Origin of the sequence: Paenibacillus rhizovicinus (genome assembly GCF_010365285.1) — a bacterium.
Classification (GTDB): Bacteria; Bacillota; Bacilli; order Paenibacillales; family Paenibacillaceae; genus Paenibacillus_Z; species Paenibacillus_Z rhizovicinus.
In genome coordinates this window covers 3,952,595-4,010,265 of sequence record NZ_CP048286.1, presented here as the reverse complement: position 1 = coordinate 4,010,265, position 57,671 = coordinate 3,952,595, and the positions used below count along the sequence as shown (strand labels likewise).

The 57,671-nt window shown below is 57.2% G+C and carries 49 protein-coding genes and 1 pseudogene (1 of these 50 cut by a window edge); 15 read left to right on the top strand and 35 right to left on the bottom strand.

The window, feature by feature from the left end:
* A protein-coding gene (gene prfA, locus GZH47_RS18025) for a peptide chain release factor 1 (RefSeq protein WP_162642351.1) crosses the window boundary here: on the bottom strand, positions 1-426 show its beginning. 648 nt of this gene lie to the left of the window's left edge; only the first 426 of its 1,074 coding nucleotides appear in the window; the start codon lies at positions 424-426; the stop codon falls past the left edge of the window.
* Between the two features lie 234 nt (positions 427-660).
* The gene (gene ychF, locus GZH47_RS18020; RefSeq protein WP_162642348.1) at positions 661-1,761 is read right to left on the bottom strand and encodes a redox-regulated ATPase YchF; all 1,101 of its coding nucleotides are present in this window, start codon (positions 1,759-1,761) and stop codon (positions 661-663) included.
* Between the two features lie 171 nt (positions 1,762-1,932).
* On the opposite strand from ychF, the gene GZH47_RS33860 reads away from it, so the two are divergent.
* Positions 1,933-2,079 carry a hypothetical protein gene (locus GZH47_RS33860; RefSeq protein WP_192043525.1) on the top strand — a complete coding sequence of 49 codons (147 nt, stop codon included), beginning with the start codon at positions 1,933-1,935 and terminating at the stop codon, positions 2,077-2,079.
* A gap of 137 nt (positions 2,080-2,216) precedes the next feature.
* Here GZH47_RS33860 and GZH47_RS18015 read toward each other — a convergent pair whose 3' ends face one another.
* The 5 genes from GZH47_RS18015 to GZH47_RS17995 all read right to left on the bottom strand — a co-directional run bounded on the left by GZH47_RS18015 (position 2,217) and on the right by GZH47_RS17995 (position 6,419).
* Positions 2,217-2,981 carry a MerR family transcriptional regulator gene (locus GZH47_RS18015; RefSeq protein WP_162642346.1) on the bottom strand — a complete coding sequence of 255 codons (765 nt, stop codon included), beginning with the start codon at positions 2,979-2,981 and terminating at the stop codon, positions 2,217-2,219.
* Between the two features lie 167 nt (positions 2,982-3,148).
* Positions 3,149-4,396 (bottom strand): molybdopterin-dependent oxidoreductase, encoded by a 1,248-nt coding sequence (locus GZH47_RS18010; RefSeq protein ID WP_192043524.1) that lies wholly within the window; start codon positions 4,394-4,396, stop codon positions 3,149-3,151.
* Positions 4,397-4,617: 221 nt separating this feature from the next.
* Positions 4,618-4,929 carry a thioredoxin gene (gene trxA, locus GZH47_RS18005; RefSeq protein ID WP_162642340.1) on the bottom strand — a complete coding sequence of 104 codons (312 nt, stop codon included), beginning with the start codon at positions 4,927-4,929 and terminating at the stop codon, positions 4,618-4,620.
* 69 nt (positions 4,930-4,998) lie between these two features.
* The gene (locus GZH47_RS18000; protein WP_162642338.1) at positions 4,999-5,424 is read right to left on the bottom strand and encodes an RrF2 family transcriptional regulator; all 426 of its coding nucleotides are present in this window, start codon (positions 5,422-5,424) and stop codon (positions 4,999-5,001) included.
* A 95-nt stretch (positions 5,425-5,519) separates the two neighbouring features.
* The gene (locus tag GZH47_RS17995) at positions 5,520-6,419 is read right to left on the bottom strand and encodes a DUF72 domain-containing protein (RefSeq protein WP_162642336.1); all 900 of its coding nucleotides are present in this window, start codon (positions 6,417-6,419) and stop codon (positions 5,520-5,522) included.
* Positions 6,420-6,719: 300 nt separating this feature from the next.
* On the opposite strand from GZH47_RS17995, the gene GZH47_RS17990 reads away from it, so the two are divergent.
* The 5 genes from GZH47_RS17990 to GZH47_RS17970 all read left to right on the top strand — a co-directional run bounded on the left by GZH47_RS17990 (position 6,720) and on the right by GZH47_RS17970 (position 11,805).
* A complete protein-coding gene (locus GZH47_RS17990) occupies positions 6,720-8,036 on the top strand; it encodes an ABC transporter substrate-binding protein (protein WP_162642334.1) in 1,317 nt (438 codons plus the stop codon).
* 84 nt (positions 8,037-8,120) lie between these two features.
* Positions 8,121-9,050, top strand: a complete 930-nt coding sequence (locus tag GZH47_RS17985) for a carbohydrate ABC transporter permease (RefSeq protein WP_162642331.1) — start codon at positions 8,121-8,123, stop codon at positions 9,048-9,050.
* A gap of 1 nt (position 9,051) precedes the next feature.
* Entirely contained in the window at positions 9,052-9,879 is an 828-nt protein-coding gene (locus GZH47_RS17980; protein ID WP_162642329.1) for a carbohydrate ABC transporter permease, read from the top strand.
* Between the two features lie 28 nt (positions 9,880-9,907).
* The gene (locus GZH47_RS17975; RefSeq protein WP_162642327.1) at positions 9,908-11,083 is read left to right on the top strand and encodes a trans-sulfuration enzyme family protein; all 1,176 of its coding nucleotides are present in this window, start codon (positions 9,908-9,910) and stop codon (positions 11,081-11,083) included.
* Positions 11,084-11,127: 44 nt separating this feature from the next.
* On the top strand, positions 11,128-11,805 hold the full coding sequence (locus tag GZH47_RS17970; protein ID WP_225446119.1) for a FadR/GntR family transcriptional regulator: 678 nt from the start codon (positions 11,128-11,130) through the stop codon (positions 11,803-11,805).
* Positions 11,806-11,903: 98 nt separating this feature from the next.
* On the opposite strand, the gene GZH47_RS17965 is transcribed toward GZH47_RS17970, so the two are convergent.
* A complete protein-coding gene (locus tag GZH47_RS17965; RefSeq protein ID WP_162642325.1) occupies positions 11,904-12,806 on the bottom strand; it encodes a LysR family transcriptional regulator in 903 nt (300 codons plus the stop codon).
* A gap of 163 nt (positions 12,807-12,969) precedes the next feature.
* Between GZH47_RS17965 and GZH47_RS17960 the strand changes: the two genes are divergently transcribed.
* The 5 genes from GZH47_RS17960 to GZH47_RS17940 all read left to right on the top strand — a co-directional run bounded on the left by GZH47_RS17960 (position 12,970) and on the right by GZH47_RS17940 (position 18,630).
* Positions 12,970-14,175, top strand: coding sequence for an ABC transporter substrate-binding protein (locus tag GZH47_RS17960; RefSeq protein ID WP_225446118.1), 1,206 nt, complete (start codon positions 12,970-12,972; stop codon positions 14,173-14,175).
* Positions 14,148-15,860, top strand: coding sequence for an ABC transporter permease (locus GZH47_RS17955; RefSeq protein ID WP_162642323.1), 1,713 nt, complete (start codon positions 14,148-14,150; stop codon positions 15,858-15,860). The genes GZH47_RS17960 and GZH47_RS17955 overlap by 28 nt, the downstream gene beginning before the upstream one ends.
* Positions 15,857-17,056 (top strand): ABC transporter ATP-binding protein, encoded by a 1,200-nt coding sequence (locus GZH47_RS17950; RefSeq protein WP_162642321.1) that lies wholly within the window; start codon positions 15,857-15,859, stop codon positions 17,054-17,056. The genes GZH47_RS17955 and GZH47_RS17950 overlap by 4 nt, the downstream gene beginning before the upstream one ends.
* 16 nt (positions 17,057-17,072) lie before the next feature.
* Positions 17,073-17,738, top strand: coding sequence for a metallophosphoesterase family protein (locus GZH47_RS17945; protein ID WP_162642319.1), 666 nt, complete (start codon positions 17,073-17,075; stop codon positions 17,736-17,738).
* Positions 17,739-18,000: 262 nt separating this feature from the next.
* Positions 18,001-18,630 carry a DsbA family oxidoreductase gene (locus GZH47_RS17940; protein WP_162642317.1) on the top strand — a complete coding sequence of 210 codons (630 nt, stop codon included), beginning with the start codon at positions 18,001-18,003 and terminating at the stop codon, positions 18,628-18,630.
* Positions 18,631-18,751: 121 nt separating this feature from the next.
* On the opposite strand, the gene GZH47_RS17935 is transcribed toward GZH47_RS17940, so the two are convergent.
* The 4 genes and pseudogenes from GZH47_RS17935 to GZH47_RS34765 all read right to left on the bottom strand — a co-directional run.
* On the bottom strand, positions 18,752-19,387 hold the full coding sequence (locus tag GZH47_RS17935; RefSeq protein ID WP_162642308.1) for a YjgB family protein: 636 nt from the start codon (positions 19,385-19,387) through the stop codon (positions 18,752-18,754).
* Positions 19,388-19,556: 169 nt separating this feature from the next.
* Positions 19,557-19,880 (bottom strand): DMT family transporter, encoded by a 324-nt coding sequence (locus tag GZH47_RS17930; protein WP_162642306.1) that lies wholly within the window; start codon positions 19,878-19,880, stop codon positions 19,557-19,559.
* Positions 19,881-19,907: 27 nt separating this feature from the next.
* Complete coding sequence (locus GZH47_RS17925) at positions 19,908-20,273, bottom strand: DMT family transporter (RefSeq protein ID WP_162642303.1); 366 nt, start codon at positions 20,271-20,273, stop codon at positions 19,908-19,910.
* A 444-nt stretch (positions 20,274-20,717) separates the two neighbouring features.
* A pseudogene (locus tag GZH47_RS34765) lies at positions 20,718-20,874 on the bottom strand (TetR/AcrR family transcriptional regulator); the annotation flags it as partial.
* A 664-nt stretch (positions 20,875-21,538) separates the two neighbouring features.
* Here GZH47_RS34765 and GZH47_RS17915 point away from each other — a divergent pair.
* Entirely contained in the window at positions 21,539-22,666 is a 1,128-nt protein-coding gene (locus GZH47_RS17915) for a helix-turn-helix domain-containing protein (RefSeq protein ID WP_162642299.1), read from the top strand.
* Between the two features lie 21 nt (positions 22,667-22,687).
* Positions 22,688-23,017, top strand: coding sequence for a YnfA family protein (locus tag GZH47_RS17910; RefSeq protein WP_192043523.1), 330 nt, complete (start codon positions 22,688-22,690; stop codon positions 23,015-23,017).
* 278 nt (positions 23,018-23,295) lie between these two features.
* Here the strand turns inward: GZH47_RS17910 and GZH47_RS17905 are convergent, their stop codons facing one another.
* The 7 genes from GZH47_RS17905 to GZH47_RS17875 all read right to left on the bottom strand — a co-directional run bounded on the left by GZH47_RS17905 (position 23,296) and on the right by GZH47_RS17875 (position 33,787).
* On the bottom strand, positions 23,296-24,321 hold the full coding sequence (locus GZH47_RS17905; protein WP_162642297.1) for a glycosyl hydrolase: 1,026 nt from the start codon (positions 24,319-24,321) through the stop codon (positions 23,296-23,298).
* A gap of 103 nt (positions 24,322-24,424) precedes the next feature.
* Positions 24,425-26,275 (bottom strand): glycosyl hydrolase, encoded by a 1,851-nt coding sequence (locus GZH47_RS17900; protein ID WP_162642295.1) that lies wholly within the window; start codon positions 26,273-26,275, stop codon positions 24,425-24,427.
* A 105-nt stretch (positions 26,276-26,380) separates the two neighbouring features.
* Positions 26,381-27,994, bottom strand: coding sequence for a response regulator (locus GZH47_RS17895; RefSeq protein WP_162642293.1), 1,614 nt, complete (start codon positions 27,992-27,994; stop codon positions 26,381-26,383).
* Positions 27,969-29,888 carry a cache domain-containing sensor histidine kinase gene (locus tag GZH47_RS17890; RefSeq protein ID WP_162642291.1) on the bottom strand — a complete coding sequence of 640 codons (1,920 nt, stop codon included), beginning with the start codon at positions 29,886-29,888 and terminating at the stop codon, positions 27,969-27,971. The genes GZH47_RS17895 and GZH47_RS17890 overlap by 26 nt, the downstream gene beginning before the upstream one ends.
* 136 nt (positions 29,889-30,024) lie before the next feature.
* Complete coding sequence (locus tag GZH47_RS17885) at positions 30,025-31,764, bottom strand: extracellular solute-binding protein (RefSeq protein WP_162642289.1); 1,740 nt, start codon at positions 31,762-31,764, stop codon at positions 30,025-30,027.
* A gap of 90 nt (positions 31,765-31,854) precedes the next feature.
* Positions 31,855-32,670, bottom strand: coding sequence for a carbohydrate ABC transporter permease (locus GZH47_RS17880; RefSeq protein WP_162645309.1), 816 nt, complete (start codon positions 32,668-32,670; stop codon positions 31,855-31,857).
* 142 nt (positions 32,671-32,812) lie between these two features.
* On the bottom strand, positions 32,813-33,787 hold the full coding sequence (locus GZH47_RS17875) for an ABC transporter permease (RefSeq protein WP_162642286.1): 975 nt from the start codon (positions 33,785-33,787) through the stop codon (positions 32,813-32,815).
* 338 nt (positions 33,788-34,125) lie between these two features.
* Here GZH47_RS17875 and GZH47_RS17870 point away from each other — a divergent pair, with 338 nt between their 5' ends.
* The gene (locus tag GZH47_RS17870; RefSeq protein WP_162642284.1) at positions 34,126-35,871 is read left to right on the top strand and encodes an alpha-glycosidase; all 1,746 of its coding nucleotides are present in this window, start codon (positions 34,126-34,128) and stop codon (positions 35,869-35,871) included.
* A gap of 130 nt (positions 35,872-36,001) precedes the next feature.
* On the opposite strand, the gene GZH47_RS17865 is transcribed toward GZH47_RS17870, so the two are convergent.
* The 5 genes from GZH47_RS17865 to GZH47_RS17845 all read right to left on the bottom strand — a co-directional run bounded on the left by GZH47_RS17865 (position 36,002) and on the right by GZH47_RS17845 (position 42,182).
* The gene (locus GZH47_RS17865; protein WP_404823812.1) at positions 36,002-36,742 is read right to left on the bottom strand and encodes a GTP cyclohydrolase II; all 741 of its coding nucleotides are present in this window, start codon (positions 36,740-36,742) and stop codon (positions 36,002-36,004) included.
* 198 nt (positions 36,743-36,940) lie between these two features.
* The gene (locus GZH47_RS17860) at positions 36,941-38,587 is read right to left on the bottom strand and encodes an alpha-amylase family glycosyl hydrolase (RefSeq protein ID WP_162642280.1); all 1,647 of its coding nucleotides are present in this window, start codon (positions 38,585-38,587) and stop codon (positions 36,941-36,943) included.
* Complete coding sequence (locus GZH47_RS17855) at positions 38,584-39,423, bottom strand: sugar ABC transporter permease (protein WP_162642276.1); 840 nt, start codon at positions 39,421-39,423, stop codon at positions 38,584-38,586. The genes GZH47_RS17860 and GZH47_RS17855 overlap by 4 nt, the downstream gene beginning before the upstream one ends.
* A complete protein-coding gene (locus tag GZH47_RS17850) occupies positions 39,420-40,733 on the bottom strand; it encodes a carbohydrate ABC transporter permease (RefSeq protein ID WP_162642273.1) in 1,314 nt (437 codons plus the stop codon). Before GZH47_RS17850 ends, GZH47_RS17855 begins: the two co-directional genes overlap by 4 nt.
* A gap of 123 nt (positions 40,734-40,856) precedes the next feature.
* Entirely contained in the window at positions 40,857-42,182 is a 1,326-nt protein-coding gene (locus tag GZH47_RS17845; protein ID WP_162642271.1) for a sugar ABC transporter substrate-binding protein, read from the bottom strand.
* A 491-nt stretch (positions 42,183-42,673) separates the two neighbouring features.
* Between GZH47_RS17845 and GZH47_RS17840 the strand changes: the two genes are divergently transcribed.
* A complete protein-coding gene (locus GZH47_RS17840) occupies positions 42,674-43,705 on the top strand; it encodes a LacI family DNA-binding transcriptional regulator (RefSeq protein ID WP_162642270.1) in 1,032 nt (343 codons plus the stop codon).
* 242 nt (positions 43,706-43,947) lie between these two features.
* Here GZH47_RS17840 and nagZ read toward each other — a convergent pair whose 3' ends face one another.
* The 11 genes from nagZ to GZH47_RS17785 all read right to left on the bottom strand — a co-directional run bounded on the left by nagZ (position 43,948) and on the right by GZH47_RS17785 (position 57,622).
* Entirely contained in the window at positions 43,948-45,387 is a 1,440-nt protein-coding gene (gene nagZ, locus GZH47_RS17835; RefSeq protein WP_162642269.1) for a beta-N-acetylhexosaminidase, read from the bottom strand.
* A 164-nt stretch (positions 45,388-45,551) separates the two neighbouring features.
* Complete coding sequence (locus GZH47_RS17830; RefSeq protein ID WP_162642268.1) at positions 45,552-46,376, bottom strand: alpha/beta hydrolase family protein; 825 nt, start codon at positions 46,374-46,376, stop codon at positions 45,552-45,554.
* 462 nt (positions 46,377-46,838) lie between these two features.
* The gene (locus GZH47_RS17825) at positions 46,839-47,537 is read right to left on the bottom strand and encodes a DNA alkylation repair protein (RefSeq protein WP_162642265.1); all 699 of its coding nucleotides are present in this window, start codon (positions 47,535-47,537) and stop codon (positions 46,839-46,841) included.
* 183 nt (positions 47,538-47,720) lie between these two features.
* The gene (locus tag GZH47_RS17820; protein WP_225446116.1) at positions 47,721-49,346 is read right to left on the bottom strand and encodes a type 2 periplasmic-binding domain-containing protein; all 1,626 of its coding nucleotides are present in this window, start codon (positions 49,344-49,346) and stop codon (positions 47,721-47,723) included.
* A 41-nt stretch (positions 49,347-49,387) separates the two neighbouring features.
* Complete coding sequence (locus GZH47_RS17815) at positions 49,388-50,260, bottom strand: carbohydrate ABC transporter permease (protein WP_162642263.1); 873 nt, start codon at positions 50,258-50,260, stop codon at positions 49,388-49,390.
* A gap of 15 nt (positions 50,261-50,275) precedes the next feature.
* Positions 50,276-51,187 carry an ABC transporter permease gene (locus GZH47_RS17810; protein WP_162642260.1) on the bottom strand — a complete coding sequence of 304 codons (912 nt, stop codon included), beginning with the start codon at positions 51,185-51,187 and terminating at the stop codon, positions 50,276-50,278.
* Between the two features lie 25 nt (positions 51,188-51,212).
* Positions 51,213-53,336, bottom strand: a complete 2,124-nt coding sequence (locus GZH47_RS17805; RefSeq protein WP_162642255.1) for a glycoside hydrolase family 3 N-terminal domain-containing protein — start codon at positions 53,334-53,336, stop codon at positions 51,213-51,215.
* A 67-nt stretch (positions 53,337-53,403) separates the two neighbouring features.
* Positions 53,404-54,789 (bottom strand): family 4 glycosyl hydrolase, encoded by a 1,386-nt coding sequence (locus tag GZH47_RS17800; RefSeq protein WP_162642252.1) that lies wholly within the window; start codon positions 54,787-54,789, stop codon positions 53,404-53,406.
* 13 nt (positions 54,790-54,802) lie between these two features.
* Positions 54,803-55,732, bottom strand: a complete 930-nt coding sequence (locus GZH47_RS17795; protein WP_162642250.1) for an ROK family protein — start codon at positions 55,730-55,732, stop codon at positions 54,803-54,805.
* 12 nt (positions 55,733-55,744) lie between these two features.
* Entirely contained in the window at positions 55,745-56,470 is a 726-nt protein-coding gene (locus tag GZH47_RS17790) for a 6-phosphogluconolactonase (RefSeq protein WP_162642248.1), read from the bottom strand.
* 21 nt (positions 56,471-56,491) lie between these two features.
* A complete protein-coding gene (locus tag GZH47_RS17785) occupies positions 56,492-57,622 on the bottom strand; it encodes an ROK family protein (RefSeq protein ID WP_162642246.1) in 1,131 nt (376 codons plus the stop codon).
* Positions 57,623-57,671: the final 49 nt, after the last annotated feature.

Genomic DNA, 57,671 nt, shown 5'->3' with positions numbered 1-57,671 from the left:
GCCTTGCGTATCCGCGAATTTCATGTACATCCGGTACAAATCCGATGCGAACAAAGCCGCCTCGTCGCCGCCGGCCGCGCCGCGGATCTCGACAATGACGTTCTTGTCGTCGTTCGGGTCTTTCGGCAGCAGCAGAATATGAATCTCTTCTTCCAGCTGCGTCAAGCGCGGGCTCAGTTCATCGATTTCCATCTTCACCATTTCGCGCATTTCGTCGTCAAGCTTCTCGTTCTGCATCGCTTTCGCATCTTCGAGCTGTTCGGACACTTGCTTGTATTCTGTATATGCTGTGTAAACGGGCTGCAAATCGGACTGCTCTTTGGAGAGTTCGCGCAGCCGCTTCGGATCGCTGGCCACATCCGGATCGCACAACAGCTCGCTCAGTTTCTCGTAACGGTCGGCGAGTGCCTGTAAACGGTCCAACACTGTCATTCACCTCTATATCGTTTTTAGAATAAATCCAATCCGGTTTGAAACGCGCCGCGCCGCCAGAAGGAAGCAGCAGCCGTTTCGCCTTGGTCTTCTCAGTATAACATAACGCGCCGCAATCGATAAACGTGACAATTATGGAGAAAAGGAAGCATGCAGCAGCCGTTCCAAGCCCCGGCACCCGTCCACGGCGAAAAGGACCCGGCTGCCCGAGTCCTCTCCTCTGGATAACTATACGTTGAAACGGAAATGCATCACGTCGCCGTCCTGCACGATATACTCTTTGCCTTCGAGGCGAAGCTGGCCGCGTTCCTTGGCCGCGTTCATCGAGCCCGCCGCCATCAGATCGTCGTAAGAAACGACTTCGGCGCGGATAAAGCCGCGTTCGAAATCCGTATGAATGACGCCTGCCGCTTGCGGAGCTTTCATCCCTTTGCGGATCGTCCAAGCGCGAACTTCCTGCACGCCCGCCGTGAAATACGTGTACAAACCGAGCAGCTTGTAAGCCGCGCGGATCAAACGGTTCAGACCGGATTCCGTCAAGCCGAGCTCTTCGAGGAACATTTCCTTGTCTTCGCCTTCCAGCTCCGCGATTTCGGCTTCTACCTTCGCGCTGATCGGCACCACTTCCGCGCCTTCCGCTTTCGCGAATTCGCGCACGAGCTCGACAAAGCTGTTGCCGTCGGAGTTGGCCGCTTCGCCTTCGCTCACGTTCGCCGCGTACAGCACCGGCTTCATCGTCAGCAGGTGAAGATCGCGCACGAGCGCTTTCTCGTCTTCCGAGAGGTCCAGGCTGCGCGCCGGCTGATCGTTGTACAGCGCTTCTTTGATACGCTCCAGCGTTTCCAGCTCTTGGACCACTTTCTTGTCGCCGCCCTTGAGGTTCTTGCGGGAACGCTCGATCTTGCGGTCCACGGAGTCGATATCCGCCAGAATCAGCTCGAGGTTGATCGTGTTGATGTCGCCGATCGGATCCACTTTGCCGGAGACATGCGTAATGTTGTCGTCTTGGAAGCAGCGTACGACGTGCACGATCGCATCTACTTCGCGGATATGGGCGAGGAATTTGTTGCCGAGGCCTTCGCCTTTGCTCGCGCCTTTCACGATGCCCGCGATATCGATGAATTCGAACGCGGTCGGTACCGTTTTGTTCGGCACGACCAATTCCGTCAATTTATCCAAACGCTCATCCGGCACTTCAACGACGCCGACGTTCGGGTCGATGGTGCAAAACGGATAGTTTGCGGACTCCGCGCCCGCCTGCGTAATTGCGTTAAACAATGTCGATTTGCCCACGTTCGGCAGGCCGACGATACCAGCCTTCAAAGCCATTGCAAGACACCCCTGTTCCGTAATAAACAATCTCAGGACATTATACCCGATGACTCATCGGATTGAAAGGATGTTCGCCTGGGAGATGCCGTAATTTCGCCTGATTTTCCCCTTCGGATTTGATTAAGGCCGGCCCGGCCATCGCATACTACCCGTTGGAGGTGAGCGAGCATGGAGAATCAAACGCATAAAGGCAATTACAAAGGCACCACCAATATGAACGCCAAGAATCAGGACATGGCCTTCGTCAACGATACGCTGGAAGACGCCAAATCCGTCACCAACTACAGCAGCGTGAAGAAGAAAACCGACAAGTAGAGCTCCCGCAGGATTGCTCCCATTTCAAATGTGCCGCAACGGCATTTTCCGCATGACGAAGGGGTGCCCGGTCAGGTCTTCGCCGACCCGCCGGCACCCCTATTCGTAATCTGAAGCATGATCTTCACTGCTGTCCGCTATCCGCGGGCGCCAGTGTAAATATGCACCGCATCCCTAAGAAAAACCGCCGTCCCAGGCTGCTTCTCGTCGTAATACGCGGTGAAGCGCTCGTCGTCCACGTACATCTGCGCCAGATTCGCATGGGCTTCCTTGCTGTAGCCGTCCCAATGGAACGTCAGCCACTGCCGATGCAGATCCGCTGCCTTCTGGGCGAGCTCGCTGGCCGGATCCCCGGTCCTGAAGGCATCCGCGAGCGTATCCTTCACTTCCTGCGTGAGCCGGTTCAACCGCTCATGCCGCTCCTGCGACATGCCCTTCAGCTTAGCGTTCGACTTGTTGACCGCATCGTCGCCGTACTTCTCCCGCGCTTCCTTGCCGTATTTCTGCTCGTTCTCGTCAATCATCCGCTGCTTGAAGCCTTCGAATTTCTCTTGGTCGCTCATGTCCGTTCTCCCTTCGGCCGATGCGATCGTCCGCTCCACGTTGCCGATCAGCGCATCGAGCTGTTTGCGTTTATCGAGAAGCCGGTCGCGATGCTGCCTTAGCGCCGCGGCGCCGTCGAAGGACGGATCGGTCACGATGGCTTTGATCTGATCCAGATTGACGCCAAGCTCCCGGTAAAATAAAATCTGCTGCAGCTTATCCACCTCGGCCTGCCCGTAAATCCGGTAGCCGGACGAATTCGTCCTCGCCGGCTTCAAGATGCCGATCTCGTCGTAGAATCGGAGCGTCCGCGTGCTGATGCCCGCAAGCCTGCCCAGCTTTTGCACGGTGTATTCCACCTGCTCACCTCCCGATAACCCCACTCTACACCTTTACGTAACGTGAATGTCAAACCTGTTATCACCGGGAAAATATCGCTGCTGCCGCATGACGATTCTTGCCCTGCCGCACCCGGACGAAACAAAACCCGGCACCTCCCGGCACCGGGTTTGCATCTATCGTTATCCTACACCCAAGCATCGTTCGAGTATCCGCGCTGCTCCCAATACCCGATATGCTCGCCGTCGATCAGCTCGATCCGGTTCAGCCACTTCACGGACTTATAGGTGTACATCTTCGGCACGACGAGCCGTACGGGACCGCCAAGATCGCTCGGTATCGGCTTCCCGTCATGCATAACCGCAACGAGGACATCGTCCATGTCCGCCTGCTCCAGTGTCAGCGCGTCCGTATACACGCCGTCGCCGGAGTAGAACTTGACCGTTTTCGCGCCCGGCTTCACGCCTGCCATCTTCAGAAAGTCCTTCAGCTTGATGCCTTCCCACGTATTGTTATACACGGACCAGCCCGTGACGCAGTGGAAATCGCTGACCTGCACCTCGCGCTTCAGCGCCACGAACTGCTCCCAGTTCCACTGCAGCTTCTTCTCCACCAGTCCGTCGATGGTAAACGAAAAACTGGCGTTGTCGAATTTCGGGATCGGCGTAACGGTGTAAATCCGGAATGACCCCTTGCTTCCGCCGCCGATCGGCGGACTGGAGCCAGGCATAGGCGCCGGCGCCGGAAGCAGCTTGTTGGCATCCGTGGCCACCGCCTCGTCGAAGGTCGTGCCGCCGCTCAGCTGATTGCCGAGCCAATTCAGGAAGGAAGGCCCCACCGTAATCGCAATTCCGGCGCCGATCGCCGTCTTAATGAACGTGCTGCGCGTCATAACGGCTCCCGGCCCCGCCGCCGGATGAACGGCGGCGCGAGCGCCGGTTCCCTCGCTGACGCGTCCGGTCTTCACCGTGCGGCGATGCGGTTCCTTCAGCCACTTGAGCCGCGTAATGGAGTGATAAATCACGTACGGCAGTCCGATCCAAGTCAGCAAATCATGCACTTGAAGCGCATGGCCGGACCAACGCGGACCTACGGCCCTGAACTGCCAAAGCAACAGACCCGATAACAGCCAGCCGACCAGCAGCGCGAGCACGATGACGACGTTGACCTTCTGCCACGCCTTGCCCCTGAGCTGCTTCCAATGCTTGCCGGCCAGCAGCAAGTAATAAACCACCGGGACGAGCGATGCGATGCCGACAACGATGTGAAGCTCCCGGATAAGGACCCGGCCTTCGCCAAGGATGCCGCGCCACAGTCCTTGAAACAAGATCAGCCCCGTAAAGGCCAGAATGACGACAATCCAACCGTTCCACGCATGGAGCGAAGTAAGCTTCTTGCCGTAGCCTTTGCGTATGCGAGCCAGCCATTTTTGCACCGGAACAGCCTCCCTTTCGTCCGAATGGATAAGGTTTCCCTGCTTGAATTCGAACAGATTCATCTCTTATAAGTATAACGCATTCGCAGTGCAAAACGGTTCGATTGCCGTGTCGTTCATTCACGATTTCATATGTATGCCGTCAAGCACGAAAAAAACGCCTCATAACGCTCAAACCCCCGCACCGGAACGGTGCGGGGGTTTGCTTGCGCGCTCAAGTCTTAGACTTGGCCTTGGATTTTGTTTTTCAACGCGTCCTTGGATTGCAGGCCGACCATTTTATCGACAGGTTGACCGTCTTTGAACAGGATCAGCGTAGGGATGGACATTACGCCGAATTGGGAAGCCAGTTCCGGCTCTTCGTCGACGTTGATTTTGCCGATCGTCGCCGTGCCGGCAAGCTCGGAGGAAAGCTCCTCGACGATCGGAAGCTGCATTTTGCAAGGTCCGCACCATGGTGCCCAGAAATCTACGAGCGTTACGCCGCTCTCGATGCTTTGGTTAAAGTTGTCTTTCGTTAGTACTTGTGCCATGTTCAATCATCCTCTCTACAATAAGTTCGAAGCTATGGGAAGGGTGGTACCCGTCTCACCGAAAAGGGACTAGCAATTCTTGCATTCCTTGATCTGGACCAGGACGTCCGAAATGGTTATGCCGCCGAAATACGCCTCCAGCTGCTTCTCCGCCCTGCAGAAAATCCCATCCATCACTTCCCGCATGTTGGAGCCGACGACGCAATCCATATCCGGATCGCCCGAGCACCAGCTCGGAATAACGGAGCCTTGCGCCATGAGCCGATAAATATCGGCTAAATTGACGACCGCCGGGTCCAGCGTTAACCGGTATCCGCCGCCCGCGCCCTCCCGCGTGTCGACGTAGCCTCCGCGCTTCAAGCAGCTCATCACTTTGCGAATGCGAGCCGGATTCGTAGAGACGTTCTCGGCGATCGCTTCGCTAGGCGCCATGCGCTCCGGCAAATAAGCCAAGTAAACTAAACTGTGGACGGCAATCGTGAATTCACTGTTCATGGTTTACGGCACCCCGCTTTGTACTGTAATCATATCAGTTACAGTTGGAACTGTCAACGGCGGCTACCTGTTTATTTTGTTAAAAAACGCCCGTCTTATTCATCCGCGTTCCCGAACAGGTCGAGCTGCTCCGGTTCCTCGGCCGGCGGCACCAGCGCGAACGATCCGCGAGGCGGCAGCTGTCCCAGCATCGCCATCGCCTGCAGCGCATTATCCGCGGCATCTCCGCCGGAGTTATTGTTGAACAGCACGCATACCTCGTCCGACAGCCGCTCGAGCCGCCGCAGCCGCTGCGCCCAATCCGCCAGCTCCGTCTCGTTGTAACGATATAAGTAGCGCACATCCCGCCAGTTCGGCTGTCCGCCCGACACCCAGCCTTCCGTGTTGCGGCCATGCAGCCGAACGATGGTCATCGCGTCGTCCGTCGCGGCCTCCACGATCGGAATCGACCCGTCCCCCGCCTGGGGTTCGTCGCAGACGGTGTGCATCCAGCCTTCCCGCCGCGCGAAAGCAAGCGTCTTCTCCCGCATTTCGTCCGTGAACCAGCTCTGGTGGCGAAACTCAAGCGCGCAAGGAACATCGCCCATACGGGCTTTCGCGGTTCGCAGCGTATCGACGTTCTTACGCGTGCAGGCGAACCAAGGCGGGTACTGGAACAGGACGGTCAGCAGCTTGCCTGCCGCCCGAATCGGCGCGATCGCGTCCAGGAACGCCCCGAACATCGCCGTCTCGCTGTCGAAAGGATGGAATTTGCCATTACCGCCGCGGGCATGGCCGGTCATGCCTTGATACGCCTTAATCACGAAACGGAAACCGTCCGGCGTTTCGCTTGCCCACTTCGCCATAATGTGCGGGGCCTGAATCGCGTAGAACGTGCTGTCTACTTCTACTACCCGAAACCATTGGGCGTAAATCGGCAGCTTGCTTCGCGAAGCACCTGCTTCCCGGTACAGCTCGGAATGGTCGCCCCAGCCGCACAACCCGATTTCGATCATGCCCGCCCGCCTCCTTTCAACCTTGTTCGCCGCGATCTCGATTCCAATTCAGTGTACGTTCATCATTCGGGCAAAGCAAACGGACCGGTTTCTCTTACTATTATTGCGGCCCCTTCCGACGCCGAAAAAGACCATTTTCAGAAAATAAATATAATTTTAAATAGTTAGAAAATGGATTGAAATATAAAGCGCTCTCATCTACAATGAGCCTATCAGATAGGCAGAGGGTATGTTTGGGTGGTTTGGGAACCTGCTCCAGTCTGATGGAGGGCTTGCTCATTAAAAAAGGAGGCATTTCAAATGGTGGCAAAGAGAAACAACAAGATGTTATTCGGCGCGACCGCAGGCATTCTGTTCTTGGGCGTTCTAGCCGGCTGCGGCGACAACGGCGGTAGCAGCGGCGGTTCTGGCGGCAAAGTCACGCTGCGCATGATTGAAAGTCTGACCAGTCCGGCACGCACGACCGTATTGAACGAAATGATTTCCAAATTCGAAGCAGCCAATCCGAACATCAAAGTGGAATTGATCTCGCCTCCTTTCGACCAAGCCGACAACAAGATCAAGACCATTCTGGGCGCCAAGCAGACCCTCGACGTGCTGGAAGTCCGCGACCTGACCGTTTCCGAGTTCTCCAACAACGGCTATCTGGAGCCCCTGAACGATTACGTGAAGAACTGGCCGGACTACGCGACCGAGGTCGACGTGGCCAAATCGGTCGCTACCCTGAACGACAAGCTGTACTTCATCACGAACGGCATGTACCAGCGCCAGATGTTCTACCGCAAGGATTGGTTCCAGGAGAAGGGCATCCCGGCGCCGACGAATTACCAAGAGATGGTGGACGCCGCGATCAAGCTGACGGATCCGAGCAAGAACCGCTACGGCTTCTCGTTCCGCGGCGGCGCGGGCGCGAACGGCGTTCCGGATACGATCATCATGAACTACAATTTCGATAATATCGATCATGACGACTCCACGTTCCTGAAGGACGGCAAGACGATGTATTCGACGCCGGAAGCGAAGCAAGCGCTGGAGCTGTACGTCAAGCTGTACAAGGAAGGCTCGCCGAAGGACTCGATCAACTGGGGTTATCAGGAGCAGGTGCAGGCGTTCACTTCGGGCGTTACCGGCATCCTGCTGCAGGATCCGGACGCGATTCCGGCCCTGATGGAGAAGATGGACGTCAATACGATCGGCACGGCGCCGATGCCGAAAGGTCCGAGCGGCAAAGCGTTCACAGCGACGGGCGGCGGCGGCTGGGGCATCACCTCCTACTCGAAGCATAAGGACGAAGCATTCAAGCTGATCGCCTTCCTGTCGAGCCCGGAACAGAACACGTACTTCGCCAAGAAAACCGCACTCATTCCGATCCACAAGTCGGCGAGCGAAGATCCGTTCTTCCAGACGGATATGTACAAAACGCTGCTGCTCATGGCTTCCAAGCCGGACGAATTCGTCAACTTGAAAGCGAACACGAAGTATCCGGGAACGAGCCAATGGGGTCAAGTCGCCATGGAGAGCGGCCAATCGCTGCTGCTCGGCAACGTGTCGGTCGACGATACGCTTAAGAAATGGGATCAGTTCTGGGCGGATCAGCGCGCCAATTTGAATAAATAAACGGAAGCTTGAAGGACGATGGGTGGCATGCAGCCACCCATCGTTTACCGTTTCGTTCATTTCCCTCCTAAGGTGGTGCGGTTCATGAAAGAAGGTCAGCCCTCCGTTGTCAGGCGCATGCAATCCGGCTTCCGCAGCTCGCCGCGCGGTTTCATCTTTCTCAGCTTGCTGCCCGCGCTCGTGCTCGTGCTCGTCTTTACCTATTACCCGTTTCTGCGCGGCATCGTCATGGCGTTCCAGAACTACCAGCTCTTCGACCTGACGAACGTTCACTTCATCGGCTTGGACAACTTCAAGACGATGTTCCACGATACGAAATTCCAGCACGCCGCCACCAACAGCGTCTACTGGGTCTTCATCTCGCTGATCCTGCAATTCTCGATCGGCTTGACGGTCGCCCTGTTAATGAACAAACGGTTTCGCGGACGCGGGATCTTCCAAGGCTTCGTCTTCTACCCCTGGGCACTGTCCGGCTTCCTGATCGGCTTGATCTGGAAATGGATGTTCAATTCGCAGATCGGCGTCATCAACGACCTGCTGCTGCATCTGGGTCTCATTCACGAACGCATCGGATTCTTGTCGGATCCGAGCTGGGCGATGACGTCGGTTATCGTCGCGAACGTGTGGTATGGCATCGCCTTCTTCGCGATCATGCTGCTGGCCGCGCTGCAATCGGTGCCTTCCGAGCTGTACGAGGCGGGAAGCATGGACGGCGCGAACGGCGCGCGCAAACTGTTCAACATCACGCTGCCCTATATCATGCCAACCGTCATTACGACGACGCTGCTGCGGGCGATCTGGATTTTCAACGATCCTTCGATCATTTACGGCTTGACGAACGGCGGACCTGCCGGTTCGACGCATATCCTGTCTTCGCTCATGCTGGACAAAATCATGTACGGCGGCGATTACGGCGCGGCTTCGGCGATCGGCATCGTCATGATCGGCATTCTGCTTCTCTATACGATCTTCTATCTCACGGTCACGCGATCCGAGAAATTGGGGGACTTCTGATATGAAGCGGAACCTATCGAAAGGGTTGAAAGTCGTCTTCCTGGCGGTCTATTTGATCGTCATGGCATTCCCGCTCTATTGGATCGTCATTACGTCCTTGAAGCCGCAAAAGGACATTTTCTCCTTCCCGCTGAAATATTGGCCGGATCGGTTAACGTTTCAAAACTACATCAACATCATCAAGATCTCGAAGTTTCACATCTATATCGCCAACAGTCTGCTCATTTCGCTCAGCGCGGCCGTGATCGTCGTCTGTATCTCGGTGCTTAGCGCCTACGTCTTGGCCCGGTTCAAATTCCGCGCCCACCGGCATGTGATGCTCGGCTTCTTCCTGACCCAGATGCTGCCGGGCTTCGTGGCGCTGGCGCCGCTGTACTTGCTGATGACCCGGCTCGACCTGATCAATACGCGCGCCTCGCTCGTGCTCATGTACACCGTCGGGCTGATTCCGTTCTCGACGATTCTGCTCAAAGGCTTCTTCGAGCGGATCCCGTCCAGTCTCGAGGAAGCGGCGATGATCGACGGCTGCTCCCGGATGTCGGCGCTCGTCCGCGTCATTATGCCGGTCATGCTGAACGGGATCGCGGCCACGTTCATCTTCGCCTTCGTGCAGAACTGGAACGAACTGTTCGTGGCCGTCCTGTTCATCGACGACGAATCCCTCAAGACGCTGCCCGTCGCAATGAACTCGTTCGTCATGAAGTTCGACGTCGATTGGGGCGCCATGTCGGCCGGGACCGTGCTGTCCGTTCTCCCGACCATCGCGCTGTTCGCCGTCGCGCAGCGCTTCATCGTCGACGGGCTGACGCAAGGCGCAGTCAAGGGATAACCCTGCGTAACGAAAGGAGCATGCAGCGATGACCAAGAAGGAAAACCTGGCTTGGCAGTATTCGACGGTGACGCACGATGCCGTCGACGTCCGCCACCACGGCGCGATCAACGTGCCAATCTATCAAACGAGCCTGTTCGCGTTCGAGACGTACGACCAATTCCAGCAAGCCGCCCAGCATTCGCAGCACACCCCCGTCTATTCTCGGGGCTACAACCCGACCGTGCGCTATCTAGAGGAGAAGCTGGCCGAGCTCGAACGGGCGGAAATGGCCAAATGCTTCGCGTCGGGCATGGCCGCCATCTCCGCCGCGATCCTGTCCACGGTGAGGACCGGCGATCATATTATCTGCGTGAGCCAGGCATACGGTCCGACGCGCATGTTCGTGACGCAGTACCTGCAGCGCTTCGGCATCGACGCTACGCTCGTGGACGGCAGCTCGCTGGACGATATCCGCGCGGCGCTCCGCCCGGAGACCAAACTGCTGTACTTGGAAAGCCCCACGTCGATGCTGTTCCAGCTGCAGGACTTGGCGGCCTGCGCTGAGCTCGCCCGCAGCCGAGGCATCGTCGCCATTGCCGACAACTCGTGGGCGACGCCCATCTTCCAGCGCCCCTTGGAGCTGGGCATCGATCTCGTCGTCCATTCCGTGACGAAATACATCTCAGGGCAGAGCGACAGCGTCGCAGGCGTCGTGATCGGTTCCGAGCAGCTGGTGAGCCGGATCGCGGAGGACGAATATATGCTGTTCGGCGGCATCATGACGGCGCATTCCGCGGCGCTTATTACGCGCTGCCTGCGTACGCTCCCGCTGCGCATGGAACGTCACGAGAAGAGCGCGCTGGCGGCCGCGGCACATCTGGCGGGCCAGCCGTACGTCGCGCGGATCAATCACCCCGCGCTCCCTTCGCATCCGCAGCATGCGCTGGCGCTGAAACAGATGAACGGTTCGAGCGGACTGTTCTCGTTCGAGTCGGCGGAGTCGCCGGAGAAGATGAGGGAATGGGCGAACCGGCTGAAGTATTTCAAAATCGGCGTCAGCTGGGGCGGCTTCGAGTCGCTCGTGACGGTCAACCCGGCCGTACCGGGCTGCGCGCCGGAAGCCCGCAGCCTGATCCGGCTTCATATCGGGCTGGAGAACGTCGACGATCTGCTGCAAGACATGGATCAGGCTTGGACGGACGTGAAGGACCTGCAGCTGTAAACCGCGAACAACCGCTGAATTCGTGATAACGGGAGGGATACGACGTGGCTAAAATCCAAAGGCAATCGATGCCGGAATTGGTTTCGCAGGAAATTCAGAACTTTATTGAAGAGAAGTCGCTGCAGGAAGGAGATAAGCTTCCGTCGGTCGAGGCGATGACGCAGATGTTCGGCGTCGGCCGCTCTTCGCTCCGCGAAGCGCTGCGCTATCTGGAGGCGATCGACGTCATCACCGTCGCCAACGGGAAGGGGATTTTCGTCCGCGACGTGGGCACTTACCGGTTTGCCGGCAAAATCAAGATCGAGAAGGAAAAGCGATTCCTGCTCTCGATCCTGGACGTCCGCCGCGCGCTGGAAGGAAAGGCAGTGGAGCTGGCGGCCAAACGAATCACTCCGGCGCAGATCAGCGAGTTGACCGAATGCCTGCGCGAATATGCCAGGCTGAAGGAAGCGGGCAAACAGACCTCCCAGATCGACCTGGCCTTTCACCGGGGCGTGATGCGGGCGGCGGCCAATCCGATCCTATCCAGCGTGCTCGAATCGATATCCAGCTTGTACGAGCGGTTCTTCAATGAACCGCTCGGCGAACAGAAGCTGTTCGACGAAACGTACGAATTCCATCATACGATGTTCGCGGCCATCGCGGATCACGATTCCACGCGGGCGCTGGCCGAGTTCGATAAGCTGATGAACTGCATCGAAGAGATCATCAAATCCTACTGACCTTTTAACCTTTTAGAGCTTGCTGCATCTTGCCGGCTGACTTCTCGCATCGGATCGAATCTGAATAGGCCATGGGCCCCATCCATGCCGCCGCCTTGTTAGGCGAGCGGCTCTTCGGCGCACTCATGAAGCAAAAACGCGATAAAGGCGCGCACCTGTCTCGCGATCTGTTCTTCGCGGCGGTACACGAGGCAGATGTGGCGGCGGTTCTCATGCTGCGGCAAATCCCGCATGATCAGCTCGCCGGATGTTGCTTCCCGAATGACGCTCCGCTTGGGCAGCACGCCGATGCCGATATTGCATTTGACCGCTTCCTTGATCGTCTCGATCGCGCCGAGCTCCATGAACGACTGCCATCGCAGCCCGATGGCGGCCGCCCATTCGTCCGTCAGCTTGCGGGAGGTGGAGCCGGCTTCATGCAGCAGGAATGTCTGCGGCTGCAAATTGGCGGCCGTCATCATTTCGCATTGCGCGAGCGGATGCGCCGGCGAGAGCAGCAGCTTCAGCTCGTCCTCCATCAGCTTTTCCATGACGAGCCCTTCCAGGCGATCGGATGGCAGCGACACCACGGCCGCGTCGATCTCGTACTTGCGCAGCATGTCCAATAGACTATCCGCCTTCTTCACGCTCAATTGAATGCGCACGCGCGGATGGAGATTGCCGAACGCCGCCATATGGGGCGGCAGGAAATACGTAGCCGGCGTGTAGCTGGCGCCCAATTTCAGCTTGCCTTCGCCCTGCTCCCTCCGCTCTTCCATCATCGCCTCCACGTCCTCCATCAAGGCGACGATTCGCCTTGCGTAAGGAAGCAGGTCCGCTGCGTTCTCGGTCGGGAACAGGCTGCGTGCCGGCTTATGGAACAGCTTGACGCCAAGCTCCTCCTCCAGCTTGCGAAGATGAAAGCTGACCGTCGGCTGCTTCAGCCCGAGCTTCTCCGCCGCTTCCTGCAGCGTTTCACTCCCGCATACCTCTACGAATACCCGCAACTGCTGCACATTCATGCCTCATTCTCCTCCGCTGCCTTTTTCCCCAAATATAGATGACATCAATATATATATCAATATGTATAGATGATACTTAATAATAACTAGACGTTCCGTTAACGTTCGGCTGATACTTCTCGACTACATTGGACATAGACCATTACGGAGGAGAGATTAACCGATGAATAGCAAGATGAACGGAAAGACAGGTATTGTAGGCGCATTGCTTCTGCTCGCGATCGTTTCGACCGCATGCGGAAATAACGACAACGGCGCGAACGGCAGCGCGGCGAATGGCGCAAACGCCTCGGGCACGAACGCGAATGCGGCAGGCACGAACGCAGCCGATGCAACGAATGCCGCTGCGAACAACGCGGCCGCAGCCGACACGACAGCGACCGACGCAACGACGAACGCCGCAGCAACGAACGCCGCGGCCGATGCGCCTGCAGCGAACAAAGGAACGCTCACCGTATATTTGAACGACTTTGACGATATCGTTAAACCGATGTTCGAAGAGCAAACAGGCTACAAACTTGACGTCGTTAGCGGCAACGGCGCCGAAATCATGTCCCGCATCGAAGCAGAGAAAGGCAATCCGCACTGGGACGTAGTATGGATGGACGCTATGCCTTCGATCGAAGGATTGGACAAGCAGGGCGAGCTGCTCACCGGCTGGTCGCCGGCCAACGCATCCGGCTTGACGGACTTCGCCAAATCGTTCGTGCCTACGGACAACGCCTACTTCCCGACCGGCGCGCATGCCGCTGGCGTCATCGTATACAACAAGAACGAGATCAAAGCGGAAGATGCTCCGAAATCGTGGAAAGATTTCACCGACGCCAAATATAAAGGCATGATCGGCATGGCCGACCCGGCCGTTGCCGCACCGGCTTACCCGTTCGTTTCGTGGTTCTTCCAGGACCAAGGCATGGACGCAGGCAAGTCCTACTTCAGCTCGCTGCTCAAGAACGGCCTGCATGTCTATCCGAAGAACCCGAACGTGGTAGAAGCGCTGTCCGGCGGCGAAATCAAAGTGGCCGCCCTGCAAGAGAGCAATGCCTACGTGATGAAAAATGGCGGAGAACCGATCGAGATCGTATGGCCGCAAGACGGAGCTCCGGCTTCCGTCCGCGTAGCCGCGATTCAGAAGGACACCAAGAACGCGGAAGCGGCCAAGGCGTTCGTGGAATTCCTCCTTGACCCGAAAACGCAGCAAGCGCTGGTCGACAAAGGCGACGAAAGCTACTTCGAGCCTTCCGTAGCGGGCGCGAAACCGAAAGCGGACCGCGAAGCAAACGCGAAGCTGGTCGTTGCCAAAGCCGATTGGGCCTCCGACAATGAAGCCGAAATCAAGCAATGGTTCTCCGACCAATCGGTGAAATAGTGACGGCCCGCACGACGGACGGCCGTCTCGGATGGCCGGTAATGCTGCTGTTGTTCATACTCGTGCTTTGCCCGCTCGGAGCAGTCATCGTTCAGGTGCTGCTTCCGGGCATCTTTTTCGGAAGCTTGAAATTCGGCGACTGGCGAATTCTGCTTGAAATCGCGCAGCGGCCGCTCTGGCAGAAGTCGCTGGAGAATTCGGTCCTGCTCGCGTCGGGAACGACGGTGTTCGCGACGGCGCTGGGCGGCACGCTTGCCATCGTCCGCGCCACCCGGGCATTCCCGACAGCTCGGCTGCTCGATGCTGCCGTCTGGGTACTCATCATTACGCCTTCCTTTATACTATCGCAAGGCTGGGTCATGTTCGCGGCGCCGAAGGGCCTCGCCTTCTCCATGTTCGGTTCGCACGGGGTCAGCTCGTTCGTCTTCAGTCCGGCGGGTCTCATCGCGGTGATGACGCTCAGCAAGTTCCCGCTTGCCTATCTCAGCGTCTATTCCGCAATGGAATGGAAGGTCGACTCGTTATCGCAAGCCGCCAGGCTGAACGGAGCCTCTCCGTTCACCGCTTGGCGGACGATCCAAGCACCGCTCCTCATGCCGGCCGTTCTGGCGGGTGCGGCGCTTGTCTTCATGGATACGATCGGCGACTTCGGCTTGCCGGCCTCGATCTCGGCCGTGTACCGGTTCCCGACGCTGCCCTACTCGATTTATTCGGCGATCTATACGTCGCCGATTCGTTTCGACATGGCCGGCGTGCTGTCGTTCTATCTGGTTCTGTTAATCGGAGCCGCCATGGTGCTGCAATTCTACGCCATGCGCCGTTCGCGATACGACTTTCTGAACAGCCGGGCCGAACGACTGGTGCCGAAGCCTTCCGGGAAACTCGCGCTGCCGCTGGCAGCGGGGAACGTTCTGCTCCTGGCGGTCATCTTCGGCATCCCGATCGGGACGAACATTTGGATGTCTTTCGCCAAAACCGCAAGCGGCGGCGTGAAGTCGGGCAACTGGACGCTCTCCAACTACGCGTCCTTATTCGACGACGGTCAGCAATTGCTGCGCGGGCTCGGCCATTCCCTGCTCATCGCGGCCGCGGCTGCCTTGATCGCGCTGCTGATCGGCCTCGGTGTCGCGTATGTGTTGACCTATTCCACATTCCGCCACAAGCGGATGATTGAAACGATCTCCATTCTTACGCTTGCCGTGCCGGGCGTCGTGCTCGGGATCGGTTATATTTTCGTCTGGAATCAGCCGTGGCTGGAGCGCGTAGGGCTGCTGCTGTACGGCACGCCTTGGATTCTCGTCCTCGCTTCCGTCGCCGGCGCGATACCGATCATCACGCGGATGCTGGTCGGCGCGATGGCGAAAGTGCCCGCGCAGCTGCTGACGGCCGCCCAGCTGTACGGCGGCTCGTTCTTCGGACGAATCCGGGTCATTCTCGTACCGCTCATTCGAGGCGCGCTGCTCTCGGCGGCGCTGGCCGCGTTCGGCTCCGGCGTCTTCGATCTCGCGGTCAATTCGATCTTGTTTCCGCCGAACTTCTTGACGCTCCCCGTCTCGATCAACAAAGCGTTCGAGGATCTGAAGTTCGGCTATGCTTCAGCCGCGACCGTATTCGGATCCGCGATCGTCATTCTCATTATTCTAGTCGCGGAGCTGCTGCTTCGGCGCAAGGAGGTTAAAGCATGAGCCCATCCACCCCGGCGGTCGAAGCCGTGAAGAACGTTCCCGCGCCGGCACCCGGCGAGCGGAGATCCGCGATCGCCGAGAAGCCGGCCGAAGCGGGAACGCCGCTCCTGTCCGCCCGCTTCCTCTGCCGCAGTTATGGCGATTTCCAAGCCCTTCGAGGCATCTCGTTCGATATGCGCCCCGGCGAAATCATTAGCGTGCTGGGCCCGTCCGGCTGCGGCAAATCGACGCTGCTGCAGCTTGTCGCCGGGCTGCTCCAGCCTGACGGCGGGGAACTGCTGCTGAACGGGAAGCTGATCGGATCTTCCCGCACGATGCTGGCGCCGGAGAAACGCGGCGTCAATATGGTCTTCCAGGATTACGCCTTATGGCCGCATTTGTCCGTGTACGACAATATCGCTTACGGCTTGCGCAGACAGCGCATGTCCCGGTCCGATACGGACCGGACGGTCGCGGAACTGCTGGCGCTGCTGCGGCTCGGCGGCCTCGAGAAGCGGCTGCCGCCGGAGCTGTCCGGCGGACAGCAGCAGCGCGTGGCCATCGCCCGCGCGCTCGCCACGCGCCCGCAGCTGCTGCTGCTTGACGAGCCGCTGTCCAATCTCGACATGCGCCTGCGCATCGAGATGCGCACGGAGATGGCGGAGCTGTTCCGCAAGCTCGGCACGAGCGTCTTCCATGTGACGCATGATCCGGAGGAAGCGTTCGCGATGGCGGACCGGCTGCTCATCATGCGCGCAGGCCAGATCGATCAGATCGGCACGCCGGAGGAATGCTACAGCCGGCCCGCCAGCCGCTGGGTATGCTCGCTGCTGGGCGGCATCAACAGCCTGAAAGGAAATCCGGTCGTGCTCCAAGACGGCGGAACCGGGCTTAAGCTGCCAAACGGCCTGCAGCCGATCCGCGGCAGCTTCCCTCAAGGCGTCGGATTGCCGGAGACGAAGCGCGCCGAGCTGATGTTCCGGCCGGAAGACGCGACGCTGCTGGCAATCGAGCCGACGGCGTCGGCCGAATGGCCGAACGGCCTGCCGGTCACGGTTCGGAATTGTATTTTCGAAGGCAAGCATTGGCGCTGCAAAATCGAGTCGGATTGCGGCCAGTTTATGTACCTGCTGCATGACGGACCGCTTGAACCGGGCAGCCGGCATTGGCTGTCCATACCGGAAGCCTCCGCTTTCATGTACGCCGAGGCCGAATAAGGAAAGGAAGAACACGGTGGTGAACTCCAATTTGAACTTGCGCCCGCGACTACTCGCCATCTCCGACATCCACGGCTGCGAGGACAGCCTGAAGAAGCTGCTCGCTTCCGCGAACTACGACCCGGCACGCGACCGGCTCATGCTTCTCGGCGACTATATCGATGCCGGCAATCCCGGCACGTACGGAACGCTGGACTATATCCGGACGCTCGTTGAACAGGGCGCTCACGCCCTGCCCGGCAACCACGAACTGAAGCTGTTGCGGCGACTGGAGGATGCACCGCCGTCGGGCGCGGAGGCGGATCAATGGCGGAGCTGGGCAGGCTGGATCCGATCGCTTCCCGGCTATCGGTTGGAAGACGAGTACTTGTTCGTCCATGCGGGCATTCGTCCCGGCATCGGGCTGGATGCCCAGACGCTGATCGACTTGACCGAAATCCGGGATGATTTCCTGAATCCGCCCCTAGGTTCGGAATTCACGGTCGTATTCGGTCATACTCCGACGTTCAGACTAGGCGCCCAGCCAGGGAAGCTATGGTTCGGCGACGGCAAGATCGGGATCGATACCGGCGCGAAGCACGGGCAGCGGCTTACCTTGCTCGACGTGCATGCGAGAATCGGCTATTGGTGCGCGACGGGACCGAATGCGGAAAAAGCGGGCGTGAACGAAACCTTTTATTGAACATTCGGGATGAAGCGAACGATCGCGCCTCCTTGTCCCATGCACCCCGCAGCGCAGCAGCCGGGAACCCTTACAGGGTCTCGCCTGCGACGCTGCGGGGTGCTTTTCATGAAGGAACCTGCCGCTCTGCCCTTGCTTGCCGGCCCAATCTGCATTAGCATGGATGTATGCCGTCATAGGATGCGGCCCTTGTTCTCGCAATTCAGCCGACCCATGCAGGGCCGGCCCCCAAATATATACAGGGAAAGGTTGGCGCGATCAGATGCATATTGACCTCTACTCCGATGTCGCATGTCCATGGTGCCGTATCGGCAAGCAAAACCTCGCCCGCGCCCTTGAGCTCTGGGCGGAACAGAACGACGAGCCCGTGACCGTTGCTTATCACGCGTTCCAGCTGGATCCCGATTTGCCGGAGGAAGGCCGGGCGTTCGACGAAGCGATGATGCGCAAGATGGGCGGACCGGAGTCCATGAAGCGCGTCGTCGAGCATGTAACGGGCGCGGGCGCGGCGGTCGGGCTGACGTTTCGTTTCGACCGCGTCGGCAAGATGCCAAACACGCGGCTGGCGCATCGCTTCGTTGCCCTCCTTCAAGACGAACAGAAAGAAGCCGTCGTCGATGCGCTGTTCAAATCGTATTTCGAAGACGGCAGCGACGTGACGCAGCTGGACGAGATGGTTGCGATAGCAGAGCGGCTGGGGCTGGACGCAGCCGACATCCGGACGCGCCTGGAGCAAGGCGAAGGCGAAGAATCCGTCGAGGCCGATCTGAAGCGGGCGCGCCAAATCGGCGTAACCGGCGTGCCGTTCTTCGTGTTCAACAACCGGTATGCGCTGTCCGGCGCCTATCCCGCGGAAGAGCTGCTCGGCTTGATGGGCGGCGCTCGGGTGTAGCCGTCGGGCGGGAATCGAATATGCGGCGAGAAGCCGCGACACATAGAAAAACCGTCCGTGATCGGCAGCTCGCTTGCCGATTCCGGACGGTTTTGTTCGTTATTGCTCTTCCTCTGCCTTACTATTGTGCCGCCGCTTTAGCCGAATAGACGTTAATATGGTCGATGTGCGCGATCTTGCCTTTGGCTGCCGTGCCCGGGCCGACGAACTTCAGCTCGTATGCTGCGGACGGATGGTAAACGTAGATTTTGTCCGTGCCGCTGAAGCGGACTTCCTTCGGCATGCCCAGCGTCTTGATGACGGACGCAAATGTCAGCGATTTAATACCGACCGTCTGGTCGACCGACTCGCCGAAGTTGCGCAAATCGTAGATGACGCCCGCCTTGTTCACGCCGAACGCGAAGGCGCCTTGGCCCATGCCGAAATTATAAAACTCGTAATGGTTGGCTTTCTCGCCGCCGCCCGTGTCCGGCTCGCCCCATTTATAATGGACCGCGGATATCGGCGTTTTGCCGGCGATAGCCTGCAAGCCAGGGATCTGGCCGTTTGCCGCCAACTTGTAAATCGTCTTGATATAAGTACTGCCGGTCTGCGCGCTCAAGTTCGACGGGATCGACGCGCTCGTCGCCGCTTGTGCCGCGCTTGCCGCATTTGCTTGAGAACTTGTGGCCAACACGCCGGATCCTGCCGTGATAAGTCCTGCCAGGGCCAGCTTGCCGAGCGTCTTCCAAACGGGGTTGATCGTTACTGCGTTCATGCTGCATTCACCTCTTCGTAGTAATGGAGACAAGGGACAGTGCTGCTTACATCCCCATATTACCCGCGGCGCGGGCGGAGTCCGTTACAAAAAGGTAACGAGAAAGTAACAACAAAGTAACGATCGTCCCAAGGCCATGCAGCCGGGATGACACAAAAAGACGACCCGCCTAATGCGCGTCGCCTACGATTTTGAGCCCCGCTACGCCGATGATGATCATCGCGATAAAGACCAATTTGCGCTTATCCCTGGACTCCCCGAACACCAGCATCCCCAGAATGACGCTGCCCACGGAACCGATTCCCGTCCAGATGGCGTACGCCGTGCTGATCGGAATGTCCTGCAGCGACCTTGATAAACAATAAAAGCTGACAAATCCCGAGGCCAGCGCCAACAGCGTGCCCCGCCAATTTTTAAATCCGTTCGACATCTTGATGCCTGTAACGCCTCCGACTTCTCCCAGTCCGGACAGCAACAGGAATAACCATGACACGACCGATTCCCCCTTCCTTGCCGCTCCTTATTCTCCGGGTGTCCCCGCCGAGGAGGCCGCATCCTTCGTTTCCGTTCGGCCGGATATGACCTTCAAGCCGACGATGCCGCCTACCAACAGCGCGACGAACAACAGCTTCAGCATATCGACCGGCTCATCCAGCACGGCGATGCCTACGACGACCGTTCCCACTGTCCCGATGCCCGTAAATACCGCGTATGCCGTCCCGATCTCGATTTCCTTCATCGCTTTGGCGAAGCAAACGAAGCTTATGGCCAACAACGCGATCGTGATCAGGCTCGGCAGCCACTTGGTAAATCCCTCCGATTCCTGCAGTCCGTAGGCCCACGCCACTTCCAGAAAGCCCGCGATCAGCAAATACAACCACGCCATGCCGCACTCATCCTCCTTATCTCGCCCGCTCCAACCGCAGCGCTTCCTGCAGCCAATCCCACAGCAGCGCCTGCCGGCGGCGATACAGCTCCATATCGTACAATTTATGCTCCACCAGCAAGCCGTCTATGACGGCAAAAAAGAGCGCAAGCAGCCGTTCGAGCTGCTCTTCGTTCGTTTCCGATCCCGCGCAATCCCGGAACAACGCCGTCAGCGGCCCAATAAAAACCTTCTCGTACGCGATAAACTCGTGCCTCAGCCGCTCCTCCACATTCTTCGGCGGCATCAGCATCGTTCGTTTCAAGAACGATTGCCCTTTGGTCAGCCCGTCTATGTCTGTAAAAAAGCGAAAAGCGGCATAATAACGCTCTATCGGCGGCTTATCCTCTGTCTGTTGGAGCAGCAGCGCGAATTTCTCGCTCTCCTCGTGCACCGCATCCTCCAGCAGCGCAAGGAATAAGTGCTCCTTGGACTCGAAATGCGCGTAGATCGACGGCGTCTTAATGCCGACGATTTTGGCGATCTCCGATAAAGAGACGCCGTCATAGCCCGACTCCGCGAACAGCGTCAGGGCGGCTTGTTTCAAACGAGCTGCGGTCATATGGATCACTCCTAATGGTTTAAAACAGTTGGACACTTCCATCGCCTAACGAATATTAGTTAGTTGGTGTCTCGATATGATAGCGTGCCGGGTCCCAGATGTCAACTCCGGTGTTTGCGATGGGGCTCCCGTTCGCACAACCTTTGCTAGGCGCAGCTCTGCGGACCGGCTGGGGCGGAAGCGTGCTCGGTGTTTGCGATGGGCGCTCCCGTGGTGCTCCGCACTTCGCTGCGGCTTCCTTTGGCCGGTCCGTGGCGCCTGTGGCTCCGGTGTTTGCGACAGACGCTTCGTGGTGCTTCGCACCAAAGTCGCTCCCGCTCGCAAAATCGTACAACGCAGCTTGCGAGGAGGCCTGCCGTCGCCGTTTTGTACGAAATATCATACAACGCAGCTTGCGAGGGGGCCTGCCACCGGTGTTTTCCACCAATGTAGTGTACTGGGTACACCTCTTGCTCCGTTTTCGCCGTTTTTCCACCGATATAGTGTACTGGGTACACTACATCGCTCAAGCTCAGCGTCAAATCCCATTGCGCTGACAATTTCTCACGCATAACCCGCAAAACCCCCCACCCGATCATCCAACCACTAGAAACCACCACTCAATTATGTTATTATGTAATTACGTAATTAAATAACTTAACCATCCTATCGTGAGGTGACTAGAATGAATGAACGCGATTTCGGAGCCGAGCTCGATGAATTGAAAACACAGGTTGCCCTGATGCAGACGCAGATCGAACGGGCGTTTGCGGAACGAGCAAGGAACGGCGCCCACGCAAGCCCGACCATCGCTGGTGATACTGCCGCGAATCACGACGAACTCGGGTCGGATGGACTGCGCGGCGCGCTTCACTACGCCGGCACTTTCGGTCATGAGCAGGGGCTGCTGAAATGGGAACCGCAGGAGCGGGCCGTCGAGCTGCTGCTGCAATTCGACAGCGAGCGTGCGGCCAAGATTTTGGCGGCGCTTGGCCATAAGCAGCGGCTGGACATCCTGCGCGCGCTGCTCGTGAAGCCGCAGACCGGCAACGCCTTGGTCGATCAGCTTCAGATGGGAACGACCGGACAGCTGTACCATCATATTAAAGCAATGGCCGGGGCCGATCTGCTGCGGCAGGAGGAGCGAGGCGGCGACTACATCGTGCAGCCGCAGCGGATGCTTCCGATTCTCATGCTGCTCGCGGCGGCGAACGATCTCAGCGACACGAGCGACTATATCGAAATGACCGCAGCCCAGGAACGCGCAGGCGATTATCTCGGGTCGGCCGATGCGGGCGGGCACGACCCGCATGTCCTGCTTTGGGCTGTGCTGGAAAATTCCCTGATGGAATACGAGGGCGGGCATTGCACCGACATCCACCTGTTCCTTCACGGCGCTTCCGCCACGATCGCGGATAACGGCCGCGGCATTCCGACCACGCTGCTCGGCGGAACAGGCCGAACCTGGCTGCACTCCGTCATGACCGATCTTCAGCAGTTGACCGCCCGAAGCGCGGAAGTCACGGCCCCAGGCAGCGCCAAAGGCATCACGATGCCCGTCGTCAATGCAATGTCCGCTCAGCTGCAGGTGGAAGTTCGGCGGGAAGGCAAGATTTCGCGCCAAAGCTACAAGAACGGCATCCCTCAGCACCCGCTGTTCGTCATAGGCCTAACCGCCGAGACCGGAACTAGCGTAACGTTCGAACCGGACCCGGAACTGTTCTCCGGACGTTTCGACATCGCCCAGATCGAGGCACGCTTCGGGGCCATCCGCTCGGCTTATCCGGCCTTGAACATCCATGTCCATGCCTAACTACCGAAAGGAGTCTAGCCTGTGATCATCGCTATCCTGCTCTTCCTGCTGGCCGGCCTTGCCGAAATCGGCGGAGGCTATCTCGTCTGGCTATGGCTCAAGGAAGCCAAGCCGCTCTGGTTCGGACTCGTCGGCAGCCTCGTACTGGTCGCCTATGGCGTCATACCGACGTTTCAAAGTTTCCCCTCGTTCGGGCGCGTCTATGCCGCCTACGGCGGCGTGTTCATCGTACTCGCCGTGCTGTGGGGCTGGCTCGTCGACCGCAAAACGCCGGATACCTACGATTGGATCGGCGCCGCCGTCTGCATTGCAGGGGTATCCATCATGTTGTGGGCGCCCCGACCGGCGTAACTCGGGCATACTCATCCAAAGCCCTCCCGCTGTATAGCCGCGCCTGCCAAAGAGGCACAGTCTCGTCATGATCGACGAGACTGTGCCTCTAGCTTTACGTGCCTTTTTACGATGATCGGTTCAATGATGAATGACGGATTTCCATTCGGCCGGTCGTCGGCAGTCAATCGAAATCGCATCCTCTTCCAGAAGCACAGACGAGGCACGCCAATTACGCTCCCGCCTTTGCGCTTGCTTTCCGAGGGAAGCAAGCGGCTTCACGCCGCCTCCGGCGTCGGTTACTTGAATACGGAACGCTTGACCTCATCCTTGTTTGTCGTATACGGATGATCGTACACGTCATTGATATGCTCGTACGAGTTGCTGCCCGTAAGCATATTGCCCCAACCCAGGAAATACGTATACAGCGGCTGCGCGGTCTGGATCAGTTCGATATCCGGGAGCGTGCCGCATTCGCCGATCGCGATCGGTTTGCCGTTCGCGATGCGGAGCGTATCCTCGTAGTAGGATTGCTTGAAGGCGTCGTAGATGTCCACGGACACCATATCCACATACCGATCGCCGGGATAGAAATCGTCGACGGGAAGCGACCATTCATTGTAGGAGGCTGTATTGTAGTTCCAGATCAGATTGTTCAAATGGTGAACCTTCGTAAAGCGATCGTATAAATTAGCCCACAGCCGCTTCACGAGTTCCGGCCGACCGCCCCACCAGAAGAAGCCGGCATTGTTCTCGTGGTACGGCCGCCAGATGACGGGAACGCCAGCCGCCTGCAGCTGCCCGAGGTAGCCGGCGATCTCGTCGGCCTTCTTCTCCCATTGCTTGTATTTCTCCGTGCCCGGCGTCACGACCTCCAACATTTCTTCGTCCGTATACCAGCTTTGCACGTCCCACCAGCCGGCGTTGTCCGGCGCGTCCGGCTTCTCCGCGTGCCAGCTCAGCGTCACGAGCGAGCCGTGGTTCCATGCGTCGATGGCGGCATCGACGACGGATTGGCGCATGGAGGATACTTCGCCCCAGGCAAAATCATTGCCCCATACGGCGGGATATTCGCCTGTAATCTCAGCCGCCTTGTTCGACCAGTCATTGGGCGCGTCGACATAATTGTGCTGGCCGGACAGGATTCCTTTGCCCGATTGATTGTACAAGTACTTCAGCACTTCCCGCGCTTCCTTGGTCATATTCGGATTGGACCAGCGAGGGGCAGCCGATGCCGGAGCCGGCCCCTGAAAGCTCGAGAAAATGACGGTCACTGCGGCTACTGCCAAGAAGCCTCGCTTCATGGCGTTGAACATCTTCTGCATCCGATAACCTCCTTCGAATTCAAAAACCGGTCGTATCCCTGCGCGCGGCGGGGCGAATCCGGTTCGCCGCATACGCCCGGGTCGCGACGCGAAACCCGCTCCGCTAAGAGGTGACGACGGCCCGGTCGGCCGTAACGACGGTCCAGGTCGAAGCGGCGTTCTTCGAGCCGGTTACCCGCACCTTCACGATATGATTGCCGGCCGCCAGCGTCGGGCTGCTCCAAACGAGCGTGTTATCGATGCGGGATGACGCGTAGAAGTCCACGTTCGTCTCCGCTCCGCCGTCGACGGATACCGCTGCGATGCCGTGATGGACGTCCTTCGTGCCGTACAGCTCGATGCGCGTGCCGTTGAAACGGACCTGATAATAATCGTTCGTGTTGCCGGAGTAGTGATCGTCGCCGTTATATTTGACGGCCGAGCCCGTGCTGGCGCTCCATCCGCCGACGTATTCGAACTGGTTCTGGCCCGTTCCCGTCGTGGCGTCGTTGATGGTCGTCTGCGTAGCTGCGGTGACCGATACGCGGTCCGCCGTAATGACCGTCCAAGTGGATGCCGCGTTCTTCGAGCCGGTCACCCGCACCTTCAGCGTATGGTTCCCGGCGGCGAGCGTCGGACTGGTCCATAAAAGCGTATTGTCCGCCCGGGAAACCGCATAGAAGTCGACATTCGTCTCCGCGCCCCCGTCGATGGATACGGCGGCTATGCCGTGGTGGGCGTCCTTGGACCCGTAGAGCTTCACCTTGGTGCCGTTAAACGAAACTTGATAGTAGTCGTTCGTCGTCGCGGAATAGTGATCGCTGCCGCCAAACTTGGCCGCGCCCGCACTGGTGCTCCACGAGCCCGAATAGGTGTACTTATTGATGCCCGTACCCGTCGCGGTATCGTCGATGTCCACTTCTCCGTTGCCGGGAAGCGGCGGAATGCTGACTTCGTCTCGCGTAATGACATGCGAGTCGTTGTAGGTTCCCTGAATTTCCGAAGCGGAGTTCTCCGAGTACAGATGATCCCCCCAGATCAGGAAGTAGGTATACAGCGGCTGATTGACCAGCGTCGACGCGTCCGGCATCTTGCCGTTCTCGGTGAGCGCGATCGGCTTGCCGTTCGCGACCGTGACCAGTTCATTGTAGTACGCTTGCTGGAAGCCGTCGTAAACATCCTGGCCCAGCACGTCGACGTAAGCGTTGCCCGGATAGTAATCCGCCAGCGGCTCCGCCCAATCGTTATTCGACGCCGCGGACCATACCCAGATCAGGTTGTCGAGGTGATGGTAGTTCGTGAAGCGATCGTACATGTTCATCCACAGCTGCTTGAACAGCGCCGGACGGCCGCCCCACCAGAACCAGCTGGCGTTATTCTCGTGATAGGGACGCCACAGCACCGGAACGTTCGCGTTCTTCAGCTGCTGCAAGTAGCCCGCGATCTCGTCGACCTTGGTCAGCCATTGATTGTAAAGGGTGGTGCCCGGCGTCACGAGATCGGTCATCTCTTGCTCCGTGTACCAGCCCTGAACGCTGCCCCAGCCGGCGTTCGCAGGATCGTTCGGCTTCTGCTGATGCCAGCTAAGCGTCACGAGCGAGCCTTGCTGCCATTGATTGATCGCTTCGTCGACGACGCCTTGGCGGCTCGTCGCGTAATCGTCCCATGCGAAATCGTTGCCCCATACGGCAGGCGCCTTTCCCGTCACGGACGCGGCCTGCGCCGACCAGCCGGCAGGATCCTCGGTATAATTATGCTGACCGGACAAGATATGATTGCCTGAAACGCTGTATAAGTAGTTAAGTACCGCTTTCGCGTTATCCGTTGCGCTTGGGTTAACGGGCGGAGCCGCGTTGGCCGCCGAAGGAAAAGCGAGCGCTGCCACCATCATGCAAAGCGCCAGCGCCGCCAATAACGGCCTCCTGATTCTTCTAGGAATACGGACACGACCCGTCGTGTCGAAAGCTTGCATCATCAAAAGTTCCTCCTTGTGAATAAGCTTGGACTTGCGTTTCATCCCGTAACGTTCCTGCTGCGGTTAAAACGGTTCATCGACGACAATCTCATGTTCGGCGGCCCATCACCTCCCTTCCGTCCGGTTCGCAGCCGGTTCTGAATGTTCCAGCGGTTCTCGCTTGTCCCTGTATTCTCCCGGCGAGATTCCTTCCATCTCCCTGAACGCCCTCGTAAAATGCTTCGAATTTCCGAACCCGACGCGCTCTCCGATCCGCGCGATTTTCTCGTCCGTCGTCTCGAGAAGCTGCTTGGCCCGCGAGATGCGCATGCGCTTCAAGTAGGTAAGGAAATTTTCGCCCGTGAACGCTTTGAACGATTGACTGAAATACGTATAGTTTAACGACACATGGTTGGACACCATCGTCATGCTGAGGTCCTTGGCGTAATGTTCTTCGATATAGGCGATGGCCTGCTTCATTTCCTTCTGATCGACATGAATGCCCTTCATCGTGGACACGAATTCGTTCAGCTGCTCGAGAAGACGCTCGACGCCATACGCATAGGCATCGAAGGAGCCGCAGCCGTACAGGCTTCCGACCTTCTTGTACATGCGCAAAATCTCGATCGTCTCTTCGCCGTACAGCTGAAACACCCGGTCGAAGACAAGCTCGTTGAGCGAGCCGCTCAGCTTCTCCGCGTACGAAATGTCGTACTTGCCGACAGCCTCTCGGTCCAGCACTTCATGAAGCAGCGCCTTCATCTCTTGCACCCTGCTGGTGCCCAGCATATTGGCGATTTTGCGGATGCGGTCGAGAGGAAGCTGATAGCTTCTTTCCTTGTGCTCGATGCTGCCGAAGGGAATGAGAATCGATTCCGGATGAATGAATCCATACTTCAGCGCTTTGACCGCTTCCAAATAATGCACCCGAAGCGATGCCAAATCCTCCGCCTTCCCGCTGACGCCCATCCGAAAATTCCCATAACCGCATTGCGACGCCCGGACAGCCAGGCATTCCAATACCCCCGCTGCCTGCGTGATCAGAACTAACCTCGCGTCTTTGTCCAGCACGCGAACGCAACCCGGCTCCCCATCCTCGATACTCCCGTCGTTACAGGCATCCATCATGGATAAGAAACATTGGAGCATCATATCCCGCTTCACCGTCAGGCTATCCAGCTCCGACAGCGCGATCAACCCAATATAATACTCGCCCTGGAAACGGCCCAGCTCCACGCTCTCGCACAGTCGGCGCACTTCGTCCGCTTCCAGCTGCGCATTCATGAAGATGTTGTTCAGCCGGCTGGCACGCAGCTCCTCCATCATCCGATCGGACTGCTTCAGCCGCTCGGCGGCATGCTCGCTGCGCGCCAGCGCCTCTCCGATCCGGCGAACCGCCCCGAACAGATCGTCCCGCACGACCGGCTTCAGCAGGTACTCCTTCACCTCGCACTTGATCGCTTCCTTCGCATATCGAAAATCGTCATAGCCGCTCAGAATCATGACCGCCGGCTTCGGATTCCCCGCTTGCAGCTCTTGAATTAACGCGATCCCGTCCATCCCGGGCATGCGGATATCCGTAATAACCAGGTCCGCAGGGCGCTCCCGGTGTATCTCAAGCGCTTCTTCTCCGTCTTCCGCGAGCGATATCTCGTACTCCTCCGGAAACTCCCGCTCGATCATTGCCTGGAGCCCTTGGCGGATTTGCTGTTCATCATCGACGATCAATAAGTTTCGCATGCTCCGCAACGCCTCCCGATAGAATGAGATAAGGAATTTTCAGCGTAACGGCCGTCCACTCACCCTCGGCGCACGTAACGGCAAGCCCATACTCCCTGCCATAGAAGAGCTGCAACCGCTGATGCACATTGCGAAGTCCGATGCCGCTGCCTCCGTTATTCGCTCCTCGAAGCGTCGGTATACGACCGTTCTCGCGGTCCAGTTCGGCGTCGTCCATGGCAAGCTTGCGCTGGATCTCCTCCAGCTTGCCTGCCGACAGCCGGCCGCCGTTATCGCTGATTTCGATGTATGTCGTTTTCCCGTCTTCCCTGCAGGAGATGGTGATGACGATGCCTTTTCTCCGGCGTCCCGTTTCCATGCCGTATTTGACGGCATTCTCCACGATCGGCTGAAGCGACATTTTGAGCACCTCATGCTCCTCGTACTTCGGAGCAATCTCCATACGCAGATCGATGAGCTGATTGTAACGGATGTTCATAATGGCGACGTAGTTCACGATATGCGCGATTTCGTCCTTCAAGCGGATATAGTCCCCGGACCAATTGAGATTGTATCTCATAAGGCCGCCGAGCGAGGTGAGCGCATTGGAGATCTTGTCCTGCCGTTCCACCTCGGCCATCATCTTGATATTCTCCAGCGTGTTGTAGAGAAAATGCGAATCGATCTGATTGCGGAGCGACTTCAACTCCACTTCTTTGGTCGCGGCGTTCTTCTTGACCGCCTCGGCGATCAACCCCTTGATCTTCTGCAGCATTTTTCGGAAATGATGGGCAAGCTCCCCGACCTCGCCGCTTCCTTTGATCGGAATCGACACCTCGAAGTCGCCTCGGTTGACCCGTTTCATGGATTCGCTCAGAACGCGGAGCTTCTTCAAAATGAAGGCGTTGATCAAATAAGTCGCTGCCGTCAGCAATACCATCAAGATCACGTTCGCGATAATGATCTTGTTCCGAATGCCTTGCACGCTGGAGAGCACGCTGTCCAGCGAGACCACTTGAACGAGCCTGGCGTCCAGCAGCTCCACCTGCGAGTAGAGGCATAGGTACGGCTTGCCGCCGTAGGAGAATTGAAAGCGGTTACTGTCAGGTGCAGCGAAAAGTTGCAGCTGCTCCTTGACTTTCGACGGCGTAAGGCCGGTTTGGAACGCAAAATCGTTCCGGTCGTTAACGTACACCTGTCCGTCGCCGGACACGACGTACATCTGCGAATTCGCCTGCCCGATCGGACTGAACGTCTTCGGGAAGAAATCCGACATCAGCATATCGACCTCCACGATGCCGAGATGATTGCCGAGCGGAATGTTCGCCTCCTTGAAGAGCGAGACGAGCGGCGTCGGCTTCTGTTCCGTCGTGATGAACGGATCGTTCTCCGTTGCGAAGATCGACCAGCGTTCCTTGACACCCAGCTGCCTGACCCCGCCGTACCACGCCTGCCCGGCAATGCGGCTCTCGCGCAATAGCAAAGGCCACGCCTCGTAAATCCTCGGATTGTCGAAATAGACGCGCAGGCTGTGAATCGTCGGATTGTTATACTGTAACCGCGACAGATTGGCGATCGTCGTCTTGTTGAAAGCGATCAGCTCTTCCGTCTTCGGTTCGTCTTCGCGAGCCAGATAGGCGATTATGCTCTGATCCGACAGGGTCAGCTGCGCCATGCGCTCGAGCGATTCCATGTTGTTGCGGATGCTAAGCTGCTCCAGCTGCATCTCGGCCTCTCTCGCGCGAGCCAGGCCGTTGATGTTCCCAACATAGAATTCATTGAATACATAGACGGAGATGATCATCATCGGAATCAGCATCACGACGAGGTAAGCCGCAATCAGCCGATTCTGGATCGACATCCGTTCGAGCCTGGAGGAGAGCTTCTGTACAGCATGCTTCAAGAAGGCAGGCAAGGGATCACTTCCCTATTTCATTGGAATGGAATACCCTTCCTATTCTACCAGCGGGCGGCCGCGCGATGAAGCCCTTCGAGACCGGCATTGCCGCCGCCCTCGAAGCTTCTTCGCGCGTACCGCCCGACAGACCGCGTTATTGGCCGAGCTTCTTGACGTTATCCTCGTATTTCGCCTCGCGGTAAGCCATGACTTTCTCGTAGCCGTAGGTATTCCGCTTCTCGAGGAATTCGCTGAACACGGTGTCGAATTCATCCTCCGACTTGGCCAGCAGCAGCTTCGGCAGCGTATCGCCCCAGAGCAGCGCGATCTTGCCCGCGGCCACGCCTTCCTCGGATTGGCCCGACGGATTGATCAGATCGAAGGCGGAGAAGTTGGAGATCTTGCCCTTCGTCCATTCCTTCGTCTGCAAGTCCGGCTCCACGACGGGCGTCTGCCATGGCAGCGTCAGGTTGAAATCCATCAGCATCCAATAAGAGCTCTCAAGCCCATACTCCTTGCCATATGCATCGGGGTCCTTCTGTTTCAGCTCCGTGATCTTCGGAAGGAACTGGTCTTTGCCGTCGATCGTATCGTACGTGACGCCCTTCTCCCCCAAATACAAGTCACGTTGGCCTTCTTCGCTCAGCATGTAGCTCAGGAACTGGATCGCCCGCGCCTTATCCTTCACGTTTTTCGAAATCAGCGTCAGCGTCCATCCGGAGATACCGGGGCCCGTCAGCGTCGGCGCATCCATATTCGCATTGGCCGGCCCGTCGATGGCGATGTAGGCCGAATTCGGATCATCCTTGTACAGCTGGCCGTTCGGTCCGGACATATCGCCTGCCTGGTAGAGCATGGAGAAGTAACGCCCCTGCGCGACCTTCTCGTCGATTTGCGCCCGCTTATCGATAAATACGTCTTTGGGGAGGAGGCCTTCCTCGTTGGCTTGACGGAACACCTTCAACCATTTGATGAATTCCGGATCGGTCGTGCGATCGTAAAGCTTGCCGTCCTTCTCCATCGGGATCGCAAGGAAGTTCTGCAGCATGGAATCCAGCTTCGTTCCGCCCATGAACGAATAGCTGCCGTCGCCGCCGAACTCCGTCAATCCGATCGGAACGAGCGGCTGGCCGTTTACCTTCGGGAATTTCTCCTTCGCCATCTCCAGCGCCTTCAGGAAGCCCTCCGGCGTCCGCATGTCCGGCTTGCCGATCGCTTCGTACATGTCCTTGCGCACGAGGAACGTTTGGTTCGACGTGTACTGATCGCCGTATTTCTGATAATCCTGCGGCGAAGACGAGAAATTCGGATAGCCGTACGTATTGCCGTCTTCCTGGGCATACCAGGAGAGCTTCAGCGGATCGGCGACCTTGAAGAAATACGGATCGTACTGTTTGCCCAGCTCGTTGAGCGGCAGGACCAGCCCGCTGTCGATCAACTGCTTCACGCCGTCGTTGGACCAATCCAGCGTGATGAAATCGGGCAGCTTGCCGGAGGCGATCATCGTATTCAGCTTCTCGTTCTCGTTGCCTGCCGGAACGACGAATTTCACGTTGACGCCGGTCTTCTTCGTAATGTACTTGGATACGAAATTATCGCCCCAATCGGATTTGGCCCATGAGAAGTTCATGTACCAGTCGAATGTAATCGGGGAGGTGTCTTTCTTCCAGCCCGGTTCATTCTCGTCGAGGCCCGTCGCCTCTGCGTTCCCATTGCCCGTGTTCGACGCGGCCGCGTTCACCGCGTTGCCCGTGTTCGACGCGCCGTCTTCTTTCTTCGCGTTCGAAGTCGCGCCGTTGCCGCCTCCGCCGTTATTGGACGAGCATGCCGCCAGCGACAGCGCGAGCGCTGCCGTCAGAGCGCCTGTAGTCCATTTACGCACTTGGTTATTCATGTCTAGGTTCCAGCCCCTTCGTTTCTATGATTGGAAAATAAGGATCAGTGCTGCCCGCCCTTGCCTGGCGAGCCGGCTTCATGCCGCTTCTCAGCCCTTGATCGAGCCGATCATGAAGCCCTTGACGAAATACTTCTGCAGGAAAGGATATACGAGGACGATCGGCAGCGTCGTCACGACCATCGTCGCCAGCTTGATCGACTGCATGGTCACGGTGCGGTTGATGCTTCCGGACTGCAGCTGCGTGCTGCCGCTCTCGGAGACGATGCGGTACAAGAAGGTCTGGACCGGCTGCAAGCTCGGATCGTTGATGAAGATGACCCCCGTAAAATAATCGTTCCATTGGGATACGCCCGTGAAGAGCGCGATCGTCGCGATAACCGGCATGGAGACGGGAATAATGATGCGGATGAAGATCTTCAGATCATTCGCGCCGTCCAGCTTGGCGGCCTCCTCCAGCCCTTCGGGAATTTCCCTGAAGAACGAGAGGAAGATGATCAGATTGAAGAAGCTGAACAGTGCCGGAATGATGTAGACCAGAAAGCTGTCGAGCAGATGCAGGTCGCGGATGAGTAGATAGTAGGGAATCAGCCCGCCGCTGAAGAACAAGGTGAACGTGCCCAAGTACATATAGATTCGGCGCCCGATCAGCTCCTTGCGGGAGTAGGCGTAGGCCACCATCGCCGTGAAGAACACATGCGTCAGCGTGCCGACGACCGTCTTCGCAACGGTAATCCAGAGCGCGCGCAGAATGCTCTGATCCTCCAGTACGACCCTGTAGCTCTGCAGCGAGAACATCCGCGGCCAGAAATAAATGCCGCCGCGCAAGGCATCGCTGCCGTCGTTTAAGGAGTTGACCAGTACGTACCAGACGGGATACAGCATGAACAAGCACAATAGAATCATGAGGATGACGTTGAACAGATCGAACGCAGCTTCGCCGGATGTCCGGCGGTCTCGTGTGAACACGCTGATGCCTCCTTTTTATACATGCGATTCGTAACGTTGCGGCCCGCTGCGATTCATGTCTCCGGGCTGGCGGACCCGGTCAGAAGAGCGACGTATCGTTCAGCTTTCTCGTCGTGTAGTTCGCCGCGAGCAGCAACAGCAGAGCGAGTATCGACTTGATCAGCCCGATGGCGGCGGAGTACGAATATCTGGCCGATGCGATACCGGTCTGGTAGACATAGATGTCCACGACGTTGCTTGCGCTGTTGTTCAAGGAATTGTGCAGCACGAAGATTTGGTCGAAGTTCGAGTTGAAGATGCCGCTGACCGCCAAGATGAGCAGGATCGATACCGTTCCCTTGATGCCGGGCATCGTGACGTAGCGCATCTTCTGAAACCGGCTTGCGCCGTCGATGGTTGCCGCTTCGTACAGCTCGGGCGATACGCCGGCGATGGCCGCCAAATAAATGATAGCCGACCACCCCAGCTCCTTCCATATGTCGGATCCGATCACGATCGACCAGAAATAGCCAGGCTCAGCCAAGTAGAAGATCGGCTCGTCGATCAGATGCAGCCGCATCAGAACGTCGTTGACGATGCCGGTATCCGCCAGCCACGTCGCCACGATGCCGCCCAGAACGACCCAGGACAGGAAATGCGGCAGGTAGGTGATCGTCTGAACCGCCTTCTTGAACCGAACCGAGCGCAGCTCGTTCAGGAACAGCGCGAACAGGATCGGAAGCGGAAAGCCGATTAGCAGCTTGAAGAAACTGATGCCGAGCGTGTTCTTGATCATGAGCCACAGGTTATCGTCCTGAAGGAATTCCCGGAAGTGCTCGAGGCCTGCCCATGGCGCCTCCGAGATCGGCTTGGCGATCATATAATTCTTGAATGCGATGATGACGCCGTACATCGGGACGTAGTTGAATATTATCATCCATGCTGCTCCGAGTATCGCCATGCCTTGCAAGTAACGCTGCGCGGCGATTTTGCGAAGCAGTCCTGCCGTCGTACCCTGGCGCGCATCCCGCTTCCTCAGCGCTTTGGTCTCTTGCGCCTTTGCGTCCGTTAACATAGCCGTTACCTCCAAATTTCAATGTAAGCCCTTTCTTCCACTATCATATCGTGTCGGATGCGCGGACATAAGGTATCAGATTTAGTATGAGGTGACTGGTTTTCTGATCCTTCCTATTGAAATGACGATCAAGTAACCAGCTGTCATCTGAGGGATTTCCTTGTCATACATGCGTAATTCCAAACCTCAACATGCATACCCCCTCCTTGCTGTGGTATACTAAAAGCAATTCAAAGGCCCTGCTACCTCAAAGGTACAACCTCGTCATTCTATGATGAGGCTGTACCTTTTTTGCATGGCATGCGCCGGATATTCAACATCAGGAGAGTGAAACGACCATGCTTCTCGAAGCCATTTACCACCGCCCGAAACAAAACTGGGCCTACGCCTACGACCGCTCCACGATTCATCTGCGGGTGCGCACCAAACGCGGCGACATGGATTCCGTGCAGGCCATCGTTGGGGACAAATACGCTTGGGACCGCACGAAGCACAAGGTGAAAATGCGGATCTTCGCTTCCGATGCGCTGTTCGACTATTGGGAGACCGAGGCCGAGCCGCCGTTCAGGCGCCTGCGCTACGCATTCGGCTTCAAGCAGGGCAAATCCAAGCTGTACTTGACGGAAAGCGGCTTCGTCGAACAGCTGCCGGACGACTGCTTGACGTTCTTCGACTACCCGTTCATTAATCCGGTCGACGTCTTCCAGCCGCCGGCATGGGTGAAGGATGCGGTGTTCTATCAGATTTTCCCGGAGCGGTTCGCGAACGGCGACCCTTCGCTGGATCCCGAACGGATCGAACCTTGGGGCGCGAAGCCGACGCCGAGCAATTTCTTCGGCGGCGATCTGAAGGGCGTCATCGATCACCTGGATTATTTGCAGGAGCTGGGCATTAACGCGATCTACTTCACTCCCGTATTCGAAGCGACGACGAATCACAAGTACGATACGCGCGACTATATGAAGGTCGACCCGCAGTTCGGGTCCAACGAGCTGTTGAAAAGCCTCGTCGACCTCTGTCACAAGCGGGGCATTAAAGTGCTGCTCGACGCCGTGTTCAACCACGCGGGCGCGACATTCGGTCCTTTCCTGGACGCACAAGAGAAAGGCGCCGACTCCAGCTACGCCGGCTGGTTCCATGTTCGCGACTGGCCGCTTCGCGTCGAAGACGGCATCCCGACGTACGACACGTTCGCGTTCGAACCGATCATGCCGAAGCTGAATACCGAGAACCCCGACGTGAAGAAGTACCTGCTGAACGTGGCGCGTTACTGGGTCGAGGAAATCGGCATCGACGGCTGGCGGCTGGACGTCGCCAACGAAGTGGATCATGCGTTCTGGCGCGAGTTCCGCAATACGGTCAAGGACGTCAATCCCGACGCTTACATTCTGGGCGAGATTTGGCATGACTCCATGACCTGGCTGCAGGGCGATCAATTCGACGCCGTCATGAACTATCCGTTCACGAACGCCGTTCTGGACTACGCCGCTTACGGCAAGCTGGACGGCCGCGGCTTCGCCAACGCCATCGGCACCCAGCTGGCGAACTATCCGCAGCAGGTGTCGGAGGCTGCCTTCAACCTGCTGGACAGCCACGATACGCCGCGTCTGCTGACGCTCGCAGGCGACGACGAGCGCCGCATGAAGCTTGCCGCGCTGTTCCAGTTCACTTACCCGGGCACGCCTTGCATCTACTACGGCGACGAGGTCGGCATGTCCGGCGGAGGCGACCCGGACTGCAGGCAGTGCATGGTATGGGACGAATCCCGGCAGAACGGCGGGCTGCTCCATTTCTACCGCAAGCTCATCGCCCTGCGCAAAGAGCACGCCGCGCTGCGTTCCATGGACTTCGCATTCCTTCACGCGGAAGCGAAAGATGCGGCTATCGCTTATGAGCGGCGCAGCGGAGACGAGCGGTTCATCATTGCCATGAACGCGGGCGACACAAGCCGCAAGCTGACGGTTCACGCAGCAGGCGGCATGTGGCAGGACGCGTTCACCGGCGAGACGGCCAAGGCGAAGGACAAGTCCCTCACGATCAAGCTGGAAGCCGGCCAATTCGTCGTCTACAAGCATCTTGGCTAGAATCGGCTAGACGAATCGTCCCCCTAGTCACGCCTATCATGTGAATATAATTAAAGAAGCCGAGGCACTGCCCCGGCTTCTTTTTTGTCTGTTTTTATGACACCTGCCATCCACTGCCCCGCGACCCCTTTTACGGAATCTTCATCTCCTCGTCAAAATGCCCCGAACGGTTCACTTTCGTCTCCAGATACTTGCGGTTAAACTCCGAAATATCGCCCCACAGCGGCACGCGGCCGTCGACGTTCATGCCGGACGCCTTCAGCGCCTCCAGCTTCCTCGGATTATTCGTAATCAACGTGACCGGGTTGCTGCGCAGATGCTTCAGTACGACAAGCGTATCGTCATAGCTGCGCGTATCGTCCTTGAAGCCGAGCTCCAGATTCGCTTCCACCGTATCGTAGCCCCGCTCCTGCAGCAGGTAGGCCATCGCTTTGCTGAAGAGCCCGATGCCGCGCCCCTCATGATTGGCCAGATAGAAGAGCGCGCCCGTCCCGTGCGACACGATCATTTTCATCGATTGATGCAATTGGTAGCCGCAGTCGCACCGTTTGCTGCCGAAAATATCGCCCGTATGGCAGATGCTGTGCATCCGGATCAGCGCATCCTCGGCATTCGCGAAATCGCCGTACACCAGCACGCTCGACTGCTGCTTCTCCGCCAGATTGGACGCCGACAGCTGCTCGATCAGAAACTCCGTCCGTTCCTTCTCCTTGCAGCCTCCTTCCTTGTGCACCAGATCGCTGCAAGGGAGCCAGCAATACCACTGGAATTTGGCCGTCTCTCCGTCCAAATTGACAGGCAGGTTAATGGGTCCCACTAATATGATGGTGCCGTTCTTTCCTTTAATCGTCTCGATATTCCGGTCCAGCATGGAGACGATGTTCTCGTCGATGATCGGCATAGCGTACCTCCTTGATTCGCTTTAACATGACTCCGAACAGTATACGTTAGGCTTCCCTTCAATAGCAAAAACAAGCCGTCCCCGCATCAGCCATCCGCCGCGCGACAAAAAAACCGTCCCCGCCAACAACGCGCGATGCGTCTAGCGGAAACGGCTTTCCATAATGCGTTATTGCACGAGCACTGTGCTGTACGGCGGCAGCTCCAGCTTTCCGTCCTCCAACTTGGAGCCTTCTTTGCTGGTACGGACGATCGACGTTTCATGCCCGGCTTCGAAGCCGCCAGTCAGATCCGCCGTCTGCGCTTGGCCGGACAGGTTATGGACGACCAGCATGCGTTCGGATTTGGTAACCCGGAAATAGGCCGCGACCGCCGGATTATCCTGCGCATAATCCGCGATTGCGCCATCTCGCAGCACGGGCAGCTGGTTGCGCCAGGCGATCAGCTTCTTATAATGGGCAAGCAGCGAATTCGGATCCGCCGCCTCCGCTTCCACCGATACGCGATCCGGCGCCGCATTGTAACGGGCAGCCTCCCAGGTCGTCTGGCCGCCTTGTCCGCCTTCCGATTTGAACCATGGCAGCGGCTCGCGGATCGCCTCGTCCGGCTTCATGCCTTTCATGCCAAGCTCCTCGCCGTAATAGATGAATGGATTGCCCGGCAAGGTCAACAGCAGCGCCGCTGCCATCTTGGCATGATCGACATTGCCGCCCAGCGCGCTCATCGTCCGATTCTGATCGTGATTGCTCAGGAAAGGAGCATCGAGGAACGTACCGCCCGACGACTTGCCGTACATCTCGTAAATGCGCTGCAGCGTATAGGCGACATCCGGGTTTCGCTCTTGATCAGCGCCGGAGAGCAGCTTCTTCGCCGTGTCGAAATTGAAGGCCGAGTCGAACGCCTTGTCCAGATATGGCGCAATGATGACCGGGGAGTCCCATACCTCGCCGACGATATAGGCATCCTTCTTCGTCTCGGAGATGCCCGCGCGGAACGCCTGCCACCACTGCTGGTTCTTCGCCTTCACCGCATCGGAGTTGATCGTCGAAGCGAAATCGCCGTAGACATGCTTCGCCGCATCCATTCGGAAGCCGTCGATGCCCTTCTCCAGCCAGTAGTTGCCGACTTTGATCATCTCGCGACGAACGGCCGGCTCATCCAAGTTCAAGTCCGGCATGCCTTCCGAGAAGACGCCCAAATATTTCTCGTTGCCGTAAGGATGCCAAGGATCGCCGCCAACGGCGCCGTCGGCCTTCACCTGGGCATCCTTCGACTCGATATGGTACCAGTTGCGGTAGGGACTCTTCGGATCGGCCAGCGCCGCCTTGAACCACGGATGCTCGCTGCTCGTATGGTTCACGACGAGGTCCATGATCACCTTGATGCCGCGCTTATGCGCCTCGCTCGTCAGCCGCTTCATATCCGCCAGCGTGCCGTAATCCTTATTGACGCCGTAATAGTCCGTTACGTCATAACCGTGATAGCTCGGCGATGGCTGAATAGGCATCAGCCAGATCCCGCCGATGCCTAAATCCTTCAAGTAATCCAGCTTCGCCGTCACGCCGTTCAAGTCGCCAATGCCGTCACCGTTGGAATCATAGAACGAGCGTACGAAAATCTCGTAATACACGGTACCCGGCTGCTCATCGATCTGAACGGCCGGGGCGGCCTTCTTCTCGGTGCTGCCCGCCGCGATCTGCTCCTCCACGTGCTTGCCCGCGGAGAAGCAGCCCATCGTTCCGAGAAGCAGCGCGGCCGCAGCCGCCAAACCGGCACCGCGCGCAAGGAATGTCTTGCCCAGCGCCGGTTTGATCATCCTTTGGAAGCCCCCGCCGTCAAGCCTTGGACAAGGAACTTCTGCAGGAACGCGAACAGAATCATGATCGGAATCGCGATCAGCACGGCACCTGCCGCGAATAAGGTGAAGTTACTGTTCTGGAAATTCGCCACCATATCCCACATGCCGACCGCGAGCGTCCATTTCTCCTTCGTCCGCAGGACAAGCCGCGCGAAGATGAAGTCGACCCAAGCGCCCGTAAACGTCGTAAGGCCGATATACGTCAGCATTGGACGCGACAACGGCAGCATGATGCGCCAGAAGATCGTCAGGTGGTTCGCGCCGTCGATGCGCGCCGCTTCGTCAAGACTCCGCGGGATCGTATCGTAGAAGCCTTTGACAATGAAACCGCTCAGCACCGAGCCGGACGAATACACAAGGACGAGCGCCGTATGCGTATCCAGAAGGTCGAGCTGCAGCAGCAGAATGTAGATAGCCACCATGCTCATGAAGCCAGGGAACATGCCCAGCACGAGCATGGTCGTCAGGATCGTTTTGCGGCCTTGGAAGCGGAAGCGCGACAAGGCGTACATGCTGAGCGTCGTCAGCAACGTCGACAGAATCATCGACATCGTCGCGATCTTCAGCGTATTCCAGTACCAGCGGCCGAACTGAAAGCTCGGCGAGGTGAACAGTTCTTTGAAATGCGTGAACGTCGGATGAGACGGGAAGAACGACTTGCTGAAGAGCGAGCTGCCCGGGCGAAGCGCCGAGAACAGTACCCAAACCGCCGGATAGACGGCCGCGATAGCCAGGATAATCAGAATGACATAGGACACGGAGAGCCGGAAAACATTCTTCGATTTCATGCTCATTGGATCATATCCTCCTCTTTGAACGAACGCGAACTACGGTAGCCCCAGATCGAGAGCGAAGCCACGAGCACGAAAATAATAATGCCGATCGCCGATGCAAAGTTGTATTTGTTGTTGTTCAGCGTCAGCTTGTACAGCCAGGTGACGAGCAAATCCGTGCTGCCCGCGTACTGATAATTTCCGTTGACCGGTTCGCCGTTGGTCAGCAGGAAGATGACGTTGAAGTTGTTGATGTTGCCCGCGAACTGCGTGATCAGAATCGGCGTAGTCGCGAAGAACACGAACGGGAGCGTAATCACGCGCAGCTTCTGGAACGGCGTCGCGCCGTCCACCTCCGCGGCTTCGTACATATCCTTCGGAATGGCCGTAAGCACCCCGAGAATGAGCACCATGGAGACCGGAATACCGACCCACATGTTGACGAGGATGACCGTTACCTTCGCCCAAGTCGGATCCGTCAGCCACGGCACCTTGCCAAGACCGAAGTAGCTGAGGTATTGGTTGATCGGACCGAACTGACCGTTGAACAAGTTACGCATGACGAGCAGCGAGATCAGCTGCGGGATCGCGTAAGGAATAATGAAGAGCGAGCGCCACAGTCCTTTGAAGCGAATGCCCTTCTGATCGATCAGCAGCGCGACGAGCAGGCCGCCGAAATACGTGGTGACCGTCGCGATAACCGCCCAAATGACAGTCCAAATAAGGACGCCGTAGAACGTATGGCTCCACGTTTTAAGCGAGAGCAAATCGATAAACGTCTGAAATCCGACCCAATCGACAAGCTTGGCCGGCGGAATATGCTCCGGCGCGGAATAGTTCGTGAAGGCGAGCAGAATCGCCATCATAATCGGCATGATCGTAAGGAACAAGACGGAAATCGCCGGCAGCGTAAGCAGCAGCTGCGGGAATCTCTTGTCCGCTACGTAGCTCATGGATGTCCTGAACGATGAAGGCTTGATGCCTTCGTCCCGCTGCTTGCCTGTTCGGTACGCATCCCTGACGTTCATGACATAGATAATAATGAACAAGCTGAACAAAATCAGGATGACAAGTCCGCCGATCAGCAGATTGACCGAATGGTCGCCAACGACGTTCTTGTATCGCTTGCCGACTTTCACGAGATGCGTCGGCACGTCGCCGAGCGTAACCAAGCCCCAAATCGCATGCGGAAGCTTCGACACGAAATAGTAGCCGCCCATAATTTCCACGCAAAGCAGCAAGATGCCCTTCACGAATTGGCGGTTGTACAATTGCCCAAGACCCATGGCAATGAATGATAGAATTGATGCTGTTCTTCGATGGCGCTGCATCCCACCCCCAACTCCTTTCCGGTTTGCGAATTTAAAGCCGTTTCACCCGCCCTTATTAATGAAAGGGCGGGTAATGGCGTACTATTGAATTGAATACTTGCAGACGGATCGCTTGCCTGTTTCTTATTTGGAAGCCGCCGCGTTCGCATCTTGAATTTGTTTGACCGCGTTGTCGAGCGCCGTCTTCGGATCTTTGCCCGCGTTCCAGATGTCGGAGAGCGCTGCGCCGATCGGCGTCCATACATTGCCCATTTCAGGAATCGAAGGCATGTACTGCGAGTTTTTGAATTGCTCGATGAACGCTTTTACGACTTCGTCGTTTTGGATCTTCGGATCTTCCGTCGCTTCTTTATTGGCCGGGATAGCGCCAGTCAGCGTGAAGTCCTCCAGCTGCGCTTCTTTCGTAGACGCGAACCGCGCGAACAGCTTCGCCGCGTTCGGATATTTCGTGAACGAGTTGACGTACCAAGCTTTAACGCCGGAGAAGGAAACAGCCGGTTTGCCATCAATGGTCGGAATCGGAGCCACGCCGAAGTTGATGCCGGATTTCTTGATGTCGCCGATTGCCCAAGGACCGTCGATGTTCATCGCCAGCGTGCCGCCCGTGAAGAGACCTTTCTTGATGTCGTACGTCACGTCGCCGGATTTAAGCGGCAGCACGTCTTTCTTCAGCGATGCGAAGTAAGTCGCGCCTTGGATAGCACCTTCGTTGTTCAGGCCGATATCCGCTTTGTCCTGACCGCCGTTGCCGTACACGTAGCCGCCGGTCGAAGACAGGAACGGATAGCTGAAGTAGAAGTTGCCGATATCCCACATGAAGGCATACTTGTTGTTCTTCTTGTCGTTGAACGTCTTAGCGAATGTCTTCACTTCGTCGAACGATGTCGGCGGCGTTGCGATCAGGTCTTTGTTGTAGAACATCGCATACGTTTCGACCGCACGCGGGTAACCGTAGAGGATACCGTCGTAAGTGACCGCATTCACGGCGATTTCGCTGTTTTCCGCTTTGGCTGCGTCTTCGAACTCGTCGTTCGGCAGCACGAGGCCGGAGGAAACCGCTTTGCCCAAGTTATCGTGAGGGAACAATACGACGTCTGCCGCGATGCCCGCAGGACCGTCCGTCGTCAGCTTCGCGACTTGGTCGCCTGCGCCGATCTCTTCCATTTTCACTTCTACGCCGTATTTATCTTTGAATTCCTGCATCATTTTCTCTACGAAAGGACGTTCTTCTTTGGCTTCCCATACGAGCAAAGTCGCGCCCGGCTCGGGTGTCAGTTCCGCTTCTTCGCCGCCGGCGTTCGTTCCGTTGCCCGCTGCGCCGTTATTGGCCGTACCGTTGTTCGCCGTGCCCGTATTGGTGTTGCCAGTGTTGTTCTCGGATTTCGAACCGCAAGCGGTCATCGTAGCGGCAAGCGTTAATACCATCAGTAAGGATACGGTTTTTTTCATCTGTACAAGAACCCCTCTCATTTAGATCAAGCTTATCGCCGGCAATATGCCGGGCAACACCTCTATTTCCCTGAATCCGGCTATGCCATGTAGGGTAACCAATAATCGGTATCCTATTACAGGCTTGCACCTTCCGCGAATGATACCGTCGTAAACATCGTGCAAACGTTTGAACAACTGGGCATAATTAGGCGAGAAGAAATACATTCCAGCCGTTATTTCGAGGAAAAGAAAGCGTTTTTCAACGTCCTAATCATACAACACGAATATTCAGTTGGGAAAACGTTTGCACAGCCTGTTTTTACGGATAAATACAATCCGATCTTTAATTTTCTTCGATTTACTCCCGTTTACTCAGAAAATTAAATTTGTGCATGAAAATCTTTTCAATGATATACTCTAAGTATTCTAGTGATTTCACCTGTCTTACATGAACTAGTAACAAATCAGTTGCAGTGCACACGTTTGCGCATTGCATTGGGGGATCCAATATGTCGGTCACAATTAAAGATATAGCACGCATTGCCGGCGTCTCGCCTTCTACCGTATCCCGGGTCGTATCCAACCATCCGCGGATCAGCAAGGAAACGTCGCGCCGGGTTAAAGAGATCATGGCAGAGATGGACTACCATCCGAATATCATGGCGAAGAGCCTCGTCTCCAAGACGACGAAGACGCTTGGCATCCTTCTGCCCCGGCCTGCCGAAGAGCTGTTCCAGAACTTCTTCTTCGGGGAGCTGATTCGGGGAATCGTCACGCAGGCCGCCCGCGCCGGGTACGATATGCTGCTGACGACGGTGACGTCGGAAACCACGGAGCTTGAAACGATTACCCGCCTCGTGATGGGCCGCCGCATTGACGGCATCTTGCTGTTGTCTTCGCGCACGTCGGATCCGATCGTCGGCTTTCTTCAGGAACATCAATTCCCGTTCGTGCTCATCGGACGCAGCGACGAGTTCCCGGACGTGCTGTCGATCGACAACAACAATATCCAGGCCGCTTACGACGCAACGAACCATTTCATTGCACAGGGCCATACCCGGATCGGCTTCATCAGCGGGCCGCCGAACCTTGTCGTGTCGCAGGACCGGCTGCACGGGTATCGAAAAGCACTTAAAGAGCATAGGCTGGACATCCGTCCGGAATGGATCATGGAAGGCGACCTGCTGCAGGAAAGCGGCTTTCGGGCCATGTCGTTCTTCATGAGCCTGCCGGAACGGCCGACCGCGCTCGTCGTATTCGACGACCTGCTGGCCTTCGGCGTCCTGCGCGGACTGACCGAGCTCGGCTACAGCGTGCCCGCGGACATCTGCCTCGTCAGCTTCAACAACATTCCGCTCTCCGAGCTCGCCTCGACGCCGATCAGCTCCATCGACATCGGCACGTATCAGCTCGGGTATACCGCTTCGCAGTCGCTGCTGCGCGTCGTTCAGGACGAGCCGCTGAATCAGAAGCAGATTATCATTCCCCATCGGCTTATCGTTCGGGAATCTTCGATTTCCCCGACGGCTAATCGGGGCTGATACGAGCAGGTCCTTTGCGCACAGCAAAGGGCACTTCGTGCACCAAAGGTGCTTTACGCACAGCAACAGGCACTTGCGCACAGCAAAAACCGCGTAACCACCGGCAGCAAGCCGGTAGTTACGCGGTTTTTATTTTCGGCGATCGCAGCCTGGCGCGAGATACGCGAGGTGCGGGAGGGCGGAACACGCTCGCGCTCTCGCCGAACGGTTCGACACGAACAGTCGATACAGTTGCGACCGATCTAATGCGCGGCAACCGCCTTCTTAATGGCCGCATTCACGCCGCTGACGTCGGGATGCGCCGAAGCGGCGGCATCGCTCAGCTTGTATTTCATTTTCAGCGTCAGAATGCGGGTTACGCTCTCATTGATCCGGCTCTCCGTCAATTCGCCCTTCTGCACGCTTTGCTTCAACGCCGCAAGCACGGTCGTCGCATCCTCGTACCCGTGCGCGAGCAGAATGATGTCGCTTCCGGCTTTGACGGACGTGACCGCAGCCTGCGCCAGCCCGAAATGATTCGCGATCGCGCCCATGGTCATATCGTCCGTGATTACGACGCCTTTGAAGCCCAGCTCGCCGCGCAGCTGATCCGTGATAATCGTCTTCGACAAGGAAGCCGGGACGTTCTTGTCGATTTTCGGAAACAGAATATGCGCCACCATCACCATGTCGACGCCGTCTTTGACCGCGGCCTTGAACGGTATCCATTCGAAGGCCTTCAGCTGCGCCAACGTTTTGTTCACGACCGGCAGCTCCAGATGGGAGTCTACCGACGTATCCCCGTGACCCGGAAAATGCTTCACGACCGGAATCACGCCCTGCTTCCGGATCGCCTCCATAGCCGCCAAGCCCATGTCCGCCACCCGCTTCGAGGTCGTGCCAAAGGAACGATCGCCGATGACCGGGTTCTTCGGGTTGCTGTTAATGTCGAGCACCGGGGCAAAATCCACGTTGAAGCCCATCAGCTTGCTCGCCTGCCCCAAAGCGCTGCCGATCGAAGCCGCATACGTCTTGTCCCCCGTATCTCCGATCACTCTGGCTGCAGGGATCTTAAGCAGTCCAGGCAGCCTGGCGACGCGGCCGCCCTCTTGGTCCACCGAGATCAGCAGCGGGGATGGATTCCCTTTGTTCCACGCCTTGAGCTGATTGACGAAGGCAGCCACGCCCGCAGGCGTCGTCACATTCTGTTTATAGAAAATAAAACCGCCGATATGCTTCTGCTGGATCATCGCCTTCGTTTGCTCGCTGCCCGCGGTACCGTCAAGCCCGGCGATGATCATCTCGCCCAGCTTCTCGTCCAGCGTCATCTTCCGCAGCTTCTGCGCGACGAGCTCCGCCGCCGTCGCCGTGTGCGTAGCCGGTTCCTGCGACGGCGCGTTCCCGGCATTGCCGTTCTGCGACGGCGTCTGGGACGGCGTTTGCGATGGCGCATTTCCGGTGTTCCCCGGCTGCGACGGCGTTTGAGACGGCTCATTTCCGGCGTCGCCCGGCTGCGACGGCGCATTCCCGTTGGCCGGCGTCTTCACCGGCGGCTCGACCGCGCCTCCAGCCGAATTCGAAGAGCCCGTCTGGCCGCCAGTTCCCTCATGATTGTTTGCCGATCCGCAGCCGCCCGCCAGTCCGATCGAAAGCACAAGCGCGGCCAGCAGTATTTTTCGCATCGATTCCACCACCTGTTTCATTCGCGTATTTCTCCATAGTCTTACCCTATCATACGAAAGAAGACACGCAAATTGTTGCAGCGGTTTATCCGATTGTTCGCCCGTAGGCAAGGGACCCTGAAGCAGGCGTCAAAAAAACCGCCCCCTGCTCTATTCGAGCGGAAGCGGCCGTATAAGTGATCTCGCTAAATCGTCCATAAGCTCCAGTCGTTGCGGCGTTTGCCGATGGAGTCAATCCAGCGGAGCGAGATATCGAACAGCTCGTCACGCAAAGCTTTGTTCGAGAACGTATGGTCGCCCTGCAAAATGACCTCTTTATCGCAGTTGCCCTCTTTGCGAAGCCAGAACATTTTCTGATAAAGGAAGCAGTAATCGACCGGAATAACCGTGTCGGCCGTGCCGTGCACGATCAATACGTCGCCGGCGTACCCGCGCGTTTCCGTCAGCGGCTGGTACTGCGCAAGGGAATCGGTAAACCGCTTCGTAAACTGATAATGCATATAGTCGGATCGGCCGGCAGTGTCGATCTCCTCGATTGCCTTGGTACCGATAATATTGCGAATGTCCATGTACGGATGCGCGACAGGCGCCCACAGAACAAGCGACTTCACTCGCGCATCCCGTGCCGCCGTAAGTACCGCAATCGCGCCGCCGAGGCTGTGGCCCACAAGTATGAGGCGCTCCGAATCGACCAAATCAAGGCTCGAAGCGTAGTCGATCACCGTGCGCGTCTGGGCGATGAGCTCATCCAACCCGCCGTTGCCGTAATCGCCCGAGCTTTCGCCGCAGCCGCCGTAGTCGAAACGCAGCACCAAATATCCCCTGCGCGTCAACCGTTCCGCCGCCTCCACGAACAGCCGGTCCGTCCCCATCCGGTTGCCGATGAAACCATGGCAAATGATCACGATCGGATGTTTATCCGCACGTTTGGCCCCTGCTTCCACGACGGGGTATTGCAGCACGCCGGCCAGCTCGACCTCGCCGCTCTTGATTGTTATGGAATGATTCATGATCGGCACCACCTTATTCCTATAATTCCTACCAACTTTGTTGGGATTAGAATAACACGGAATGCGCATGCCGTCAATTTCCTTTTCGTCATTCGTGGTGGGGCGATAAATCGGGCCGTTTTCGTGGGAAAGGGCCCGCTTACGCGCTGGTTCGCACGTTGCTTTGTTCGATTTTTCGTACAAAACACCAGCGACTTGCTGGATCACACGGTGCTTTGTACGATTTTTCGTACAAAACCCCAGTGACGGACTGCTTCGCACGATGCTTTGTTATGATTTTCGTACAAAACTCCAGCGTCGCGCTGGCTCGCGCGTTGAGTCGCTTTTCTGGCGCCCGAGCGAATTTCGGTGCCGAATTCCTGCCGTTTCGGCAGCCCTCCTGGCGCCAATCCCTCACCCAGCGCCGTGTCCCTGCCGGCTAGGCCTCCCTGCCTCTCGGACGCTCGAGCCCGCCCCGGCCGCTCACTCCCCGATATGCTTCAACGCCTCGCGCACGCTGAGCGGCGACAGCTCCGTCTCGCGGACGAAGGCGCGCACCGCGTCCGGGTCGGTCTTGCCGTACTCCCGCAGCGCCCAGCCGATCGCCTTGCGCATGAAGAAGTCGCTCTCGTGCGCCGTCCGCCGAACGAGCGAGAACAGCAGCTCCGCGTCGGTGCGTCCCTTGTACCCCAGCTGGAACAGCAGCGCGCTGCGACGCAGCCAGAGGCTTTCCGCAGTGATCCACTTCTCCGTAAACGCCGGCACCAGCTCGGGGTGCTTGCCGAACAACGTGCCTGCCAGATGGCTTGCCAGCAGGTCGACCGTATCCCACCATGCATGCGTCGTAATCAGGAATTCCAACAGCTCCGTCTGCGCCGGACCAAGCTCCTTCTTCCGCTTGTCCATCAGCGTCATCGCCGCGTACAAATACTCTCGCTCCGGCAGCGCCCACAGCCGCCGCACCGTCGCCTCCAGCTCCGCACCGGAAGGCACGCCGTGTTCCTTCACGAACGCCTTCATCAGCGCGTTGCGCTCCGGCGTACGAATGCCCAGAAAATCGAATTGCTCCCGCATATACGCCTTCATTGCAGCCGCCTGTTCGGCATTCGCATGCCCGCGAAACAACGCCTCCAGTTTGTCCGAATATGCCGCCGCGCTAACTGCCGTTTCCGTTCCCGCCATTCATAGCCGCCTCCTTTTGGATCGAATTATAGCAGAAAGCCCTACCGGATGCCCCATCCTTCCTTTCTCCCCCCCCCCCTTCCCCCCGGCCCGTTTCCAACCAAACAAACAAAACAGCCCCACCCCAGCAAATGCCGGGATAGGGCTGTCCATGCGGCTAAACGCCGTCACGTCATACTCGAACTATTGAGCAAGCTTCTTCTTGTTCGCTTCGATTTGCGTATTGCGCTCTTCAACCAGCTTGTCCCAACCGTTGTCTTGACGGTACTTGACGAAAGCGGCCATGTCCTGGTCGACTTCCGAGTCCGACTTGGCGTTCAGAATCTTCGCGATCGTCTGCGCCCAATCCTGGTTGATCTTCTCCACGTTGCGCGCGGATTCGCGCGACAGGTATACGTCGAGGCTCGCCATTTCGAATTGCGGCACGGTATATTGGACCGTCCACTGCTTCGCTTGCTGCAAATATTTCGGGAATTGGTCGATGCCCATTTGGCGCGACAGCAGCGCGCTGTCCTGCAGCCACAGATGCGTCGTCAAGCCGACCTTCGTCTCGAAGGCTGACGGATCGGTTTGCTTCAATTGCAGCAAGTCCGCATTCAGCACGGGCTTGCCGTCCTTCATCGTATACGTTTGGCCTTCGCGGCCGAAGTTCATGACCGTGTCGCCGTATTCGCTGACGAGGTACTCAACGAGCTCCATCGCCTTCTGCGGGTTCTTGGCGCTCTTCGAAATGAACGTTTGCGTCCAGCCTTCGATCGACGTACCAGGCAGCGCCGGTTTGCGGCCCACCGTCGACTTCGGTCCTTCGACGGCAATGTACGCCTTGTCCGGGTTCTCGCTGGCCCACACCGTCATCGGATCCGTCTCGCCGATAATATCGTTGTCGAAGTAGACGAAGTAACTGCCGTTCGTCAAACGCGCGTCTTTGTCATCCTTCGTCATGGTGACCATGTCCTTGTCCGTCAGGCCGTTCTGACGGGCTGCCACGAACACTTTCAGCCATTTCTGGTAGTCGGCGTCGGTCAGACGGTCATAATACTTGCCGTCGTCCGTCAGCATCGGCACGCCGATGAAGTCCGCCAGCGTACGGTCGAATACGCCGTTCTTCTCCGAGCCGTCGCTGAAGTTTTGCGTGCCGAACGGCACGATCGGCTTGCCCAGCGCGTCTTTCAGCCCCAGCTTTTTAACCGCTTCCAATGCGGCCGTGAAGCCTTCCGGCGTCGTCATATCCGGGCTGCCGATTTGCTCGTAAATGTCTTTGCGCACCATGAATGCCTGGTTGCCGTAGACGCCGCCCTTCTCATAGTCCGATTGCGTATTGGAGAAGTTCGGGTAACCGTACACATGGCCGTCGTCCTGCGTGAAGAACTTCAACGTATCCGGTTTGGCCGCCGAAGAGAGGAAGTACGGATCGTATTTCTTCGCCAGTTCGTCCAGCGGAATCGCGAATTTGCTTGCATCTTTGATCAGCGGGCTCGTGCCGTCGATCGTGATGATATCAGGCAGGTCGCCGGAGGCCATCATGGTGTTGAGCTTGTCGTCCGTTCCGTTCTGGTACGTAACGTTGACGCCCGTGTCTTCCGTAATGAATTTCGTCGCCGTATCGTTGCCCCATGTTTGCGCGAACCAGTCGAAGTTGATGTACCAGCTGAGATCGGCCGTCGATTTGTCGGTCTTCCAGCTTGGCGTCGCCGCGTCGACCGTGAAGCTGGCATCGGCCAGGTTGCCGCCTCCGCCGCCCTTGCTGCCGCAGGCAGTGAATACGAGGGCGCTGACGATAAGCGTTGCTACTGTTGCTGTCTTTTTCATGTTGCTTCCCCTTTCGTGATGCATAACGTGTTGGTGATGCATTACTCTTTGACCCCGCCGACCAGCATGCCGCTGATGAAGTATTTCTGAAGAAACGGATAAACGAGCATGATGGGCAGCGTCGTGATGATCATCGTTGCCTGCTGAAGCGATTGCGTCGTGAACGCTTTTGAAATATAGACTCCGGCTTTGGAAGCGTTGGCCGCCCCCGTGCTGGTCAGCAGCTGATAGAGGTAGTACTGGATCGGATAGAGCGACTTGTCCGTGACGTACAACTTAGCCACGAAGAAATCATTCCATTGGTAAACGCCGTGAAACAATGCGATCGTAGCGAATACCGGAAGCGACAAAGGCATAACGATTTTGAAGAAAATCTGGAACACGCTCGCTCCGTCGATCTTCGCCGATTCTTCGATGGAATCCGGGAGCCCGCGGAAGAAATTCATCAGAATGATCATATCGTAGAAGCTGTACAGCACCGGAATGACGTACACCAGGAAATGGTTAGCCAGTCCAAGCGATTTGATGACCAAGAACGTCGGAATCAAACCGCCGTAGAAAAACATCGAAATGATGCCGAGACGGATGAACAGCTTGCGGCCGATCAAGTTCGACTTGCTCATCGCGTAAGCCGCCATCCCCGTAATGACCAGGTGGCCGGCGACGCCGACCAGCGTCTTCATCACCGTAACGCCGAGCGCCCGGTAAATCGTATGGTCCCTCAGGATCGTCTCGTAGTTGACGAGCGTGAATTTTCTCGGGTAGAGATATATGCCGCCCTTCATCGCGTCGTAGCCGTCATTGAGCGACAGCGCGATAACGTTGATGAGCGGGAATATGATGACCGCCACGAAGATGCACATGAAGATCACGTTGAAGATTTGGAACCATCTTTCTCCCCGTTCTAATGGCATAGGTCTAGCTCCTTTCTAGAAGATTGAACTGTCGTTAACCCGCTTGGTCAAGAAGTTGGCTCCGAGCAGCAGGATGACCGATACCACCGAAGAGAAGATGCCGACCGCGGTCGCGAACGAGAAGTCCCCTTGGGTCAGGCCCAGATGATACACGTACAGATCGATGACTTCGCTGCGGTGGATGTTGGAACCGTTTTGCAGCACCAAGGCTTGCTCCAGGTTCGAACCCAATACCGAGCCGACGCGAAGGACGAACATCAAGACGATAATGTGGCTGATTCCCGGCAGCGTAATGTACCGGATTTGCTTCAACTTCTTCGCGCCGTCGACGCGAGCGGCTTCGTACAGCGAAGGATCGATGCCCGCCATCGCGGCCAAGTACAGGATCGTGCCCCAGCCGACTTCTTTCCAGATGTCGGACAACGTCGCCACCCACCAGTAACCGTTCGGGTTCGTCAGGAACGGAATCGGATCGTTCGTCAGGTGCAGCGCCATCAGCAGGCTGTTCACCAGCCCCGACGAGCTCAGCCATGTAATGAACATGCCGCCCAAGATGACCCACGACAGAAAGTGAGGCAGATAAGAGACGGTTTGCGAAAATTTCTTGAACGGACCGGTCCGCAATTCATTGATCAGAATCGCCAGCACGATCTCGAGCGGGAAGCCGATGAGCAGTTTCAGCAAGCTGATCCCGATCGTATTGGTCAGTACATTATAGAAGTCGCTGTCGCCGAGGAACGCTTTAAAATTGTCGAGTCCGACGAATTCCGAGTTCCTGAAGCCGTCCAGCGGCGAGTAATCCTGAAAGGCGATGATCAAACCGAACATCGGAATGAACGAGAAGATGATCATCAGCAGAATCCCCGGCCAGACCATAGCCTGCAGCTGCCATTGCGCCTTCAACCTGTCTATGAATTTGAGGTTCATGCTAGTTCCTCCTCTCGTCTGTTCTTTAATACGTTATGGTGAATACGGGCTGCGCCGTGTCATTCACGTAGATTCGGAAAGCGCCGCGCTCGACTGTCCGCTGCAACTCAGCGTCAAGGTACTTCAGATCTTCCAAGGTCACGGACATCGTCACGCGGACGGAGCCGCGAGCCGGCACTTGAACGACTTGATAGGCTTTCATTTCGCGCATCGGGCGAACCGATCTCGATACCGCGTCTTCGATATAGAGAATCGCGATCTCCGAGTAGGCATAATCGCTCGGGTTATCGATGGTGTAGGATACGCTGACCGGTTGATCAGCCGTAATGTCAGTGCTCGATATCGCAAAATCCGAATACGTCGCACCTGCATACGTGAGTCCATGTCCAAACGGGAACAACGGCCCGATCTCGCAATCCTGGTACCGGCTGCTATAGCTCGATGCATTAGCCGGCCGGCCCGAACTGTACTCGTTGTAATAAATCGGCGTCTGCGCCGAATAACGTGGGAACGACATCGTCAGCTTGCCCGACGGGGTAGCTTGTCCGGTAAGGAGCGAAGCAACCGCGGCGCCCGCTCTTGTTCCCGGATACCAGCACCACAGCAGGGCCGGCATGTCGTCCGCGATGTCTTGCAGCGCGAGCGGCCGGCCGGAGAAGCATACGCATGCATATGGCTTTCCGGTCGCCTTGATGGCTTTAACCAACTGCCGCTGGCTCTCTTCGAGCTCGAGCTTGACGCTGCTGTGGCCTTCGCCGCTCAGTCCCCAATGCTCGCCGATCGCCGCGATGATATAATCGCTGCGCTTAAGCACGTCCGCCGGGCAATCCGCCAGCGTTTCGTAGACATCGACCGCGAGCGACGCATCGGCTTGCTTCAAGCCGTCCGCAAGCGTGACGACATCGTCGAAGCTGCCTTTGCAGGCCCAATTGCCGAGCAGTTCCTTCGTGCCGGCGAACGGCCCGACCAGAACAATATGTCGATGCTCCCCGCGCAGGGGTAGCAGGTCGTTGTCGTTCTTGAGCAGCACGCAGCTTCTGCGGGCTGCATCCTCGGCCGCTGCCAGGAAATCCGCATTCATCAGGATAGCCGGTTCCGCTTCTTCGTTCGTATACGGATTCTCGAACAAGCCAAGCTCGTTTTTCAACTGCAAAACCTTCATGACCGCAGCGTTGATATCTTCCAGCAAGGCAGGCTGCTGCGCGACAATCGTCTCGAAGTGCTCCAGATACAATGTCGACACCATCTCGATGTCGATGCCTGCGTTCATCGCAAGCTCGGCCGCTTCTCTGCCGTTCTCGGCCACGCGGTGCTTCTGCAATTCCGCCACCGCGCCCCAGTCCGAAATGACCAGCTCGTCGAAGCCGTAACGGTCTCTGAGCACGTCTTTCATCATGTGCTTGCTCGCAGTCACCGGCGTACCGTTGAACGTATTGAACGAGCTCATGACGAATTTCGGACGTTCCTTCAACGCAATCTCGTAAGGCTTGCCGTAGAAATCGAAAAACTCTCGCAAGGACATGTCGACGGTATTGTAGTCCTTGCCGCCGATCCCGGCGCCGTACGCCGCAAAATGCTTCAAGCACGCCGCGACGCCGGCCTCCGAAATCCGTCCCTCTTGAATCTTCTGATAGCCCTTGATCATCGCCCGCCCCAGGTTGCCGGACAAGAGATGATCCTCTCCGAACGACTCCATTACCCTGCCCCACCTCGGGTCGCGCACGAGATCGACCATCGGCGAGAAATTGACGTGGATCCCGGTCGCGCGCAGCTCCGAGGCGGTGACGGCCGCGACCGTCTCCAGAACCTCTTCGTCCCAGGTGCAGGACAGCCCGAGCGGAATCGGGAAAATCGTCTTGTACCCGTGGATCGCGTCATGCATGAACAGCAGCGGAATCTTCAGCCGGGAACGCTTCAGGTACTCGGATTGAATGAGATTGGTGAACTTGGCGCTGGAGGCGCCGATCACGCTTCCGATCGTGTACAGCGTCCCGTCTCCAAGCACATGGCTGGCGTACTCCGGGCCGGTCTCGACCATTTCGGAATCGACCTTGCCCACGTACAATTCGCCGGTAATTTGCGTCAGCTGGCCGAATTTCTCTTCCAGCGTCATCGTTTGCAGCAGCTCTAGCAGTTGGTTGTTATTCATGTTCAAGCCTCACGTTTCTATAATGAAAACCGAATCGGTTTCGTCAGATATGTCGGGCTAATTCGCGTTATTTCCATTCCAGCGCCGGCAAGATGTCCTTCTGCAGTCTGCACATCTCATCGATCATCGCGCATGCCTGATAGTACGTCGGCGCCTGCGGATCGAGCAGAATCGCTTGCAGCAGCTTGTTCTTGGATTGCTCCGCGAATGCTTCCAGCAGCAGCTTGTGGATCGTTCCTTGAATGTGGATCGTTCCGATTACGGCCGTCGGCAGTTCCACCGTCATCGGCTTCAAGACGATCCCTTGTCCGTTCGCGATCGCTTGCGTTTCGACGACCATGTCGTCCGGCAGGCCTTTGATCGCGCCTTTGTTCGGCAAGTTCACGGCATTGATGTGGATCTCGTCGTCGAAGAAGATCGCTTCGATGATCGGAATGGCATACTCGCAGCTCGGCTTCACGTTGTCTTTGTCGAACGTGTAGGCTTGCTCTACCCACGATTCCTGCGTTTGGACTTTGTCGAACAACCCTTTGTCCAAGCTTCCGCCGTTCGCGGCGTAGACGAAGTCAGGCGTTCTCGAACCCTCTTGCCACAGCTGCTCGCGCATCGGATCATAGCGGTATTGGAGCGACAGGCCGGCATAGAAGTCAGCCGCGTACGATACATATTCTCCGCAGTGATTCGTTCCGGGATACGGATAGTAACCGTAAATTTGGTACATCGTTCTGGACAGGGCAATGTGGTCGAATTGCGCCAGACGATTCGCTTTCTTCTCTTGCTCGCGGAAGCGCGGATACAGGTCCTCGCCCGTCTCCTTGTTCCACACCTTCGTGAAGAACCCGAAGTGGTTCAAGCCGCCGCCTTCGAAGCCGATTTCCTCTTCCTTCATCTCCAGGAATTCGCACAGCTGGTGAACGCCCATGTCGAGTCCGTGGCAGAGGCCCACGATCTTGATCGTCGTCAGTTTGGAAATCGCCTCAACGAGTTTCGCTTCCGGGTTCGTGTAGTTGATGAACCATGCATCCGGGCAAACCTTCTCCATCATGCGAGCGATTTCAAGCATCGGCCCAAGGTTGCGAAGCGTATGGAACATGGAGCCCGGTCCGCCGTTCTCGCCGTAGATTTGTCTGCTGCCGAACAAGCGAGGTACGTGGAAGTCCTGCGACCAATAGAAGTAGCGGTTCACTTCGATGGCTACGATGGCGAAATCCGCACCGGTCAGCGCCTGCTCCAGATCCGTCGTCGCCCAGATCGCTGCCGGGTGCGAGAAGGATTCGAACATTTCTTTCGCGTAACGGTGAGTCCGTTCAACGTTATCGGAGTCGATATCCATCAGCGCGACTTCAAGCTCTACTTGGGATTTCAAACGCGGCGAAAGTACGATATCCTGCAAGGCGCCAAGCGCGAAGGATACGCTGCCTGCTCCGATTAGTGCGATTTTCATCTTTTTCATGATTTGATCTCCTTTATACTGTTTTTCGCAGTGTGGTTTTTTGAGCTTGCTTCCGGGCCGAATATCCGGCTCCGATTACGCCGGCGTCGCCGCCGAATACGGGACTTACGATGCGAATGCCGTCTTTCAGGTTTTCCAGCACCTTGGTTCTGGCGTTCTCCAGCACTTTATCGATCAGCCACAGGTTGTTGTCGATGACCGAACCGCCTAGGACGAACACGTCGGGATCCATCGTCTGCATCAGCGATGCGATGGCCCTTGAGAAGTACTCCACCCAGAGCTCGATGACGAGAACCGCTTGCTCATCCTGCTGATGGTACCGCTCGAACAGCGTCAACGTCGTCGCGCCCGCGCCGTACAGCTTCTTGCTCTCTTCTTCCAAGGCTTTGCCGCTGCAAAGCGATTCCAGCGTCCCGCTATATAAGGAAGCGTGTTTGTTGTCCTTATCCGAAATAATCATGCTCCCGATTTCGCCGGCATAGCCGTGCGCGCCGTGAAGAACTTCGTTATGAATGATGATGCCGCTTCCGATACCCGTACTGACGGTAATGTATACCGAATGCCCGCTGCCTTTGGAGGCGCCTTGTTCCGATTCCAGGCATGCGATAACGTTTACATCATTCTCAAAATAAACGCTGTAGCCGGGGAAGAACGTCGTAATCGCGTTGGTCGGCACATTTTCCAAATAAGGAATGTTGACGGAATCCACGATGCTCGTCGTATCGTGCTTCCACGGTACGGGCATTGCGATCCCGATCTTGCCGGCTTCCCGCTTGGGATCCACGCTGTCGATCATGCGCCTGATTCCCGTAAACAGCTCTTCGGCGCTGCCGAAGCTGCCGGTCAAGGCCGTCTCTTTGCGAATAAGCTCGAGCTTATCGCTCACCAGGCCGACCCTGACATTCGTACCTCCAATATCCACGCCGATCACACAATCATTCATGCTTGCTGCTCCTTATTTCTTATTGCCGTCCATATGCTTCGCCGCTTCCGCATCCAGGAAGAAATCGATATGCTCGAAACCGAGCAGTTCCTGCGCAGGCAATTTCGCTTGCGGATTGCCGAAGATCTCGCGGACGATTTCCGCTTTGCGTTCGCCCGTAATCGCTACGATCACGCGCTTGCTGCGAATGACTTGCCCTAGGCCGAGCGTAATGCCCCGTTCCAGCTTCGCCGCTTCGTTAAAATATTTCTGGCCGACGACGCGCGTCGTTTCCGACAGCTCCACGACGCTGCTGGCATCCAGCACCGGGCAGCCCGGCTCGTTCAGGCCGATATGCCCGTTCATGCCCACGCCCATCAGGCTGAACGTAATCGGGTGCTGCTCGATATAACGGTCGATTCTTGCGCATTCTGCCTGCAGATCGTCCTGCGTTCCATCGAAGAACTCGATCAAAGCGCCGTCGAGCGGCACTTGCGAGAATAAGTCTTCGTTCAGCATCTGGTAGCAGCTGCCCTCGGAGCTGCGATCGATGCCGACCCACTCGTCGAGACTAACGATGCGCAGCGACTTGATTTTGCCTGCCGGATCGATCGCATCCGCGAATTTGCGATAGCTCTTCTGAGGGGTGCTTCCGGAGGCCAGACAGAACACCGGATGCTCCTCGTTCGCTAGGTCATGCTGCATTTCGTCTGCAATCGCTTGGGCCAGTTCGGCCTCGGTTTCGAATACTCGAATCATGCGTTTGCCACTTCCTTTCCGTTAGTCCGCTAGGACATGAATCATTTCCTGCTGAAGAATAAGGATGGCCGCGCCGATGGCCGTCGAGTGCGCGGAGTCGCTTACCGAGATTTTCGGTTCCCATTCGGTATATTGCGTCACGTACTCGCTCGTCCGCTTCAAGATGTTTTCCGGAAACAACGCTACCGTCTTCCCGCTGATCACGATGCGGTTGATATCCAAGATGCTGATCATATTGGTGATTACCAAAGCGAGATGACGGGAAACATAATCCGCACAAGCTTCGCGCGCCGTCTCCGAGGTCAAGTCGTAACTGCTGAGCAGCGTTTCGATGCCGAGCTTGCTTTCCAGCCAGCCGACCGAGGACGGCGTCTTCCGATAGTCCGGATCGAAGCACATATACTCCAGCTCGCCGGCGCTTGCGTTGAATCCGCGGTGCAGCTCTTTGTTCAAAATGATGCCGGCGCCGACCCCGTCGCCGACGGAGACATGAATGAGATCGTTGACGATTTCATCATCGTTCTCCAAGTTTCGGAACTCGGCCAGGATCGAGGCGTTAACGTCGTTCTCGAGCAGTACCGGCAGCTGTACGCGGCTGGTTAGATTCTCGATAATAGGTTCATAGAGGTAATCTTCCTCGAGACGATCCGTCGTATGAATGCGAATGGTCTTCTTCCGGCGGTTGATCGCGCCGTCCACGCCGATGCCGACGCCTAGAATAACGCCGCCGGCCTCTTCGGCCTTCTTCCTCATCCGCGCGATGATTTCGTCGAACACCGCGGCGAACTGCTCGCTGTAGAACGGAATCGGCGTTTCGACCGGATAGGAATCGATGATCTTGCCGTACAAATTAACGAGCAGCGCCGTCATTTGCTTGCCGATCGTCTGTATGCCGATCGTGACGTAGCTGTTTTCGTTAAAGCGGTAGACGGTTCGTTTCCGTCCGAGCCCGCCGGCGCCTTCGCGGCTTTCGCCCGTTGCCGTCAACAAGCCGATTTGCTCGAAGTAATTGACGATTTTACTGACAGTGACGAAGCTCATGGCCGTCTTCTCCGTAATTTCCACCTTGGCCAATTCCGGATGCTGCATCAAGATATCGAAGACGATCTTACGGTTCTCGTCTTTAATGTCGTTTGGCAGGAATGACTTCACCTTTTCGCCTCCTCAATTAATTAATGTTATTTCTTAATATCATTATTTA

What these genes read in the sequence shown, in the direction of transcription:
- GZH47_RS17940 (WP_162642317.1), top strand. Translation starts at nt 18,001, where the DNA reads ATGCATATTGACCTCTACTCCGATGTCGCATGTCCATGGTGCCGTATC.
- GZH47_RS17855 (WP_162642276.1), bottom strand. Translation starts at nt 39,423, where the DNA reads ATGAGCATGAAATCGAAGAATGTTTTCCGGCTCTCCGTGTCCTATGTC.
- GZH47_RS17830 (WP_162642268.1), bottom strand. Translation starts at nt 46,376, where the DNA reads ATGAATCATTCCATAACAATCAAGAGCGGCGAGGTCGAGCTGGCCGGC.
- GZH47_RS17875 (WP_162642286.1), bottom strand. Translation starts at nt 33,787, where the DNA reads ATGTTAACGGACGCAAAGGCGCAAGAGACCAAAGCGCTGAGGAAGCGG.
- GZH47_RS17825 (WP_162642265.1), bottom strand. Translation starts at nt 47,537, where the DNA reads ATGGCGGGAACGGAAACGGCAGTTAGCGCGGCGGCATATTCGGACAAA.
- GZH47_RS17850 (WP_162642273.1), bottom strand. Translation starts at nt 40,733, where the DNA reads ATGCAGCGCCATCGAAGAACAGCATCAATTCTATCATTCATTGCCATG.
- GZH47_RS17975 (WP_162642327.1), top strand. Translation starts at nt 9,908, where the DNA reads ATGACCAAGAAGGAAAACCTGGCTTGGCAGTATTCGACGGTGACGCAC.
- GZH47_RS17915 (WP_162642299.1), top strand. Translation starts at nt 21,539, where the DNA reads ATGAATGAACGCGATTTCGGAGCCGAGCTCGATGAATTGAAAACACAG.
- GZH47_RS17885 (WP_162642289.1), bottom strand. Translation starts at nt 31,764, where the DNA reads ATGAATAACCAAGTGCGTAAATGGACTACAGGCGCTCTGACGGCAGCG.
- GZH47_RS17805 (WP_162642255.1), bottom strand. Translation starts at nt 53,336, where the DNA reads ATGAATAACAACCAACTGCTAGAGCTGCTGCAAACGATGACGCTGGAA.
- GZH47_RS17900 (WP_162642295.1), bottom strand. Translation starts at nt 26,275, where the DNA reads ATGATGCAAGCTTTCGACACGACGGGTCGTGTCCGTATTCCTAGAAGA.
- GZH47_RS17925 (WP_162642303.1), bottom strand. Translation starts at nt 20,273, where the DNA reads ATGGCGTGGTTGTATTTGCTGATCGCGGGCTTTCTGGAAGTGGCGTGG.
- GZH47_RS17960 (WP_225446118.1), top strand. Translation starts at nt 12,970, where the DNA reads ATGAATAGCAAGATGAACGGAAAGACAGGTATTGTAGGCGCATTGCTT.
- nagZ (WP_162642269.1), bottom strand. Translation starts at nt 45,387, where the DNA reads ATGAAACAGGTGGTGGAATCGATGCGAAAAATACTGCTGGCCGCGCTT.
- GZH47_RS17865 (WP_404823812.1), bottom strand. Translation starts at nt 36,742, where the DNA reads ATGCTGGACCGGAATATCGAGACGATTAAAGGAAAGAACGGCACCATC.
- GZH47_RS17935 (WP_162642308.1), bottom strand. Translation starts at nt 19,387, where the DNA reads ATGAACGCAGTAACGATCAACCCCGTTTGGAAGACGCTCGGCAAGCTG.
- GZH47_RS17895 (WP_162642293.1), bottom strand. Translation starts at nt 27,994, where the DNA reads ATGCGAAACTTATTGATCGTCGATGATGAACAGCAAATCCGCCAAGGG.
- GZH47_RS17980 (WP_162642329.1), top strand. Translation starts at nt 9,052, where the DNA reads ATGAAGCGGAACCTATCGAAAGGGTTGAAAGTCGTCTTCCTGGCGGTC.
- GZH47_RS17990 (WP_162642334.1), top strand. Translation starts at nt 6,720, where the DNA reads ATGGTGGCAAAGAGAAACAACAAGATGTTATTCGGCGCGACCGCAGGC.
- GZH47_RS17820 (WP_225446116.1), bottom strand. Translation starts at nt 49,346, where the DNA reads ATGAAAAAGACAGCAACAGTAGCAACGCTTATCGTCAGCGCCCTCGTA.
- GZH47_RS17845 (WP_162642271.1), bottom strand. Translation starts at nt 42,182, where the DNA reads ATGAAAAAAACCGTATCCTTACTGATGGTATTAACGCTTGCCGCTACG.
- trxA (WP_162642340.1), bottom strand. Translation starts at nt 4,929, where the DNA reads ATGGCACAAGTACTAACGAAAGACAACTTTAACCAAAGCATCGAGAGC.
- GZH47_RS17905 (WP_162642297.1), bottom strand. Translation starts at nt 24,321, where the DNA reads ATGCAGAAGATGTTCAACGCCATGAAGCGAGGCTTCTTGGCAGTAGCC.
- GZH47_RS17955 (WP_162642323.1), top strand. Translation starts at nt 14,148, where the DNA reads ATGGTTCTCCGACCAATCGGTGAAATAGTGACGGCCCGCACGACGGAC.
- GZH47_RS17840 (WP_162642270.1), top strand. Translation starts at nt 42,674, where the DNA reads ATGTCGGTCACAATTAAAGATATAGCACGCATTGCCGGCGTCTCGCCT.
- GZH47_RS17860 (WP_162642280.1), bottom strand. Translation starts at nt 38,587, where the DNA reads ATGATCAAACCGGCGCTGGGCAAGACATTCCTTGCGCGCGGTGCCGGT.
- GZH47_RS18000 (WP_162642338.1), bottom strand. Translation starts at nt 5,424, where the DNA reads ATGAACAGTGAATTCACGATTGCCGTCCACAGTTTAGTTTACTTGGCT.
- GZH47_RS17995 (WP_162642336.1), bottom strand. Translation starts at nt 6,419, where the DNA reads ATGATCGAAATCGGGTTGTGCGGCTGGGGCGACCATTCCGAGCTGTAC.
- GZH47_RS33860 (WP_192043525.1), top strand. Translation starts at nt 1,933, where the DNA reads ATGGAGAATCAAACGCATAAAGGCAATTACAAAGGCACCACCAATATG.
- GZH47_RS17985 (WP_162642331.1), top strand. Translation starts at nt 8,121, where the DNA reads ATGAAAGAAGGTCAGCCCTCCGTTGTCAGGCGCATGCAATCCGGCTTC.
- GZH47_RS17950 (WP_162642321.1), top strand. Translation starts at nt 15,857, where the DNA reads ATGAGCCCATCCACCCCGGCGGTCGAAGCCGTGAAGAACGTTCCCGCG.
- GZH47_RS17810 (WP_162642260.1), bottom strand. Translation starts at nt 51,187, where the DNA reads ATGAACCTCAAATTCATAGACAGGTTGAAGGCGCAATGGCAGCTGCAG.
- GZH47_RS17880 (WP_162645309.1), bottom strand. Translation starts at nt 32,670, where the DNA reads ATGATTCTATTGTGCTTGTTCATGCTGTATCCCGTCTGGTACGTACTG.
- ychF (WP_162642348.1), bottom strand. Translation starts at nt 1,761, where the DNA reads ATGGCTTTGAAGGCTGGTATCGTCGGCCTGCCGAACGTGGGCAAATCG.
- GZH47_RS17790 (WP_162642248.1), bottom strand. Translation starts at nt 56,470, where the DNA reads ATGATTCGAGTATTCGAAACCGAGGCCGAACTGGCCCAAGCGATTGCA.
- GZH47_RS17870 (WP_162642284.1), top strand. Translation starts at nt 34,126, where the DNA reads ATGCTTCTCGAAGCCATTTACCACCGCCCGAAACAAAACTGGGCCTAC.
- GZH47_RS17965 (WP_162642325.1), bottom strand. Translation starts at nt 12,806, where the DNA reads ATGAATGTGCAGCAGTTGCGGGTATTCGTAGAGGTATGCGGGAGTGAA.
- GZH47_RS17815 (WP_162642263.1), bottom strand. Translation starts at nt 50,260, where the DNA reads ATGCCATTAGAACGGGGAGAAAGATGGTTCCAAATCTTCAACGTGATC.
- GZH47_RS17795 (WP_162642250.1), bottom strand. Translation starts at nt 55,732, where the DNA reads ATGAATGATTGTGTGATCGGCGTGGATATTGGAGGTACGAATGTCAGG.
- GZH47_RS17800 (WP_162642252.1), bottom strand. Translation starts at nt 54,789, where the DNA reads ATGAAAAAGATGAAAATCGCACTAATCGGAGCAGGCAGCGTATCCTTC.